Genomic DNA, 55,929 nt, shown 5'->3' on the forward strand with positions numbered 1-55,929 from the left:
CTCAACCTCGCCGTCGGCGGCTACTGGCCCGGCGACCCCGACACCTCCACCGCCTTCCCCCAGCAACTCGTCGTCGACTCCGTCTCCGTCACGACCGGCAGCAGCTCCGCCGGCGCACCGATCAGGGGCCTGGCCGGCAAGTGCGTGGACGTCGCCGGGGCGAACTCCGCCAACGGAACCCCCGTACAGCTCTACGACTGCAACGGCACCTCCGCCCAGCAGTGGACCGTGGGCTCCGACGGCACGATCCGCGCGCTCGGCAAGTGCCTGGACGTGACCGGCAACGGCACCGCCGACGGCTCCACCGTCCAGCTCTGGGACTGCACCGGTGGCCCCAACCAGAAGTGGGCCGTCAGCGGGGCGAACGACATCGTCAATCCGCAGGCCGACAAGTGCCTCGACGTGACGGGCAACAACTCGGCCAACGGCACCCGGCTGCAGATCTGGACCTGCTCGGGCGGCGCCAACCAGAAGTGGACGATCGGCTGAGTCTGCGATGCCGGCAAGAGGGCTGTCGCCTGGCCTGCCCCTGCGTACGACAGCGGGGCCGGCCGGTGACGGCCCGGCCCGTCAGGGCTGCACGTTCTCCAGATCGTCGAGCAGGCCGGTGTGCGTCGGCCGCCAGCCGAGGGCCTCGCGGGTGTGGGCGCTGGACGCCGGCTGGTCCATGGCGAAGATCGGGCCGAACGGGCCGAAGTTCTCCTGCGGAACCTCCTCGACCGGCAGGCCCAGTCGCCGTCCGATGACGGTGGCGATGTCCCGCACCGCGTCGCCCTCGTCGGCGACGGCGTGCCAGGACGTCCCGGCCGGTGCCGACTCCAGCACCAGACGGAACAGGACCGCCGCGTCCAGCGCGTGCACCGCCGGCCAGCGCTGGGTGCCGTCGCCGGGGTAGCCGGACACCCCGGTGCGGCGTGCCGCGTCGACGAGCAGGCCGGCGAATCCGCCACGGCCCTCGTTGTGCACCGTGCGCGGCATGCGGACGGCCATGCTGCGCAGGCCGCGTGAGGCGAGATCCAGCAGGGCCGTGATCGAGCGGCCCCGGCCACCCACCGGTCCGTCCGTCGGCAGCGGATCGGCCTCGGTGGAAGCGCGGCCCGGCACCCAGGGCGTACCCGAGACCGTGACGATCGGACGGTCGCTGCCGATGAGTTCCTGCCCCAGCGCGGCGAGCGCGGCGCTCTCCTCGTCGATCGCCCGCGCGAGCGCGTCCGGACTGCTGTAGTCGCGCCCGAAGGCCAGGCTGATCACGCCGTCGGCCTGCGCCGCGCCCGACCGCAGGACGTCGAGGTCCGCGAGATCTCCGCGCAGGACCTTGGCGCCGGCGTCCTCGAGGGCCTGCGCCGAGCGGTCCGAGCGGGCCAGCGCGAGGACGGTGTGGCCGTTGCCGAGCAGTTCGGCGACGACGGCGGAGCCGATGGTGCCCGTACCGCCGGTGATGAAGACGTGCATGAGCTCTCCCCTGAAGGTGATGGGACCTTTGTCCCATCACCGACCCTACACCGTGATGGGACAAAGGTCCCATCGCCTATCCTGGTCCCATGGCTAGATGGCAACCAGGGGCGTCCCAGCGACTCGTCGTCGCGGCCGTCGACCTGTTCACCGAGCAGGGGTACGACGCCACGACGGTGGCGCAGATCGCCGAGCGCGCCGGCGTCACCAAGAGCACGTTCTTCCGGCACTTCTCCGACAAGCGCGAGCTCCTGGTCGCGGGCCAGGAGACGCTCAGCAGGCTGCTCGCGGAGGGCATCGCCGAGGCGCCCGCGAGCGCCGGCCCCCTCCAGGCGGTGGCCGCCGGCCTCGAGCGCGCATCGGGCGCCATGGGCCCGACGAACCGCGAACTCGGCCCCCGCCTCAAGGCCGCCGTGGCGGCCAGCACCGAACTGCAGGAGCGCGACGCCCTCAAGAGCGTCGGTCTCGCCGCCGCCATGACGGACGCGCTGATCGCCCGCGGAGTCCCCGACGCGACCGCGCATCTCGCGGGCGAACTGGGAGTCCTCGCGTTCAAGCGGGGCTACGCCAAGTGGTCCGGGAGCGATCGTGTCGACGGGGAAGGGCTCGCGCCGTACGCACTCGCCGCCTTGGAGGACCTGCGGGCGGCGACCGCGTCGCTGGGCTGACCGGGAGTCCGCCGCGATGCTCGCCGTAGTGCTCGCCGTAATTGAGGTGCGCGAACGCCCAGTCGTTGGCACCCTGCCCCGGTGAATCGCGAACAGATCTCCCGCATCGCTCATACCGAGCACCCCATCAAGTCCCCGCTCGGCGACGACTCGGTCCGCCGCCTCCTGGAACGCGGTCTGCCGACCGGCGAGGAGCGGGTGCTCGACCTCGGCTGCGGCGGAGGCGAATGGCTCCTCCGCGCCCTGGCCGGACGGCCAGGTGTGCGGGCCGAGGGCGTCGACATCTCCGAGGACGCGCTGGCCCAGGCCGCCGCCGCGGCGGACGACCGCGGCGTGCGGGACCGGCTCGTCCTGCACTGCACGAAGGCCGAGGAGTTCGTGTCCGAGGAGCCGTTCGACGTGGTCCTCAGCTTCGGGGCCGCGCACGCCTTCGGCGGCCTGCTGCCCACCCTCGCGGCGGCCAGGGCCCATCTGGCCCCGGGCGGTCGTGTCCTCGTCGGCGACGGGTTCTGGGCGCGTACGCCGTCCCAGGAGGCCGTGGAGATGCTCGGGGACTTCGCCGACCTGGCGACCACCGTGGAACGTGTCGAGGCGGACGGCTGGACCCCCGTCGACGGGCACGTCAGCACGCGACAGGAACTCGACGACTACGAGTGGTCGTGCTGGGGTTCCTTGTCCGCATGGGCCCTGGACCACCCCGACCATCCGGACAGCGCGCAGGCACGCGAGACCGCCGCGCTCCGGCGCACCGAATGGCTGCGGGTGTACCGGGACACGTGGGGCTTCCTCTCGCTGGTCCTGCGCCGCACGCCCGACACGGCCTGACCCTCAGCCCGCGACGAGTCCCACGACCAGGTTGATGGCGGTCGCGAGAATGCCGGTGCCGAACACGTAGGACAGCAGGCAGTGGCGCAGCACGATCCCGCGGATCACCGAGCTGGAGACGTTGGTGTCGGACACCTGGTACGTCATGCCGAGGTTGTAGCTGAAGTAGAAGAAGTCCCGGTACGCGGGCGGCTCGTCGGAGTTGAAGTCGATGCCGCCCGAGGCCTCGTAGTACACGTAGGCGTAGCGGGCGGCGTACATCAGGTGCAGGGCCGCCCAGGCCAGCGCCACGCCGAAGACCGCGAGTGCGGCGCCGACATGCTCTGTGTCGGACGGTCCGACCAGGAGCAGCAGCACGATGGCCAGCAGACCGCACGACGCCACGGCCACGACGACCAGCTCCTCGACGAGGGGCCGGAAATCCTCACGCCGGGCGTTCCGCCTCGTGTCGGCGGCGTCCATCGGCCACAGCACGGTCCATCCCGCGGCGACGAAGGCGAGTTGGGTCACGGCGATCCCGGCCAGTGCTCCGCGCGCGGCGCCCGCCGCGAATCCCACGATCGCACCGGCCACCGCACCCAGCACTACGGCGCCGGACAGTCGGGGCATGGCATCCACGGGCAACCTGGTCTTCATGGAGCAGCACAGTAGTTGCGCGGGCGACGACCCATGCGGCGGCGCGTGGTGATGTGCCGAACCGGACCTGATCTTGTCACCACCGGGTCACAGCCGGACGACCTGGGAACCCTTGGGCCTGCGCCGTCCTCTCCCTCGACGAGTGCCGGCACGGAGCCGGCCCAGTGCAATCCGATATCGGGGGCGTCATGCAGTACGGAAAAGGCATTCGCAGAGCCGCGATGGCAGTGGCCGCAGTCTCGGCGGCGGTGGCGGTGAGCGCGTGCCAGCCTGGGGGCGACACGGCGGACGCGGGTTCCTCGCCGTCCGGGGCGTCTACGTCGGCCGGCGCGGGGCCGTCGTCCGCGGCGCCCTCTGCCACGGCCTCGAAGCCGTCCGGTGCGAAGACGTCGACGGCACCGTCCGCGAGCGCGTCCCCGGTCTCCCGTCCTTCCGGGGCATCGGTCACGACATGCGCACCGAAGGCCCTCAGCGTGACGGCGTACCAGGCCGCCGTGCGTCCTTCCGGCACCGGAACCGGCGCGGCGATCGTCGAGTTCACCAACACCTCGGCTCAGTCATGTGTCCTCAAGGGCTACCCGACCGTCGCTGGGGCGGCCAACGGCTCCCCGCAGCACAACTCTCCGCTGACGGTGACCCGCACGGGCTCGTCGTCGTCGGTACGCGTGGCGCCCGGCGGCAAGGCCTGGGTGAAGCTGACCTTCGTACAGGTCCAGGGTGAGGGCGACGGCTACTGCAAGTCCGGCGCTCAGCCCGTCGTGTACCCCACCATGGTGATCGGCCTGCCCGGCTCCGGCCAGCATCAAGTCGCCCTGAACGACGGCCAGTTCGCCGAGTGCGACAACACGGCGACCGTCACCGCGGTAACGGCGGTCAAGCCTTCGTAGGACGCACCACATCCACCGGCCCAGCGGAGTCAGGCGTCCGCTGGGCCGGTGCCGTCTGCAGGGTTTCGGCCAGGTACCTGAGAAGATTTCTCAGACATTCCGTACCATCGCTCAGACACGACTGTGCGAGAGTAACTGCCAAGGCCCATAGGGCACCTGGCAGAAGAGCACACACATTCGACTTCGCATACGCCACGGGCCCGCCGCCCAACGGCCGTAGCACCCAGGAAGGGTGTGAGCACCATGTCCGAAACCCCGACCACGACCACCGAGTTGACCTCGCAGTACAGCAACCAGGTGGCTGACGACCTTGAGCGCAATCTCAAGGAGCAGGACCGCCTCGCCGGTGAAATCGACGCGCTGCAGGCGCAGTTGGCCGCGCTGCGGCACGACAACACCGTGCTGGTGAGCATTCAGCAGGCGCTCGGAGTCTCCGCTCCCCCGGCGGCCGAACCCGTCGCGACCGTGCCCGCTCCTCGCAAGAGGCAGAAGCCCGCCGCCAAGCCTGCCGCCAAGGGCGCGGCGAAGCGGAAGCCGGCCGAGAAGGCCGCCGCGCCGGCCGGGAAGCGGACCGCGAAGAAGGCCGCGACCAAGACGCCCGCCGCCAAGAAGCCGGCCACCGCCGCGTCCACCCCGTCCACGTCCTCCACCGCGCCCACGCTCGTCGACCTCGTACGCGAGCACCTGGCGAACCAGAAGGAACCTCGCTCGGCAGCCGAGGTCGCCACCGAACTGGGCCGGCAGCACCCCGATCGCACCGTCAAGACCACCGTCGTGCGCACCACGCTCGAAGGGCTCGTGGCCAAGGCGCAGGCCCAGCGCTCCAAGCAGGGCACGTCGGTCTTCTACACCGCGCCGGAGTCCGCCGGATCCGCCCCCCAGGGTGAGTCGGCCGCCGAGCCCTCCGCCTGAACCCAGGGAGGATCGGTGCCCGCGCCCGTGGCGCCGGCATGAGTCAGCGTGCCGGGCGCCACATGGTGGTGACGACGTGGCCCGTGGCGATGGTGATCGTGTCGCGCGGGGCGAAGCCGACGCTCTGATAGCGATCGATGTTCGCCGGGTTGGACGATTCCAGGTAGGCGGGCGCACCGAGTGCGTCGACGCGGGCGAGGCACTCGGCCAGCAGGCCCATGCCCAGCCCCTTGCCGCGGTGGTCGTCGTGGACACCGAGCAGGGAGAGGTAGAAGCAGGGCTCGTCGGGGTGGGCGGCGTCCAACTGGTCGTAGATCTCCAGGATGGACTTGGCCACGTCGGGGCCCGCCGCCGTGGTCAGCAGGGCCCCGAGGCCGTCCTCCTCCTGCGGGGTCAGTTCGGTGCCGCCCGGCGGGATCCATACGGCTGCCGCTTCCACCCCTGGCGTCACGAGGGTCCAGGGGTAGCGCAGCGCGGAGGTGACGCACTGGCGCCACATGGCTGCCGCCTGCACGGCGCGCCGCTGTTCGTCGGGAAAGGCCGGACCCCACAGCGGGTCGCGGAAGAAGGCGGTCGTCAAGGTGTCGACGATGGCATCGACGTCCGCCGGGGTGGCGGACCGGGCGGGGAAGGCTCGCTGGGTACGCATCACCCTCCCACGATATCCGTCCCCACCCGGCTTTTACGCGACGGATTTCGTCGTCTTACCGCCTCGGCCTTCAGGCGACAGGCGGTGCCACCGTCGCCGTTCTCCCGCTCCTCCTTGAGAGCTTCGCCGACCGCGGCGTCAGCGTCGTCATGCGGTGAACACGAGGAAACAGGCCGAGCGGAGAACGGCATCCGCCCGCAGGCGTTCCCAGCTCCTCACTGAGCTCGCGAGCAGCCGCCCCCTCATAGGACTCGCCGACTCCTGCGGCGCCCCCGACCCCGAGTTCGTAGTGCCCTGGGAAACGGGACAGCTGCTCCGCGCGTCGATGGACCAGGAAGCGGTCCTGCCCATCACGGCACACCACTACGGCAACTCGGTGCAGCCGGCGCTCCCGAACGGCCTCCCACCGACTCACCACCCCCAGCACACGGTCCTGAGCGTCAACGCGTTCCACGAGTTCATCCACGACGCACACCATCGCAGAACCCACTGACACCCGCCCGCGGTCCAGGACCGTCACCCGTCGCCCGCCGCCCGCCGGGCCAGGAGGTTCGTGACCAGTGTGAGCGGCGACCAGGCCATGCGCCCGGGGCGTGCGACGGCGTAGGCCCGCAGTGTCACCTGTGGATCGGTGAGCGGAAGCAGGTGGACGCCGGGGATCGTCGGGATGCCGACAGGCAGCAGTCCCACGCCGAGCCCGGTGGTGATCATGCCTTGCACCAGGTCGAGACTGTCGACCTGGTGGGTGATGCGCGGGGTGAAGCCCGCCATGGAGGCCAGCGTGCGGATGACTGTTTCGTCGGCGGTGTTACGGGAGTTGACGATCCAGTCCTGTGCGCGGAAGCGGGCGAAGACGTCCACGGTGTCCCCCGCCTCGGACACCGCCGACCCGGCCTTGCCGCCGGCGTCGGCATCCGCAGGGACGCCCAGGCCCCACGCCGCGGTCCACAGAGCCGTGCTGTGCAGTGCGGGGTCGGGTTCGACCGGAGCCAAGTTGTAGTCGTAGGTCAGCGCGAGATCGGTCTCGTCCGCGGCCAGCAGTTCCAGGGCCTCGGCAGGCTCGTGTTCGCGCACGAGGACATGCAGCCGGGGGTGGCTGGCGGTCAGCTCGGTGATGAGGGGCAGCAGGTGGGCGCGGATCGCGGTGGAGTAACCGGCCACGCGCAACGTCCCGCTGGGCTCGGTGTCGGGGGCGAGGTCCAGGCGTGCTGTCTCTACGGCGGCGAGGATCACCGTGGCGTGTTCGGCCAGGCGGCGGCCGGCCGGGGTGAGCCTCACCCGCCGCCCGTCCGGTTCGATCAGTGCGGTCCCCATCTCCCGTGCCAGGACGGTGAGTTGCTGCGAGACCGTCGAGGTGGTGGTGTCCACCGCTTCGGCCACCGCGCGCATCGATCCGAGCCGGGACAGTTCCACCAGCAGCCGCAGACGCCGTGTCTCCATCGCCCCATTCTTCAGGTCACTCTCCAGGATCGGCGAACGGTGCGGATGCCACCGGCCCCGGCCGGGGCGAACGATGCACTCGGCCCTCGCCCGGCACCCTGCACACGCGGCAGCCTCACGCAGGCCCAGACCCAGGCCCCGTCCCCGCACCCCCCGCACTCGTCAGAATCGCGCCAGCCACCACGTCGAAGAGATGATCGGCGCGCGGTGCGAGCGAGGGCTGGTCGCCGAGCCACGCGAGCATCGCCACCAGCGCGAACAGTTCCGTGCCGTCAAGATCGCCCCGCGCTCCCCCGGTGGCCTGCGCGCGGGCGAGCAGACGCGCACCGGCCGTCCGCAAGGTGACGCACGAGGCATGGAGCGCGGACTCCGCATCCTCGATGGCGGCCGCCATCAGCACCGTCACGCCTCGGTACTCGGTGGTCCACGCGACGCATTCCCGCAGCCACGTGACGAGTGCGTCCTCGGGAGAGGCGGACTGCTCCAACTCCTCGGCCCGCGCCGTCAGTTCGTCGAAGCTCGTGCGGAGCAGGGCGTCGAGCAGCGCCTCGCGCGTCGGGAAGTGCCGTAGCAGCGTCGCGAGCCCGACATCGGCCCGGCGGGCGATGTCGCGCAGGGACACCTCCACGCCCTGCTCACCGATGGCGGCGCCCGCCACGTCGAGCAGGTGGTCGCGGTTCTTCCTGGCGTCGGCCCGCATCGGTCTCCCTTGACTATCCGGATCAGTGGTCCATATATTCGGATCAGTGGTTCACTTATGTGGAGCACTGATCCGAATAAGACTATCCCGCGGGCGCGGGCAGGAGAAAACGATGGCGACCCAGACGATGGGGGCGGTCCGCCTCCATGAGCACGGCGGCCCCGAAGTGCTGCAGTACGACGTGGTGCCGATCCCCGAGCCGGGGCCGGGCGAGGTGCTCGTGCGCGTGCGCGCGGTCGGCATCAATCCCCCGGACTGGTACCTGCGCGGCGGGATGACCACGATGCCCGGAGAGACGGAACCGACGGTCAGCCTGCCCGTGATCCCGGGGACGGACGTGTCGGGCGTCGTCGAGGCCGTCGCCGCGGACGTGGACAGCCTCTCCGTGGGTGACGAGGTATTCGGTCTTCTGCGGTTTCCCGGCTTCCGTGGCAGCGCCTACGCCGAGTACGTGGCCGCGCCCGCGGCGGACCTCGCGCGCAAGCCCGCCGGCATCGATCATGTCCATGCCGCCGGGGCGCCGATGGCCGGGCTGACGGCGTGGCAGTTCCTGATCGACGTAGGGCACGACCACCCCTCGCCCTTCCAGGAGAAGCCGCACCGCCCGGTGCCGCTCGGCACCGGCACGACGGTGCTCGTCAACGGCGCCGCGGGCGGCGTGGGGCACTTCGCGGTCCAGCTGGCGAAGTGGCAGGGCGCGCGCGTCGTCGCGGTGGCGTCCGGCGCGCACGCCTCCTTCCTGCGCGAGCTCGGCGCCGACCGGTTCATCGACTACACCGAGCACCGCGCCGAGGAACTCGTGCACGCCGCCGACCTCGTTGTCGACACCGTCGGTGGCGCCGAAAGCCGGCGCTTCCTGCGGACACTCAGGCGCGGTGGCGCCCAATTCCCCGTGATGCCGGGGGTGTTCGACGAGGACGAGATCGCGAAGCTGGGTGTCAGCGTCTCGAGCGCCCAGGTGCGCTCCAGCGGTGCGCAACTCGCCTCGCTGGGGCGTCTGCTCGATGCCGGCACCGTGCGCGTCCAGATCGACAGCACGTTCCCTCTCGCGGATGCCCGCGCGGCGCACGAACGCGCCGCGCGCGGACACGTCCAGGGCAAGATCGTGCTTACGGTCGGCTAGGGGGCGGACAGGTGCTCGACGACCTGGCCGTCGGCTGGGGCAGCCGCTCCGCGGCAGAACTTCTCCCGTGGGCCCGTCAGTCCTTGTGATCGGGGGCGATACGGTCGACGAGCCGGAGGAGTGCGGACCAGGCGAGGTCGTAGGCCCGGTCGTCCTGGAGGTCGGATTCGTGGTCCTCGCCTGCCAGTTGGCGGGCGGTGAGTTCGCGGACCTCGGGGGTGGGGAGGACGAGCCTTGCGCCTCCGGCCATGGCGGTGGTCTGGATCTCGCAGGCCTTGTCCAGGTAGTACATGCGCAGGAACGCCTGGGCCGGGCTCTCGCCGACGGTCAGCAGGCCGTGGTTGCGCAGGATCATCGCGGGGTGGCCGGCGAGGTCGGCGACCAGCCGCCGTTGCTCGGCGAGGTTGAGCGCGACGCCTTCGTAGGAGTGGTAGCCGAGCCTGCCGTAGAACTCCATGGAGATCTGGTTGAGCGGGAGCAGGCCCTCCTCCTGGGCGGCGACCGCGCACCCCGCCCTGGTGTGGGTGTGCAGGACGCATTGGGCGTCGGGTCGTGCGGCGTGGATCGCGCTGTGGATGACGAAGCCGGCCGGGTTGACGGGATATCGGGTCTCCTCGACGGGGTGGCCGGACAGGTCGATCTTCACCAGGTTCGAGGCGGTGATCTCGTCGAAGAGCAGACCGTAGGGGTTGATCAAGAAGTGGTGTTCCGGGCCGGGGAGCCGTACCGAGATGTGCGTGAAGATCAGGTCGGTCATCCGGAAGTGGGCCACCAGGCGGTAGACGGCGGCGAGTTCGCGGCGCAGACGGAGTTCTTCCGTCGGAGCGGTGGGCATCGAGGGCCTTTCCATGGCGTACGGCACGTGCGGGTGCGATGTGGTGGGTGTCAGGCCGGGCTGAGCTCCGGGCCCTTGGCGGCCGTCGCCGGGACCGGGGCCGGCTCGCCCGCCAGACGGCGGCGCCAGGTCTCCAGGACCCGCTCGTCGGTCGGACGGGTCACCAGGCTCACGGCGACGTAGGCGACCAGGCCGGCGAGGAGGCCGTAGTAGATCGGCTCGTTGGCGAGCAGGCCGTCGGTCACCATGAAGGTGATCACCGTCGTGCCGCCCGCGATCATCGCGGTGAGCGCGCCCGGCAGGTTGCCGCGCCGCCAGACCAGGCCGCCGAGGATCGGGACCAGCAGGCCGCCGACGAGCAGGTTGTAGGCGACGGTGAGCGCCTCGATGACGTCGCTGAGGACACAGGCGATCACCATGGCGGCACCGCCCAGGACGACGATGGCGAGCCGGTTGGAGCCGACCTCGTCGTGGTCCCCCGTCGGCGTACGTCGGCGCAGCCGGGCCCAGATGTCGTTGTTGGCCACGGTCGCCGAGGCGATCAGGGCGCCGCTGGCGGTGGACATCATCGCGGACAGGGCGGCGGCGAGGACCAGCCCGCGCACGCCGGTCGGCAGGACGTTCTTGACGATGGTGGCGAACGCCTGGTCGGCCTCGGCCAGGTTCGGGTAGAGGGTCTTGGTCGCCATACCGATGAACGCGCCGGCCAGGGCGTAGACCAGGCAGTAGGCGCCGGCGCCGGTCCCGCCCCAGGACGCGATCCGGTCGTTGCGGGCGGTGAAGACGCGCTGCCAGATGTCCTGCCCGATCAGCATGCCGAAGGTGTAGATCAGCACGAAGGTGACGATGGTCTGCCCGCCGATGGAGGTGAGGGAGAAGTAGCCGCCCGGCAGCCGGTCGGCCATGGCGCCGAAGCCGCCCGCCTTCACCACCGCGATCGGCAGCAGCAGCACGAGCACGCCCAGGCTCTTCACGACGAACTGCACCATGTCGGTGAGCGTGATGGACCACATGCCGCCGAGCGCCGAGTAGCCGACGACGATCGTGCCGCCGATGAGCACCGCGCCCCAGCGCGGTACGTCGAACAGGACGTCGAAGACGCTGGCGTACGCGATCGTCGAGGTCACGGCCAGCATGAGGGTGTAGATCCACATGACGACGCCTGAGATCACGCTCGCAGCGTCGCCGTAGCGCAGCGACAGCATCTCGGCGACCGTGTAGACGCGCAGCCGGGAGATGCGGGCCGAGAAGAAGACGCTCAGCGCCAGCAGCCCCAGGCCGATGGCGCCGACCATGGCGGCACCGGAGACGCCGTACGTGTAGCCGAGGCGCACGCCGCCGATGGTGGAGGCACCGCCGAGGACGACGGCGGCCATGGTGCCGGTGTACATGAGCGGACCGAGCCGGCGCCCGGCGACCAGGAAGTCGCTCTTGGAGGCGGCTCGGCGTCTGCCCCACCAACCGACACCGATGATGCCGAGCAGGTAGGCGGCCATGACGAGATGGTCGACGGTCACGGGGACCTCCGTGGGAGGGAGCGGGAGGGGGGTGACATGACCGTAGCCACGGGATGTAATCGGACTGAAGTGCTGCTTCTGCCCAATCTGGAGACCCGCGTTGGATGAATCCGCCAACGGCGACCTGCCGACCGTGCCCCTCGGCGTACTCCTCGCCGCCCCGGCCCTCGGTCTCACCCAGGTCGCCGGACCGCCGGCCGCGGACCGGATGGTCGGCACGGTGGGGACGACGGAGATCGAGGACCCGACGCCGTACCTCGTCGGCGGCGAACTCCTGCTCACGGCAGGTGTACGACTCCCCGGCACCGCGGACGGCATCGACACCTACGTACGACGGGTGGTCGCCGCCGGAGTGGCCGCGCTCGGCTTCGGCGTGGCCCCCGTGCACGCGGACGTACCGCCGGACCTCGCCCAAGCCTGCGACCGGCACGGCCTGCCGTTGCTGCGCCTCCCGCCCGCCACGCCCTTCGTCGCCGTCGGGCAGGCGGTCTACGCGGCGATCGCCGAGGCCCGCAACCGCGAGTTGCGGGAGATCTCCCGGGCCCAGTCGGCGCTGGCCTCGGCCGCTGCCCGCCCGGACGCCCTCCGGTCCGTCCTCGGCCAGCTCGCCGCCCACACCGGGGCATGGTCGGTCCTGTACGACGCCCAGGGCACCGAACTCCTCTCGGCGGGCCGGCGCCCGGCCTCCCCCCAGCTGCTGCGCGATCTCGCCGTACGCGCCCTGCGGCGGGACGGCGGTCCCACAGCGGCCGCGGCCCACGACCCCGACGAGGGCATCCACCTGACGGTCCACACCCTGCCCGCAGGCACCGGCCGCACGACCACCGCGACGCTGGCCCTCGGCCAGGCCGCCACCACACCCCCGACCGCCGTGCACCATCAGGTGACCGGCACCGCGACGGTTCTGCTGGCCCTGCTCACCGGTCCACGGCACGCCCTGAGCACCGACACCCACAGCGTCGGCGCGCTGGTCCAGCTCATGCTCGGAGCCACGCCCGCGGAGGTCGCACCCGCTCTGACATCCGACGAGGGGCCGGCGGACGGTCACTGGACGGTGATCCACGGGCACTACTCCGACGGAACGCCCCCGGCTGCCGAACCGGCTCAACTGGCCACCCTGGCCAGCCTGTTGGGCACCCCGTACGTGCACATCGACGGCTCTGCACTCAAGGCCCTGGTTCCCTGTGCCGCCGATGCCCGTCCCGCGGTGCCTGACCGGGCGGCTGCGCTCGGCTGGATCCTCGGCTACAGCGCACCCGTCCCGGCGGGCGATCTGCCGCTCGCGGACACGCAGGCGCAACGCGCCCTGCAACGCGCCCTCGCCGCCGGCGCACCCGCCGTCGTCCACACCACCGACCCGCTCACCCTCCACGCGCTCGTCGCCCCGACCGACGCCCGTGCACTCGCCCACACCCGCTTCGCCCCACTGGACCGGGCCGGTCCGCCGGGCGCTCAGGTACTCCTCGACACCCTGCGGACCTGGCTCACCCTCCACGGCAGCTGGGACCGCACCGCGGCGCTCCTGGGCATCCACCGCAACACCGTGCGTCACCGCCTGGCCCGGGTGGGCGAGTTGCTCAACGTCGACCTCCAGGACCCCGGAACCCGGATGGAACTGTGGTTCGCGCTGCAATGGCTGCCCGGGGAGGCGCCGAACGAGCGCTCCTGATGCGAGGGTTCTGTGCGGCAAGGCATTTCCCGGTCACGGGACCGCCGTGAAACCGGGAGGGTATCTCCCCTGCGCTCACCGCCCTGGAGATGATCCACTGACGGCATGACCCAAGAGCCACTGAGTGTCCCCGTGCCTTCCCCCTCGGCCGGCCCGCTCGTCGAGGACCTGTGCGCCGCGCTGCCGCAGGGCAGTGTCGTGCTGGACGCAGACGTCATCGCCGGTCTCAGTCACGACGAGGCCGAGTGGGCCCCGGTCGGCCGGGCGGCCGCCGTGGTCCGGGCGCAGAGCACCGAGGACGTCCGTCGCACTGTCGACATCTGCCTCCGCCACGGCACCCCGGTCGTCGCCCGAGGCGCCGGCACCGGGCTGTCGGGCGGCGCGAACGCGGTGGTCGGCTGCGTGGTGGTGACCCTCGACCGGATGGCGTCGATCCTGGAGATCAACCCGCTCGAAGGACTGGCCGTCGTACAGCCCGGCGTCGTCAACGACGACCTCCGCGCGGCGGTCGCCGAGCACGGCCTGTGGTACCCACCGGACCCGGCGAGCTCGCCCTGGTCGACCATCGGCGGCAACGTGGCCACCAACGCCGGCGGCCTGTGCTGCGTGAAGTACGGCGTCACACGCGACTACGTCCTCGCGCTAGAGGTGGTCACCGGTACCGCCGAGGTGGTCCGCCTCGGCCGCCGTACCGCCAAGGGCGTGGCGGGCTACGACCTGGCCGGACTCGTCGTCGGCTCGGAGGGAACGCTCGGCATCGTCACCGAGGTGACCGTCCGGCTCCGCCCGCTGCCCGCACCGGCGATCACCGTGGCCGGGTACTTCTCCGACGTGGTCACCGCGGGCGAGGCCGTCCGGGCCGTCGCGGCGGCGGGCATCACGCCGTCGGCGCTCGAACTGGTCGACCGGCACTGCCTGCGGGCGGTCGACGCCTGGAAGAACATGGGCCTCTCCGTCGAGGCCGACGTCGTACTGCTGGCCCGGGTCGACGAGCCGGGCGAGAGGGGCGAGGGTCTGGCCGACCAGATCGTGGGCTGCTTCCGCGGTGCCGGCGCGACCTGGGCCGAGCGGTCGACCGACCCCGAGGAGGCCGAAGCGCTGTTCGCCGCACGGCGGTTGGCCTATCCGGCGCTGGAGCGGCTCGGCCCGGTGCTCACGGAGGACGTGTGCGTCCCGCGCCGGCATGTCCCCGCGATGCTCGGCCGTATCGAGGAGATCGGCCGCCGCCATGACGTCACCATCGCCAACATCGCGCACGCCGGCGACGGCAATCTGCACCCGCTGCTCATCACCGACCACGGGGACGAGGCGGCCCGCGCCCGGGCGCAGCTCGCCTTCGAGGAGATCCTCGACGCCGCGCTCGCCTTCGGCGGGACGGTCACCGGCGAGCACGGCGTCGGCATCCTCAAGGCCGACGGCCTCCGGCGCGAGCTGTCGCCCGCGGTCCTCGCCATGCACCGCGCCGTGAAGAGCGCGCTCGACCCGCACGGCATCCTCAATCCCGGCAAGGCGTTCCCGGACGCAGAGTGACCGCGATGGTGTCCGTGACCGCGGACGACACCGCAGACGCGGTGAGCGAGCGCGGCTCGTCGGCTCGATCAGTGACCTGAGGCCGCAGGACTGGCGCTGGGGTCGGGTACGCGTTGCGGCGCGGGGGCGGCGTGCTCGGTGTCCGGGCGGCCGCCCGTGCGGGTCGCGCCGACGCCGGCCGCCACGACGAAGGCGATACCGAGGGCGGACAACAGGCCGGGCGTCTGGCCGAGCACGACCAGTCCGATCAGCAGGGCGATGGCCGGTTCGAGACTCATCAGTGTGCCGAAGGCGGAGCTCGTCAGGCGGCGCAGGGCGAGGAATTCGAGAGCGAAGGGCACCAGGGGGCTCAGCACGGCCAGCCCCAGCATGGTCGCGGCGGCCGGCCAGGTGAGGCGGGTCGCGAGGGTGGGTGTGGCCACGAGCATCGTCAGCAGGCCCGCGACCGGCATGGAGACGGCCAGCCCCTTCAGGCCGGTGACGCGGTCGCCGACGCGCTGGGTGAGCAGGATGTAGGCGGCCCAGCAGGTCGCGGCGGCCAGGGCGTAGCCGACGCCGATCAGATCGAGGCTGCCGCGCCAGGGCTCGGTCAGCAGGGTGACTCCTACGGCCGCCGCGGCAGCCCATGTCTTGCGGTCCGCGCCGGGCCCGTAGAGGGACACGGCCAGCGGGCCGAGGAACTCCAGGGCGCTCGCGGTGCCCATGGGCAGCCGGGCGATGGCGAGCATGAAGAAGAGCATCATCCCGGCGGTCGCGACGCCCAGGACGGCACAGGCCAGCAGGTCGGCGCGGGCGAAGTCGCGGCGGCGGGGCCGTACGAGAATCAGCAGAAGCAGCCCGGCCCAGCCGAGGCGCAGCCCCGCCGCGCCCGCCGCGGTGAGCTGGCCGAACAGCGGAACGGTCAGGGCGGAGCCGAGCTGGACGGCGGACATGCTGGCCAGCGCCATGAGGAACCCGGCCTCGGCGCCGCCCGGGCGCGGGGTGCGGAACGACTTCTGCGGACTCATGGCCCCCAGTAGAGGGGCACGGCATTGTTCGTGTCCACGTGCCGATCATGAACGTACCGTTCGGGAAAGCTGGACAATCGGTCCATGGGCCTGCCGTCCCTGACGCTGCAGAGACGGGCTGAGGCGTTCCGCCGCCGTGGCGGGGTACCGCATAGACTCGCGGTCCGGATCGACGTACGCGGGGGGGGTGTCGGCCGTGCCGACCGGAGACAGAGGGAGAACCGCCCTTTGGGCGAAGGTTCTGGCGGGCATCGTGCTGCTCGTTCTTCTCCCGCTGGTGGTCTGGTTCATGGTCTCCCTTCCCCGCGGGCACGGCATCCCTTGGTGACGGATGCCGCTGGGTGACCTCGCCCGTCCCCCTCCCTCCGTCCCTCCCCTTCCGGGCGGCGCCGCGTACCGCTACCGGCGCGGGTCCGCCGGTGGCGCCTGGGTGGTGCACGTCAGGGGGACGCCCGTGGGCACCAGGCGTTCGACCGAGCCCGGATTGCCGTGCACGGTGGCCAGTTGGGACTTGTTCAGGAAGCCGATGAACAGCTGCGTCCCGGACGGCATCGCCGACGGGGTGAAGACGAACGTGACCTTCCCGTTCTCGCCCCGCACGCCCTTCATGACCTTCCCGACGCCGGGCCCCACACCGCTGGGGTCGAGCGTTCCGGGGTCATGGGGCCCCTTGCAGAACTCGCCCTCCTTGATGAGCACGGGGAAGCCCGCCCTGCGCAGGGCGGCCTCCAGGCCCGCGTGGTCGGTGAAGTACCGCTGCTTGTCGAAGGTCGCGTGCACCGTGCCGTCCTTCTTGGTGTCCACGGTGTACGCGGCGGTGCGGATGTGCACGGCGCCCGCCCCCGTGCTGTCGGCCACCCCGGTGCCATCTCCCGCCGCGGGCGGGGCCGTTGACGGGTTGCCGTACGTGGGCACGCCGAGCGCGAGGCCCGCGGCCGCCGCGACTCCCGCCGTCATGCCCACGATGCGGCGGCGCCGCCGGCGCGCCCGGCCCGCGGCCTCGATCCGCTCGACCGGGGTGTCCATGGTGATGCCGTCCAGCGAGTCCCTCAGCGCATCCAGTACGTCCGTGTCGTGTTCCCTCATTGCCCAACCTCCGGCGTGTCCGCGGTGACGAGGTGGCCGCGCAGTGTCGCGACCGCCCGCGACAGATGGGCGGTGACGGTTCCGGGTGCGATCCCGAGCGCCTTCGCCGTGGCCAAGGTGTCGAGGTCGAGGAAGACCCGGTACGCGATCACTTCCCGCTGCCGCTGCGGCAGTTGACGCAGCACGGCGAGCAGCGCGGGGTCCAGGCCGGGGTCGCCGGGCCTGCCGGCCGGGACGTCGGGGACGCCGTCCAGCGTCACTTCCCGGCGCCGCCGACGCCACCACGAGACCCGGGTGTTGAGCGCCGTACGCACGATCCATGCGCGCGGCGCCGGATGGCGGCTGACCTTCGGCCACGCCGTCCAGGCCCGGGTGAACGCCTCGGCGACCAGGTCCTCGGCCAGCTGCCGGTCACCCACGCTCGCCAGGACAGCCCGCAGGCATGCGTCCCGGCTGGCTCGGTAGAAGTCCTTGAACTCCAGCTGCTTCACACCCCCTCTACGCCGCAGCTGTCCGATCCGCTTACCTGAGGGGCTCTCCGTGAGCGGTTCGCCGGGTTCCAGGGTGCGGTGCGCCCGGGCGCGGGTCGAGCACGCCGCGGCATCCGGCCCGCGGCGGCCCGCGGTTCAGTCGGCGGCCAGCAGGTGGGCCGGTGCGATCTGGGACAGCCTTCTGATGGGCACCGTCAGGGCGGCGCCGACGAGGACCGTGCCCGCCAGTGTGGCCAGCAGCGCGGCGCCGGTGACGGCGAGCAGGTGTCCGTGCAGGACGCCCTGTCCGAGCACGACCACCGCCGCCAGTCCGGCCGCGGCACCCGCCAGACCGCCGAGCAGCGCCAGTCCGATCCCCTCGTAGACGGTCAGCAGGGCGAGTTCGCGGTTGGTCCAGCCGGTGGCCCGCAGCACCGCGAGATCGGCCGCGCGTTCACGCTGCGAGAGCACCAGGACGTCGACGGCGCCCGCGGCGCCGAGTGCCAGGGACAGGGCGACGCTGAGGTAGTCGGCCGTGCGCGCCTGTGCCACGACGGCGTTGCCGAGCAGCGATCCCGCCACCTCGCCCTGGAAGGCCAGGGTCAGGGCGAGGAGCACCGTGAAGGCGGCCACGCCGAGCGCCAGACCGGCCGCGCCGAGCACCGTACGGCCGCGCACCCGAAGGAGGTTGAGCACGGCCAGCCCCGCCACCGAACGCACCGGGCGGGCCCGGCGGGCCGCCGTGACCGGGGGCCGGACGGCCTGCATGGGGCCCAGCCGCGTCGCGATCCAGGCCGGGACCAGGCCCGCGACCGTGGCCAGCAACAGCGCCACCGGCAGCACCAGGAGCGACCGGACACCTGCGTCCGGCTGGCCCAGCAGCCGACCGAGGCCGTACGCGAGCGTCGCCCCCACCGCTCCGGCCGCGAGACCGATCACGGCGAGCTCGCCCAGCACCAGCCGGAGCACCTCCGCACCGCTCCAGCCCACGCAGCGCAGCGTGCCGATCTCGGTGCGGCGGGAGCGCACCGAGGCCAGCGCCGCCTGGCCGAGGAACAGCGCGCACACCACCAGGACCAGCGTGAAGAGGATGGCGCTCTTGGTGTCGACCGCCTTGAGGATCCGCAGCGCCACGCCCTTGTCCACCCAGCGCTCCGTCACCCGCGCCGTCGCGCTGAGCGCGACGGTCCGAGGAGTGGGCGAACTCCCCACCGTCACATCGACCTGGAGCCTGGGATACGCCGAACGGATCGCGCCGGCCACGGCGTTGACCCGCGCGCGGGAGGCGGCGTCGACACCCGTCACTCCCGCCACCCGCAGCCTGATCGCACTGACCGGTGCCGCGTCCTGCAGGCCGGGGGTCCGGCGGCTCTTGATGAGCGCGGTGACGGAGTCCATCGTGGTGAGCATGGTGGGCGGTGGGGTGAGGTAGCCGCCCAGATTGCGGTCGGGCCGCAGCGCCTTCCCGTCGAGTGCCGCGCGGGTGGCCTTGTCCGCGCCCGTGACCTGCGGCGGCTGATAGGTCTCCAACGGCGCCTCGGACAGCGGCGAGAAGCCGGGCAGCTTGCCGGTGTCGTAGCGGCCGACGACGTGGATGAGCGGGTTCGGCAGGCGCCCGTAGTCCTCCTTCTCGCACACGCCCAACCCGTTGCAGAAGGTGGAGGGGTGGCTGATCACCTTGCGGTACTGCGGGCCCGTGTTCTCCTCGGGTACGTCCGCCACGGGCTGCCGGTTCAGGTTGGTCACCCACAGGCCGGGCTTCTGCGGCGCCTGCGGCTGTACGGCGAGGTCGCCGTCGGAGGTCCGGCGGTAGGAAACCGGGCCGACCGTCCAGTAGTTGGTGGCGTCGACGCCATAGGTGGGCACCGCCTTGCGGTAGCCCTGGGCGAGGTCGAGACCGACGTGGCCCACGGGTGTGCCGCGCAGGTGCTTCACGAACTCGGCGGCGGTCGGATTGCCCAGCCGGGAAGGCAGCGTGGCCGGATCCCCCGTGTCGAGTCGCTCGACGTTGGCGCTGATCTTCCCTGCGGTCAGCGGGCGGTTGCTGAGCACCACCGGGACGAACGTCTCCCGCTGCCCGTCGGGGTTCTTCTCGGGCGGCACCGTGTGCGGCCGGTCCTGTTCGGTGAGCATGCGGCCCGAGGTGACGGTGCGGTCCAGGCCCACCAGCCGGTCCTCGGCCTTCGGGTCGATCGCGGACAGCAGGACCGGGTACGCGACCGGGATGTCGATGGTGGCCTTGCCCTGTCCCGACTGGCAGTTCAGCCGCGAGTGCAGGTCGGGGTCGAACGCAGACCGGTCGCTGAGGTCCTCGGCGATGATGCTCTCCATCATCGGCAGTTCCAGGTTCCACTTGGTCTTCTGCGTCTTGTCGCCGTTGAAGTAGAAGCACACGTTGTACTTCCCGTTCATCAGGTACTGCCGCGTGCTCCGGTCGACGGCGCCCTTCTCCAGCGTGTCGGACTCGAACACGCCATGCTGCTTCCCCGAGGTGAGCCGGCTGCGGGTGAGGTAGACGTACTGGTCCGCGGCCCGATAAGTGCTCAAGCCCGCGCTGAGCTTCGGGACGATCCGCAGGATCTGCCGCGACGCCGTGCCGTCGAGGAACCGCGACACGTCGACGGAGACCGTGTTGTAGACCATCAGATAGCCGATGTTGGCGACCGGCGCCGCCACCCCGACGCCGCTCATCCGGCGGATGCGCCGGTACTGCTCCATGGTGATGCCGCCGAACGTGCCGGACAGGAAGTTCGGCGCGACCAGACCGCTCTGCCGCTCCACGTCCGTCTGCGCGTCGGGCGGCCGCACCAGGACATCATAGGCGGACCGGGCGTTCTTCCGTACGGTGCCCACGGTCGTCGCCTGGCTCGTCTGCACCGTCGAGGTCAGCAGGGTGAAGCTGGTCGCCGCCACCAGGATGCCGGCCGCCAGCGCCATGGCGCGCCCGCGTCGGCGCCGCAGCTGCCCGATGATCATCGCTATCACGGGCGCAGGCCCCCCAGCCGGTCCAGGACGTCACCGGACGCGGTGATCCGCCGGTCCGAGGTGATCCTGCCGTCCTGCAGGCGCACCACCCGGTCGCCGTTCGCGGCGACCTCCGGGTCGTGGGTGGCGACGAGCATCGTCATGCCGTAGCGCTCACGCAGTGACATCAGCAGATCCATGATCTCGCGGCCGATGACGCTGTCGAGATTGCCGGTCGGCTCGTCCGCCAGCAGCAGCCCCGGCCGGTTGATCAACGCGCGTGCCACGGCGACGCGTTGCTGCTGGCCGCCCGACAGCTCCGACGGCAGGGCGTCGGCCCGCCCGCCCAGGCCGACCGCCTCCAGCAGCTCCATGCCGCGCTCGCGCCGGTCGAAGTCGACCCTGCGGGGAAGGACGGGCGCCAGTACGTTGTCCAGCACGGTGAGCGCGGGCAGCAGATGGAAGCGCTGGAAGACGAACCCGATGCGCCGCCGGTGGGCGTCCAGGTCCCGGGGCAGCAGCTTCTTCCCGTCGATCTCGACGCCGCCTTCGTCGGGCCGGTCCATCCCGCCGGTCACGTGCAGCACGGTCGACTTCCCGGCCCCGGACGGCCCGGTCAGCATCACCGCCTCCCCCGCGGCGACCTCCAGGTCGACCTCGTCCAGGGCGATCAGCCCCGGGTAGCGCCGGCTCACCCCTCGCAACGCCACGCTCACAGCCATCGAAACAGCCCCCACTCCCCTACATTGCCGCAATGCAACGGTACATTGTCACAATGCAGGAGGGAGGTCCATGCCGCTTCAACATGCCGTGCTCGCGCTCCTCAAGCAGCGGCCGAGCCACGGTTACGAGCTCAAGGCCCAGTTCGAGGAGACCATCGGGCCACAGTGGGGAGGCCTCAACATCGGCCACCTCTACCAGATCCTGGAACGGCTCGTCCGGGACGGATACGTCACACGCTCACAAGTCACGCAGAGCGACCGCCCCGACAAGAACCTGTACACGCTGACCCCCGCCGGCGACGCCGAGATGCGCGCCTGGGCGACCACCGCGTGGGTCCGCACCGGTGGCTTCCGCGACGAGATCTTCCTGAAGCTCCTCGGCGCCGCCGCCCTGGGTACGGAAGCGCTGGCCGCGCTCATCGACACCCAGCGCCAGACGTACCTGTCGGAACTCGCGGGTCTCGCCCGGCAGCGCCGGGCGCATGCCGCCGAGCCACTGGTCGCCCTGCTGATCGACGCCGCCGTCGCGCACACCAAGGCCGACCTGGGGCTCCTCGACAGCGCCGAGCGGCACCTGAGCCCGCTTGCCGCGGCACAGGGCGTGCATGACGCACAGCAGCCGCAGCAGCCGTCGGCAACGGAGCACGGTCAGGACGACCACGGCGGAGCCGTCCGTCACGGCGACCGGGAGACGAGGCCCTGGTCGGACTCCGCCTAGGCAGCCGTCAGCACGACACCGGCTTCCCGCCTGCGCGGCCCCGCGCGCCGTCCGCGTTCCGGCCGTCCCGCGCTCCGCGCCGCGTGAACCGATGCGTGCCGGGTAGGAAAGGGTGGCTCGGGATGACAGGCCAGGTCGAGGCGCACGACGGGCCGGGTCGAGGTGACGAACTGTGAAGGGACGGCTGGGCCATGACCATGGAGCAGGCTTCCGAAGGTCCGGTGGACGCGGTCGTCGAGTACGCCGGCCGCGTACTGCTGGTGAAGGCCGGGGACGACTGGAAGCTGCCCTCGGGCGACCCGGAACTCGCCGAACCGGCGGCGGCCACCGCGGCCCGCGTGGTCTACGAGCTCACCGGTTACCTCGTCGACGGCACGACACTTCTGGCCCCCGACGGTACGGGCGCGGCGGACTCACGCCCGGCCGTGGTGTGCCAACTGCTGAGCGAGACCCCCTCGGACGACGCGCGGCTCGGCCGGGACGAGCTCCACTGGGTGCCGATCGCGGAAGCCGTCGCCGCCGGAGTCCCGCACGCCGTACGCGTGTACCTGGAGGGCCACACGCCCGCCTAGTCACCTGCACCCCCGGTCACCTGCGCCCCCGGGCCGGCCGCCCAAGTCGCCGATCAGCCGCGGATGTCGACGGCGACCTTCCCTCGGGCCGTCCCGCCCTCGACCGCCGCGTGCGCGTCCGCCACGGTGGAGAGGTCGTAGTGGTGCGGGTCCATCAGAGGCCGCAGCTTGCCCTCGTCGGCCAGGGCCGCCGCGTCGCGCAGAATCTCCCCGTGATGCTCGCGACCCTGCCCCGTGAGCAGCGGCAGGAGCGTGAACACACCTGAATACGTGGCTCCCTTGAACGACAGGGGCGCCAGGGCGTGAGTGCCCCAGCCGAGGGCGCTGACCACATGGCCGGTGTAGGTGCGGACCGCTTCGAAGGAGGCGTCGAGCACCTCGCCGCCGACGGTGTCGTAGACGACGTCGAATCCCGCGCCGCCGGTGTGTTCGGCCACGTAGTCGGCCACGGGCTGCCTGTAGTCGATGGGCACGGCCCCCAGCCGGCGGAGGACGTCCGCCTTGCCCGCCGACGCGGTCGCGAACACCTCGGCCCCACGGGCCAGCGCGATCTGCACCGCCACGCTGCCCACGCCGCCGGCACCGCCATGGATCAGCACCTTCTGCCCGCTGCGCACCTGGGCCCGGTCCACCAGCCCCTCCCAGGCCGTGATCACGGCCAGCGGGAGCACCGCGGCCTCTCGCATCGACAGCGCGGCGGGCTTGCGGGCCACCAGCCGGGCGTCGACCGCCGCGAACTCCGCCAGCGATCCCTGCAGGTCGCCCACGCCGCCCGTCAGGCCGTAGACCTCGTCGTCCACCGCGAGGCCGTCGACGCCGGGTCCCGTCTCCACCACGCGCCCCGCCAGGTCGAGGCCCAGCACCGCCGGCAGCTGCGAGCGGGCGTGTCCGGCCCGGCCCGCCCGGATCTTCGTGTCCAGCGGATTGACCCCGCTGGCGTGCACCTCCACCAGCACCTGCCCCGATCCGGGCACCGGCTGGGAGATGTCCCTCAGCTGAAGCGGCCCGCCGAACTCCTCCACCACCACCGCGCGCATCGCGCACCTCATCTCTCGATCACCAGCGTCAGTCCATCCTGCGCTGATAAAACAGACTAGTCTGTCCGATTAAGAAATGCCAACCGTGGTTTCCGGTCATCAGTCGAACGAACTAGTCTGTCCGGTATGGCGACGCGCGTACGCAAGACCAACACGGAGCAGAAGATCCTCGACACCGCAGCCGGCCTCTTCCACCGGCACGGGCTGCGCGGGGTCGGTGTCGACCAGATCATCGCGGAATCGGGAGTGGCCAAGTCGACCCTCTACGCCCACTTCCGGACCAAGGACGACCTCATCGCGGCCTACCTGCGCCGCACGGACGAATCCTGGATGCAACGCCTGCGAGCGGCCGCCGAGGCCGCGGGTCCCGAACCGGTGGAGCAGATGGCGGGCCTCTTCGACGCACTGCTGTCGTCCTTCGACCGGCACGGGTTCTTCGGCTGCCCCTTCGTCAGCGCCGCCGTCGAGGCGGAGCCGGATTCCAAGGCCCACGCCGCCGCCATCGCGCACACGCAGCGCCGGCAGGAGTGGCTGAGGGGGCTTGCCGCCGCGGCCGGTGCCGGCGAGCCCGCCGAACTGGCCGCGCACCTCGGGCTCTTGATCGACGGTGCCCTCGCCTCGGGACGCCTGCTCCAGGACCGTGCCGTCGTGGACGCCGCCAAGACGGCGGGCCGTGCGGCCGCCCTGTTCCACACGGGCGGCAAGGGCGCCTGAACCGTAGAGGAAGGACGGTCAGGGGGCGCTGACGGGAGCGGCGCCGCCTCCCGCGCCGACCCAGCGGTGATAGGCGTCCACGTCGACATTGCTGCCGCACACGATGGTCACGACATGGCGGCCGGCGAATCGTCCGGGGTCTTCGAGGAGCGCCGCGACGCCGAGCGCGGCCGACGGTTCGACCACGAGGCCGGCGCGGTCGAAGAACAACCGCATGCCCGCGACGACCGACGACTCCCGCACCAGTACGGCGTCGTCGGCGACCAGGAGAAGATCGCCCAGGACGGCCGGGATGGGCCGCCGTCCGACGACTCCGTCGGCGATGGACTGGGCGAACTCGGTCACCACGACGCGCCGTTGGTGGTACGACCGGGTCATCGCCGGTGCGCCCAGCGGCTGGACGCAGATCACCTCGACGCCGGGCGCCAAGGTCTTCAGGACGTGTCCGACACCGGTGGCCAGCGCGCCGCCGCCGAGGGCGACGAGGACGGCGTCGAACCCGGCCGACGGCAGGGCGTCCACCAGCTCGAGGCCGATGGTCGCCGCGCCCTCGCAGGTCTCGATGTCGAGGCTGTCCTCGACCAGCCGGATGCCGTCGTGCCGCGCGATGTCCGCCGCCCGCTCACGGGCCAACTCATGATCCCCATCGACCAGTTCCAGCCCGGCGCCCAGGGCGCGGATGCGATCGAGCTTGGCCGCGGTCGCATGGCGCGATGCCACGACGGTGACGTCGATCCCCCGCCCGCGCCCGGACCAGGCGAGGGCCTGGCCGAGATTTCCGGCGCTCGCGCACACGGCGGCCCGCGAGCCGTTGCCGGCGAGCAGGCTCGTGACCACCTCCGTGCCGCGGCCCTTGAAACTGCGGACCGGGTTCGCCGTCTCGAGCTTGATGCTCACCGTGCACCCGAGATCGGGCTCCAGCGCCTCACACCGGTAGAGCGGGGTGTCGCGGAACACCGGGTCGATCATCCGGCGTGCCGCCCGAATCCGAGCGGTGTCGAGACGCGTCTCCTGCATGACGGAGCAGCGTAACCTCACCCGCCCCGCCACCACGCCGGGCCGGCGGCCACGCTCCTGGGCGCGCCGCGGCGACCCCGCCACGGGCGGATGGCGGGGTCCGCCTGCCGCCTCAGATCCGGCCGCCGGTCATCCGCGTGATCGGACCGTGCGTACGACGTCCCGCCCGTCGGCCTGCCAGGTACGACGTGGCACCCAGCGCCGACACCCCCGCGCCCACGCCGGCGGCGATGAGCTTGCGCTGGGCGATCACCGTCCACGCCGTCTTGGCGAGGGCCGCGGCCTGGCCGGAGGCGGCGACGACGGCCTCACGACCGGCCTGCACACGCTCGGCAGCGCCGTGCACGACCGCCGAGGTCGCCTCGGCCGTACGTCCGGCCTTGTCAGCAGCCGCCGACGCCACGTCATCGGACTTCTCGGCGGCCTTGTTCGCCGCCTGTGACGCGGGGGCGGTCGCCTTCGACGTGGCCCGCCGAGCCTTGGAAGATGCACTCCGCTTCGCTGCGGAACCTTGGTTCGTGCCGCTGTTCGATTGACTCATGAACTTCGCGTTGCCGCTCGCGTCCAAGGCAAACACGATCCGCGCGGACGGTGTGCGCGGACCGGGATCGGCCCGACGCACGACCGCGGGCCGACCTCGCCCTGGGCTCGGCCATCCGCTTCGCGACCGCCGCCCCCGGGTGCGCGAGACGGCGATCCTGATCGTGGCACCCGTCCGGAACCTACGCCGCTTCGCCATCCCCGCGCGTGGACAGTCCGAACTAGGACGCCTGGCCGAGGTGTTCGGTGAAGAAGTCCGCGAGGAGGCCGACGGCGGGGTCCACGTACTGCTTCTTGTCGTAGAGGTCGACATGGCTCGCACCGTCGATCCAGTGGAGCTGCTTGGGCCCGGTGGCCCGCTGGAAGGCGTCGACGCTCATCCAGGCGGTGACGGCGCGGCTGCCCGCCAGCATGAGCAGGGGCCGGGGCCCGATCAGCGGGACGGCGGCGAAGGCGTCGAAGGTCGCCATCCTGTCGACGCTGTTCCAGGTGAAGTAGCTTGCCGCGCGCGGGTGTTGGGCGCGCGGCGTGCGGTAGTAGTCGAACCCCTCGACGGCGTGTTCCCCACCGAGCGCGCGGGCCTGCTCGGCGGTGTCGGGGAAGAGGGTGAGCACCGGCGGCTGCTCGCCCCGGGCCTCCGCGGTGCGTGCCTGGGCCGCGGCGTCCAGCATGGCCTGGAACGCGGCCGGGTCCTGGGTTCCGTCGGCGCCGAGCCGGAACTGGCGCGCGACGTCCACGGCGCTGACCGTGCCGACGGCCTTGATGCGGTGGTCGCTCGCGGTGGCCGGGAGGACGTAGCCGCCGGACGCGCAGATACCGAGTGCCCCGATGCGCTCGGCGTCGACCTCGCCGCGGGTGGTGAGGAAGGAGACCGCGGCCTTGAGGTCCTCGACGCGCTGGGCGGGGTCCTCAAGGCCGCGCGGCAGGCCACCGCTCTCCCCCTGGTAGGCCGCGTCGAAGGCCAGCGTGACGAGACCGCGCTCCGCCAGGCGCTGCGCGTACAGACCGGCGGTCTGCTCCTTCACGCTCGTACCGGGATGACCGACGACGACGGCCGGGCGGGGACCCTCGGCCGGTCCGTCGGGGAGGTAGAGGTGCCCGGCCAGGGTGATGCCGGCACTGTCGAAGGTGACGTCGGTCCTGTTCATGTGGTTCTCCGCAGATGGTGTTCCGGTCGGGCCGCACCGTCGAGGTGGGCCTCGGACCCGGCACTGCGCCGGGCTGATCTCCACGTTCGCCCAGGTCCCAGACGTGCAAAAGCAGCACGTTCTTGCCCGGGAAGGAATCTGCCCCCTCACGGCACCGGGTCCGAAGGGACAATGGGAGACATGACTCCCGCACCTGATCGCAACGAGCTGGCCGCGTTCCTCAAGGCCCGCCGGGCACAGCTGGACCCGGCCGAGGTCGGCCTTCCCGACCCGGGTACGCGCCGCAAGGTGGCGGGCCTGCGCCGCGAGGAGGTCGCGCAGCTCGCGGCGATCAGCGTCGACTACTACACCCGGCTGGAACAGGGCCGCGTACGGGCGTCCGCGTCGGTGCTCGCCACCCTGGCGCGCGCGCTGCGCCTCGACGACGACCAGCAGCGATACCTGTACGAGCTCGCCGGCAAGACCGACGCCCGGCCACGCCGGCGACGGCCCGCGCAGCGTGTGCGGCCCGCGATGAGGCGCCTGCTGGACCAGCTGACGCAGACACCGGCCATCGTGCTGGGCAAGCGCATGGACGTCCTCGAGTGGAACGCCGCGGCCGTGGCGCTCTACGTCGACTTCTCGCAGCTTCCGCCGGACCGGCGCAACTACGTGAGCCTCCTCTTCACGGACCCGGTCATGCGGGGCATGCACCAGCAGTGGGAACACGACGCCCGCGATGCCGTCGCCGCGCTGCGCATGGAGGCGGCCGCCGACCCGGACGACCCCGAACTCGTCCGCCTCGTCGGCGAACTGTCCGTCCAGGACGCCGACTTCCGCACCTGGTGGGCCGAACACCGCGTCAACACCGCGAGCTACGGCACCAAGCACTACGGGCATCGTCTGGTCGGCGACCTCACGCTCGACTGCGACACCTGGGCCAGCCCCGACGGCTCGGGCCAGCGCCTCATGGTCCTCACCGCCGAACCCGGCAGCCCGTCGCACGACGCCCTGCGCATCCTGACGTCCTGGACGGCGGACCAACCGGGCCGGGGCGGTGACCGGGGTGGCCTCGTGGAGGGCCCGAGCACGTGACGCCTGACCGCCCTCGGAGTGCCTCAGGCGCGGGGAGGCAGCACTTCGACGACCTTGGCCGTACCCGCGACCGGCGCGCCCTCGTGCATGGTGATCACGTCACCGACCCGCACATGCCGCCATTGCTCCGGGCTCAAGGGGGCCAGCCGAACGTCGGCGGTCTCTCCGGGACCGAGTTCATCGGCGTCTTCCACCCACAGCGTCGCGACGTTCAGAGATCGCCCGCCGTCCGGTGCGCGGTTTCCGATGTCCCACAGCGGCCTGAGCCGGCCGTCCCCGGAGAAGGCGGTGCGCCGCGGGCCTTCGTCCGCCTCCGGCAGGCTCAACGTCGCCCGGACCATACCGTGCCGGACCTCCCACGCCCGCCACTCGCACCAACGGCGGCCGCGGTCGAGCATCATCTGCCGGGCAGCCTCGGCCAGGAACTCCCAGTACTCCTCGGACATGGGACGGGCATCCGCGATCTCGACGAGAAGGTCGAGCACCAACTCCCACTCCTGGCACCGGATTTCCTCGCGCACGTCCGCGACCGTCAGGCCCCCGCGCACGGCGTCCTCGGGCAGCAACTCGACCGCCTGCCCGAGCAGGGTGAACGCGTCCTCCATGGTGGGGATTGTCACCCCGGGCTATTGCCTGCGCCCACCACCTGTGCGGATAGGGTTGATCCGTGCCTGAGTTGATGCGACTGGATGCAGGTCATGCGCCCTCGGTCCTCGCCTTCGAGTTGGCGAACCGCGACTACTTCGCCTCCTCGGTCACCGACCGCGGCGACGCGTACTTCGCCGAGTTCACCAAGGGGTTCAGTGCCTTGCTGGCCGAGCAGGAGGCCGGCATCTGCGCCTTCTACGTCCTCGTCGGCGAGGACGGCTCGGTGCTCGGGCGGTTCAACCTGTACGACCTCTCGGACGGCAGCGCCGAACTCGGCTACCGGGTCGCGCAGCACGCCTCCGGGCGCGGCGTCGCGACCGCGGCCGTACGCCAGTTGTGCCGGCTGGCGGTGGAGCGGCACGGGCTGCACACCCTCAGGGCGGCCACCTCGCATGAAAACGCCGCGTCCCAGAGGGTGTTGGCCAAGGCCGGGTTCGTCCCGGCCGGGCCGGCCGGGCCCTCGGACCTCGGCGGCAGGACGGGCACCTGGTATCGGCGCGACCTGACCCTCGAGAAGTGAGCCGCGCTCCGGGCGAACGACGCGGCGGGCCACGGCAGAGAGTTTTACGTGCCGACAGGTTGACACGCGCAGGGGATGGAGCGTTCGAACGTTCAGCGGACGGTAATGTGTTCGAGGCTTGAACGGCCCATCGTGGCGCTTGCATTGGCGACCGCGATGGGCATGTCGTCCGTCTGAGCCGCCTGCACGCGACCTCTGAAAGTGGAGTTGATGAACGTGTCGACCGGCGGCAGACCGCTGCGGAGTGGGGCCAACTTAGCGGCAATCGTCTGTGCGATCGCCCTGTTGCCCAGCCCGAGTTACGCGGCCCCGAGCACACCCGACCGACAGGACGACAAATCGATCGAGCAGATCCGCGCCGAACTCGACGGCCTCTACCGCGAGGCGGAGGTGGCCACCGAGGCGTACAACACGGCGAACGAGAAGGCGGCCGCGCAGGAGAAGCGGCTGACCTCGCTCCGCAAGGACCTGGCCCGTACCGAGGGCAGGGTGAACGATCTGCACGACCTGGCGGGTGCGGCCGCCCGTACGCAGTACCGCGGGGGCGACCTCGCCTCCACGGGCATCCAGTTGCTGCTCGGCGACCACCCCGACCAGGCCCTGGACGAGGCGTCGCAGGCCCGTCAGGCGCTGCGGAGCCTGGTCAACGTCTCCGAGACGCAGAAGTCCGCCCGCGCGGAGGTGAGCCGGCAGACCGACGCCGCCGCGAAGAAGCTGCGGGAGCTGAAGAGCACCCGCGCGGACAAGGCCGCGGCCAAGAAGAAGATCGAGACGAAGATCGCCGAGGCCGAGCAGATCGAGGCCGGTCTCCAGACCCGGCAGACGCGCAAGCTCGCCCAGTTGGAGAAGGAGGACACGGAGAAGGCCAAGTCCCGGTGGACGGGCTCCGACGGGGGCGGCGGCACGAAGGCGACGGGGGCGGCCGCGAACGCCGTCGACTTCGCCATGGCCCAGATCGGCAAGCCGTACGTCTGGGGCGCCGTGGGCCCGTCGTCGTACGACTGCTCCGGACTCACCTCCACGGCCTGGGCGGCGGCCGGCCACCCCATACCCCGCACCTCGCAGGCGCAGTGGCACGGGCTGACCCGGGTCAGCCTGTCGTCCGCGCGACCCGGGGACCTGATCATCTACTTCGGCGATGCCACGCACGTGGGCATGTACATAGGGGGCGGGCGGATCGTCCACGCGCCACGGCCCGGACGCACGGTCACGATCGCGCCGGCCGCCTCCATGCCCATCCTCGGCGTCGTACGGCCGGGAGCCTGAGCGCATGACCCACTCGCTGACACCCCGCAACGAGCAGAACCTGCCCGCGCTCGCCGCACCGCCGCTGATCCGTCTCGACGCCTACGTGGCCGAGGACGGTTCGACGGTGGTCAACGGCCATCTGCTGGACATGGGCGGCGTACGCCAGCCCAACGAGGCGATCCTCGACGCCATCGCCATGTTCGCCCGCACCCTGGGAGCGCCGGTGGCGGCCACCGTCATCGACCGCAGCGTCATGCAGGTGGCACGGCTGCGGGTGCACCCCGACGGCTCCAGCCGCACCATCGCCGACGAGGAGGACCTGCCGCCCGGGCGCGAGCGCACGGCCGCGGAGGAGGCGGCGTTCCCGCCGCTCGCCCGTGTGGAGCGCATCATCCAGCACGCGCAGCGTGACGAGCTGCATGCCGCGTTCGTCCTCGCCAGCGCGCTGCGCGAGCACCTCACGCTGCGCAGGGGCGCGGAGGACGAGCTGTCGATGGAGGCGCGGGCCATCGAGGCCTACCTGGCGTACCTGCGCGGCGACTACATGCTCTCCACGGTCCTCGCCCTGACCGTGGCGCGCATCCGCTGCCGCACCGACCTGAACCGGGCGGCGCCCGAGGTGGCCCGCGCCACCGCGGCGTGGCAGCGGCTGCTGGACGAGCGCCAGGTGGTCACCCGCGGGCAGGAGCTGCAGCACATGTGGGAGCGCCTCTCCGCGGAGGGCCTGCTCCTGGAGCCCGCCCACCAGGCCATGGCCCGGGCCGTCCGAAGTCGGCTGGAGCGGGGCGGCGAACCCGTGACGCCCCCGGCAGAGGCGCCGGCTCTGGCCGCGGGCGAGGGGCCGGTGGCCCCCGAGGACAGGCCCCTCAGGCCCACACGGCGCGGACTGCGGCGGTTCACGCGCCGGCCCGGCCGGTCCTCCGAGTCACCGCCCTAGGGGGTCCGGCGCCCCACCTTCCGGCTTTGCTCACCCTTTACCTCTACGGTGAAGGCGGCGTTTGTGTTATCCAAGAGGTGTGCGGTCAGGGATCTCGGGGCTCGATCGCACGGACTCGGGACTGTCACTCCGGCCTGCGCCGGAGTAAGCGAGCTGGGTGAGCTGCATGGATCCCACGCCCTCCTCATCGTCTTCGCCGTTCGACATGGTCAGCGGTGCCCTGTCGGACTACATCCCCGCGGGCGGAACCGCGCAGGCCACAGGTCCCGGCGCCGCGCGGAACCCGAGTCGTGCCCGTCGGCCCGCGGGGGGCGACCAGGAAGGCGGAGGCCGGGAGGGTGGAGGCCGCGGAGGCGGAGGGCAGGAACCCGGCGGGCAGGAGCAGATCCTCGGGGTCGTCACGCTCGACTGGGATCTGAGGATCACCAGCTGCAATCTGAACGCGGCCCCTTTCGCGGGGGTGCGTGCGGCGCGCGGGATCGCGTTCGCCGAGCTGCTGCCTCCCGGGGACGTGGCGACGGTCAGCCAGCGTCTGCGGAACGTCCTGGAGACGCGCGAGGCGCATGTCGCCCGGGTGCAGCGCCTGCGCCGGCAGGACGGGACCGAGATGGTGGTCTCGATGAGCATCCTGCCCGCCAGGGCGCCTTCGGGCGGTCTGACGGTCTCCCTGATCGCCATGGCCAAACGGCTCCACCTCTACGCCTCCGCCGCCGCGATCGGGACGTCACTGGACATCGGCGAGACCGCCCAGTCCCTGGCCCAGTCCCTGCTGGCCTGGGGAGACGTGGCCGCCGTGGACCTCGACTTCGCCGTGTGGACGGGGGAAGCGGTCACCGAGCAGACCCATGAGCGCATCCGGCTGCGACGGGCGGCCCTGGTGCCCGACCGCGCGTGGCCCGAGGGGTATCTGACCTGCGGGGACAACCTTCCCCGCGAGGCGAGCCGGCTGTTGGTGGGCGCGGTCACGCGTGACGACATGCCGCGTGCCACCGTCATCCCCGACCGCGAGGCGATCGAGCAGGTCCTGAGCGAGCCACGGCTGGTGCGCGCCCTGGTACCCGGCGACCGGCCGGCGACCGTGGCGTGCGTACCGCTCGTCGTGGAAGGCCCCGAAGGAGCGCCGGGCCCCATCGTGCTCGGCGTGACCGAGGTCTGGCGGCGGCCGGAGCGCCCCTTCCGCGACAGCGAGCTGCTCGACCTGCAGGAACTCGTGGCCAAGACCGCCCGTCACGTGGACCTGGCCCGCCAGCACCAGCGTGAGCACGCCCAGGTGCTGGCATTGCAGCGCCGGCTGCTGCCACGGGCCGGCAGCGACACCATCGAGGTCGCCAGCGTCTATCTGCCCACCACCCCGGACAGCGCGGGCGTCGGCGGCGACTGGGTGAACAGTTTTCCGCTGCCGGGCGACCGGACCGCGCTGGTGGTCGGCGACGTCGTAGGCCATGGTCTTGGAGCCGCTGCGGCCATGGGCCAGCTGAGCATGGAAGCCCGCGCGCTGCTGTCGGCGGGGCTCGGTCCCGGGGAGGTGCTGGAGCGCCTGGACGAGACGGTGACCCTGCTGGACGACACGGACGCGGGCCTGGCCGCCGGCTACAGCGCGCTCGGCTCGACGTGCTGCATCGCGGTCTACGATCCGGTCGACCACCGGGTCGTGATGTCGAACGCGGGCCATCTGCCCCCGATCCTGGTCCACCCCGACGGGTCCGCCACCACGGTCGCCGCGCAGCCGCACCCGGGCCTGGGGGCCGAGTTCGCCGTACGGGAGCCGTTCGACGTGCAGGAGTTCGCCGCACCGCCGGGCTCGATCCTCGGCCTCTACACCGACGGCCTGGTCGAGGATCCGGCGGCCTCCATCGACGACGGCATCGCCCGGCTCACCGACGCGGTACGCCGGATCCACCCCTGGGACGATCTGCAGAAGACCGCGCGTCGCGTGGTCTCCGATCTCGCCCCGCAGGGCCGCCTGCGCGACGACGTGACGCTGCTGCTCGCCCGCATGACCGGCCGCCGCAGCCGGGACACCGCGACCTGGCACCTCTCCGCCCGCCAGAACACCGCGGCCCGCGCCCGCACGCTGGCCCATTCCCTGCTACGGCAATGGGACATCAGCGCGCTGGCCCTGGACAATGCGCTCCTGGTGATCAGCGAACTGGTCACCAACGCCGTCCTGTTCGGCGCCGAGCCCGTGACCGTACGGCTGGTGAAGGCCGGGGGCCGCCTCACGTGCGAGGTCTGCGACACCGGCAACGGCCGCCCGCGCCTGCGCCACGCCGAGGCACTCGACGACAGCGGGCGCGGCCTGCACGTCATCCACAAGCTCACCACGCGCTGGGGCGTGCGGTGGACCAGCACCGGCAAGGCGGTGTGGGCGGAGCTGGACGTGTAGCCCCCACGGTGACTACAGGTGACGGCCGTCACCGCGGTGACCGTCCCTCAGGGTGAGGAAGCGGGCGTCAGAGCCACTCCCCCTCGATCGCCGTGGCCGTCAGCCCGGGCGCGGCCGCGTACAGCACGGTGCGGCTGCCCGTCTTCTGTCCGGCGTCGTGCGCCCGCCGAAGGATGTCGAGTACGGCCGCACCACCCCGGTTGCCGGTGGTGTAGCTGTCCCGGCTGTAGTCCAGCAGCCCCTTCGGCCACCCGTCGGGCATCGTCTGCTCCATGTACTCCATCACCCGGGTCCCGCCGGGATGGGCGAGCAGCAGGTCGGGGTTCCATGGGTGCGCGTCGTTCTCGTGGCGCCTGTGCAGCCAGGTCCACATCTCGGTGACGGTCTCCTGCACGGCGCGCGGTCCGCGGCGGTCCATCACGAAATGCGTGCCGTCGGCCCGGGTGTCCAGCCAGTGCAGGTCCGAGGTTCCGGGGAGCGTGTGGTGCCAGGCGGCATCCAGGCGCAGGATCGATTCTGCCCGGGGGCGGCCGGTGACCACCGCGGCGACGGCGGTGTCCGCGAACAGCAGGCGGACGATGAGGGATTCCAGCGTGTCGTCGGCGGGCTGGTAGGTGGTGCTCAGCGCCTCCGATATGACCACCAGCACGACGCGGTCGGGGTCCGCGGCGACGAGATCGGCCGCCAGCGCCAGCGATCGGGTCCCGGCGATGCAGGCCCACTGGCTGGCCGGCAGCAGCAGTACGTCGCTGCGCAGCGGGAGCCGGTTCAGCAGCGACAGGTCCAGTCCCGGCAGGGCCGGGGTGGTGGAGTGACTGGTGATCAGGCAGTCGACGTCCGAGGTCGCCAGCCCGGCGATCTCGAGGGCCTCGCGGGCCGCGTGCTCCGCGTACCTCTGGACGGCGGCCCAGGCGGGCGCGGTGCGTTCCTGGATGGTCTGCGGTGCCGGTATCGCCTCCAGTGCGGCGATCGCACGGTCCACCTCCGCGTCGCCGAACCCGCTGCGGGCCAGTGCTTCACGGGCCGGACCGGCGCTCGGAGTTCGCAGGCCGCTCCCGCTGCTGGGTGCGACGGCCGTCTCCAGCGGCAGCATCCACCCCCGTGAGGTGATCCCCGTGCTCGCGGCGATGCCGTCGATGCGCGGCAGCCACGACGCCTGCGGATGCCGGCTTCGCACCTCGTCCAGTATCTGGTTTGTCCTCACGGCGTGTTCGCCGTGCACTACAGCGGGAGGACACAGGTAGGCGTCCACATTCCGCCCCTTTCCCGGCAAACCTTGTCGGCCTGAAATGGCCGAAATCTGCCTGAATCGGCAGTGTGGGGTCAAGGTGCCGCAGGAGCACTGTACTTCGCATCGAACGTCCATTGGTTGAATTCACGATGAAGCCATGAGGTGCGCATACTGGGCCAATTGCCCATCCCGCGGAGATGCCGGCGGTGAGAAATCCGCACATTTCGCGTCCCGAAGATGCCGTACGACGACGGCGACCGGGCCCGGGCATTCAGCCCGGACCCGGTCGATCGGCAGACGGTACCGGCCAGTTGGGATTCCCGATCACTCGGCCGATCGAGCTTCGCCTCAGCGGCACGTCCCGTCGCAGTCCCAGATCCAGAACTCCCCGCAGCCGCCGTCGGAGATCGTGCATCCGCCGCCGATGCAGTCGCTGAAGAGGCACGCGTCCGAGAACGAACTGCAGGCACAGTCCTGCGCCAGGACCTCCGACGGTCCCAGCGTGGCCAGCAGTTGCACGGCCTGCTCCTTGCCGAACGCCGCGATGGCGGATTCGGTCAGGTCGCTGTGCAGGGGGCGTGCGAGCGGGCGCCGATGGAAGGTCGCCGGGTCGGCGGCGGTGGTGCGGGCCCGTGCGAGGACCGTGGCCTGCCTGGCCGTGGGCTGCGGATGGGCGGTGCGGAAGCGGTCGACGTGCTCCACCCACAGGCGGCTGCGGGCGGCCGGAGGAAGTGCCGCATGGACGGCGCGGCGGTGAGCCAGGGGCAGGGCGGTCACGTCGGCATAGGTGGTGGGCAGTCGCCCGGCGTGCGCTTCGACCCATTTGTCCGCGGCCGCGGCGTCCTGCCCTTCGGCGAACGCGGGTGTACCGCCCTTGAACAGGATGGTCGAGGCAACCGCGAGCCCTCCGGCGACGCGCAGGAACTGCGCACGGCTCGCGCCCGTGCCGGCCGGTGAGCCGGTGGTCCCCTCACGCGCCTCCCCCAGCGCCCGCAGGACGCGGACCGTGGCCCGTGGGCCGAGGCGTCGTAGCAGCTGGAACGTCATCGACGGGCCGGTCCAGGCACGGACGGACTCGCGACCTCCGGATGTGGATCGCTCCGGCGCCTCCGCGAGGTCGCCTGTCCTGGTGGTGACCTTCAGCAGAGTCGGCGCCCAGGGTGCGTCCGGCCCCAGGGCGCCCGCACGCCAGGCGCGGACGTCGGCCCGGCCGAGCGCGACCACCTCCAGCCGCGCCGCACAGGCGTTGAACACGATCGAGGACACGGCGCGGCACGTCGCGCACGACGCGTCGAAGGCCAGCATCCAGCGGACGTCGGACTCGTGAGAGACGTGTCCGTCGGTGGTGGGCATCTGTGGAGTCTCCATTCCCCCGCGGTCAGGTGCGGGCGCCCGGCCAGGGCCGTGTCTGGCCCGCGCCGGCGGCACCATCCTGCTGGCGCGCTCCACGGCGAAACAGCTCACGAACCGTTCACGTATGACCGGTACGGGAGGTCACTGCGCGCGGTCCGGTCCGTCCTGTTCGCCGCGGCCGTCGAGTCCGGCGAGGCCGTCGAGCTGTCGCTCCACCTGGTCGGCCTCCTCGTCACGCCCTTGCTGCCGGAACAGGTCCCGCGCCTCCTGCCACACCGTGCGGGCCCGGTCGTGGTGGCCGAGGGCGGCGTGGGTGTGGCCGAGTCGCTCCAGTGTGTCGGTGGTCTCGTAGGTGTTGTCGAGGTCGCGGTACAGGCTGATGGCCTCGCGGTAGTGCCGGACGGCGTCGTGGTGACGGCCGCTGTGGTGGTCGATGTAGCCGAGGCTGTCCTCGGTCTGCGCCTGGCCGTTCACGTCCTGGTGCTGCTGGTACAGGGCGAGCGCTGCCTGGCAGTGCTCGCGGGCGGTGTCGTACTCGCCCAGGCGCGCGGCGTACCAGCCGACGGCGTTGAGCGCGTTGCCTTCGCGGATCGGCTCGTCGAGCCCGCGGTAGAGGTCCAGCGCGAGTCTGGCGTGCTCCAGCGCCCGCCGGCCGTCGGGCCAGATCGACGCGAGCGTGTAGTGCGCGTGGGCCTGGAGGGCCCGGTCGTTCTGCTGCTCGCTCAGGGCGAGTGCCTGGTTCAGGGAGCTGATCGCTTCCTCGTGGTGCCCGAGGACGACATGGGCGCGGCCGAGCAGGCGATGGCTGAGGATCTGGGCGTCGGGGTCGGGCACCCGGCCCGCGGAGTCGACCGCGATCCGCCACACCGCGAGCTGATCATGGCGGTGGCCTCGCCGGTAGTGGAAGTCGTTCAGCGTCCACGCCAGTTGCCAGGCCGTGCGGTGCAGTCCGTGGGCGGCGGCGGTGCACTGCGCGGCGAGCAGATTCTGGTGCTCGGCGTCGAACCACTCCATCGCCGCCGGGATGTCGGACAGGGGCTGCGGATGGCAGGCGGCCGCCGGCGGGGCGAGGTCGATGACCTCGCGGTGGGAGTCAAGCAGGCGGGCGCCGGCGTGGGCCGTGTGCGTGTAGAAGTCGAGGACCCGCCGCAGCGCCGCCGCCCGCGTCTCGTCGCCGAGGTCGTGGGCGGTGCCGGCGTAGCGGCGGATCAGGTCGTGCATGCGGTAGCGGCCGGCGCCGTCCTGGTCGATGAGCGAGGCCTGTTCCAGTCTGCGCAGCAGGGCCCGGGTCCGGCTTCGGCCGCGGCCGGTGAGGCTGTCGGCGGCAGCAGGACCGATGTCGGGTCCGGGCGCGATCGCGAGCAGTCCGAACACCTCGGCCTCCTCGTCGGTCAGCGCGCGCTGGGACAGGGAGAGCACGGCGGGCAGGCTCGCGGCCGGGTCGGCGTCGTCGAGCACGTCGAGTGCGCCCTCGCGCAGTTCGTCGGCGAGCTCGGAAAGCGGCAGACGCGGGTGGGTGTGGGCGCGGCTGGCGATGATGCTCAGCGCCAGCGGGAACCCGCCGCACAGCCTGACGAGTTCGTCCGCCGCGGCCGGTTCGGCGTCGATACGTGGGCCGCCGAGCCGGGCGACGAGGAGTCCGCGGGCCTCGCTGTCGGTGAGCGTGTCGACGGACAGGTGATGGGCGCCGTGACCGGTGATCAGACCGGACAGCCGGTTGCGGCTGGTGACCGCGACGGTACAGGTGTCGCCGCCGGGCAGCAGGGAGGCGATCTGGGCGGTGTCCGCGGCGTTGTCCAGGACCAGCAGCATCCGCTTGTCCGCGACCAGGCTGCGGAACAGGGCCGCCTGGGCGTGTGGCGCCACAGGGATACGGCCGGGCTCGACGCCCAGCGCGTCGAGGAATCCGCGGACCGCCACGGCCGGATCCATCGGATCGCTGTCGGGGCTGAATCCCCGTAGGTCCACGAAGAGTTGACCGTCCGGGAAACGGTCGGCATTGCGGTGCGCCCAGTGCAACGCCAGCCACGACTTGCCGACCCCGCCGGCACCGGCGATCGCGGAGATGACCACGGTGCCCGCCGCACCCGACCCGGCCCCCAGCGCGGAGTCCAGCCGGTCGAGTTCGTCCTGCCGACCCACGAACGGCGCCGGTGGGGCGGGCAGTTGGCGAGGCACCGGGACAGCCGGGGACTCGGCCGCACCGGTCGCCGCCGCCAGCAGCCCGTCCCGTTCGGTCGGCCCCAGGTCCAGTGCTGCGGCGAGTTGGCGTACCGAAGCCAGCTGAGGGTTGCGGCGTTTGCCGGTCTCCATGCCGCGGATCGTGCTGACCGACACACCGGACCGCTCGGCCAGTGCTTCCTGGGTCAGCCCCGCGCGTAATCGGTACCGCCGGATGGCCACGGCGAAGAGATCGTCCACAGGAACCTTCCTACCAGGACGTTCGACCGGACGTGACCTGTTCGGAGTGAGCGGTGCACCATGTGCACGGCCCACCGACCCGCCGGCCCCCCCAACCCCGACCCCCGACGCCGGCTACTGGATGCTCCAGTCGTGCGGATGGCCGGGATCGTCGGGGCAGGCGAAGATGTTCAGCTCGCCCCACCGGCCCACCGTGACCTCGGTCGGCCTGGCGTGCAGGTGCGTGGCCAAGTCCCGTTCCTCCAGCGGCTTCCAGCTGCCGCTGCCGCCGTCCCATTCCGAGCTGTCGACCGTCAGCAGCAGATGCATCGGCGCCGCGCAGGCCCGGCAGGTCATGGGGGCCGGGTCGGTGGTGTGCCAGGACGCGAAACCGCCCGCGCGCCAGCCGGGCGGGATGGACAGGTCGTACTGGTACCCCACCGGATCCGGCTCGTCGTCGGCCTCCGATTCCTCGGCCTGCTTCTCCAGGCCCTCTTCCCAGGCGTCGATCCGTGTCCGCAGCTCGTCGGGAAGCAGACCGGCGAACGGGTAGGTGGTCACCCGCTCCGGATGCAGGACGCACGGTTCGGGTACGTAGCCGTCGAAGCCGACGACCCGCGGCCGCGGCGGCGCGGTCAGCAGGTCGATGACGTCCTCCGAACGGCGCCAGCGCAGGTCGATCAGCATGCCGTAGCCGGTCGGCCCGTGCGCGTCGAAGGGGCACCAGAACACCTGAAGCAGATCGCGGCCGTCCGGACCGGCGGGCAGGTCCGGGACGTCACGTCGGTACAGCTGCGCGACGCAGATCATCGGCAGCGGATCGTCCGCGGCGCTCCCAGCGACGACGTGCTCGTCGTCGAGCGCGTCCAGTTCTTGCCGTTCCGCTTCCGTGGGGCCGGAGTCGGGGTGACGGAGCCACGCATCGGCCAGGATCTGCCGCCGTCGGCGGATGTCGGCCGGGCGCTCACCACGCGCTCGCTCGTGCTGCTCGGTACACACCGGCCAGGGTTCGTCGGCCGGCCAGAGGACCGGGCCGCCCACGGAGCTGTCCGTCACGTCCGGTTGGCCCGGGCGCGGGTGCAGCCGGGTGGTGGTGCCCCGGTGGGCCGCGAGCTCCGGGAAGAGCGCTTCGACGTCGACGGGGCGCGGGGGCGTGGTCCTCGGCATACACGGAACCCTAGACAGCTGCCGGACCCGCGGTGTCGGCGCGGTAGCACTCAGGGCGCGGCACGAGGGATGATGCCCCCGAGCACAGGGGGAAGCTGATGAAAACGCGCCTGCGTCAGATCCACGGCGGCGGACCACGAGTCGCTGCCGACCACACCCGGACATCCGAGATCCTGCTGAAGTTCTTCGTCCTGGCCGGCCTGCTGTATCTCGTGGTCCGCGTCTTCCAGTGGGGCGCATGGATCGCGTTCGCAGGTGCGAGCGTGTACCTCCTCTGGGAGATCACCCGTATCAACGGCGCCCTGGGCGAACTCGCCCGCCTCCGCGACGAGCGGTCCCTGCCACGGCGGCAATCGGGGCAGCAGCCCCAGTAGGGCGCCGGCGTCACACTGCGGCTACCAGCCGACCGCCACCAGCAGCCACTGCGGACTGGCGTGCGAGATGAACGAGGACTGGCCCGCCACGTCGTCGTACGGGAACCCGTAGGCGAGTTGGTTGATCGCGTTGTCGTGCCAGAACTTGGCGTAGTAGTTCGCCGGTGCCGCCTTGTAGAACTGGGCCGGGTCGGACTGCTGGGAGGCCGGCAAAGCGGCGACGTGGCGGTTGAGTGCTGCGCACATGTTCGGGTTGCCCGCCAGCGAGGCGGCGCAGCCGAAGATGTCGGAGGTGGCCGCGTTCACGCCCACGGACTGGGCGTACGCGGTGAAGTAGTTCGCGTTGGCACCGCCCGCGCGGAAGCTCGGGTCACTGCCGGGCGCGATGATCCGGTACGGGGCCTGGGTCTGGGCCAGCACCTTGAACTGGTCCGGGACGGCCGCGATGAAGCGCTGGAAGGTGCTGGCGCGGTCTTCGGCGAAGGTCTGCCGGTTCTCGCCGACCTCGACGTCGTAACCGTCCTTGGAGTGCAGGCGCATGGCCAGCTTGAGCCCGAAGGCGTCGACCCGGGTGGTGTTGCCGTTGAAGACGTTGTTGCCGACGGTGAACTCGATGAAGTCGTAGTAGGGGCTGCTGGGCGAGCCCAGGTAGAAGTACATGCGGCCCGCGGAGTTGGCGGGCATGTCGAGGTAGGGCTGCTCGGCGATGGAGTGCGTCTGGCCGTTGAAGCTCCAGTACACCTGGCTGTCGGGGTACTTGCCGTTGGTGCGGTTGAGGATCTTCACCTCGACGGCGTTGCTCGCCGGGGGTATGTCGCTGGTACTGCCCCAGAAGTCGTCCGGCGGGGTTGTGGTGCCGCCGGGGCCGTAGATCTGGAACTCCCAGAGGGAGTAGCCGTACGGGGTGGCGCGCGCGGTGCCGTACAGGCGGACGTAGCGTCCGCTGCCGGAGACGGTCAGGTTCTGGGTGCCGCCGGTGGCGGTGGTCGTGGAGTGGACGGTGGTCCAGGTATTGGCGTCGTTGGAGGTCTGGATCTGGAAGGCGGTCGCGTAGGCGGCCTCCCAGTTGAGCGTGACGCGGCTGAGCTGCTGGACGGAACCGAGGTCGATCCTGATCCACTGCGGGTCCGCGAAGGCAGAGGACCAGCGGGTGCCGGTGTTGCCGTCAACTGCCGCGCTCGCCGGGAAGGTTGCGTTCTCGGTGGAGGAGGCCGTGGCGGGTCTGCCCTGGGAGAGCAGGGTGTCGGCCGCGTGCGCGGGCGACGGAGCCAGGGCCGCGAAGAAGGCGGCGATCAGGACGACGACGAGACCGAGGGCGGCGCGTGAGCGGGCGGCGCCTGCCGGTGGTCTGCGGGTGGGTGCGCCGACGTGACTCTGCATGCGGGGTCTCCTCAAGCCGGTACGGCGTGCGTGGGGGTGGAGCAACAGCAGACGTGAGAGCGCTCTCTGGGGTTGTAGTCCCGGCAATGCCCGCCGTCAACAACTGAAGCCGAAATCACATGGGTCGGGCCCGACCCTTACATCCCTTGACGCGTCCGGTACGGACCTTCGCGTGCCGTCACGCCGACTCGCGCACCACGAGTTCCGGCTCGAAGACGACCGATGTCGCGTCCGTGCGTACGCCGTGGATGTGCTCGTCGAGCAGGCGCGCCATCTCCGCCGCCATCTCCTCGACCGGCTGGCGGACGGTGGTGAGCCGGGGGTGGCAGGTGACGGCGATGCTGGAGTCGTCGAAGCCGACGACCGCGACGTCCTCGGGCACCCGCCGGCCCCGCTCGCGCAGCACCTGGCAGGCGCCCTGGGCCATGAGGTCGTTGGCCGCGAACACGCCGTCCGTGCCGGGGTGGCGCTCCAGCAGGTCCGCCATGGCCGCGATGCCGCTGTCGAGGGTGAAGCCGCCCTCGGCGACCGGGACGTGCGGACGGCCGTGGCGGGCGAGCGTGTCGCGGAAGCCGGCCAGCCGCTCCTGGCTCGCGGCCACGTCCAACGGACCGCTGACCGTGGCCAGTTGGCGGCATCCACGGGCGAGCAGGTGCTCGGCGGCGAGCCGTGCCCCGTCCCGGTGCGCCAGGTCGACGTAGCTGAGCGGAACCGGCCGCGAGGGACGCGCGAAGAGCACCGCGGGGAGCCGGGCGCCGGCGAGCAGGGCGGGCAGCGGGTCGTCGGCGTGGGTGGAGACGACAAGGGCGCCGTCGGCGCGGCCCTGACGCAGATAGGTCAGCACTTCTTCCCGCGCCTCGGCGGACTCGGCGAACATCAGCACCGGGTGCATGGAGCGGGGGCGCAGGAAGCCGACGATGCCGCCGACCACGCGGCCGAAGAAGGGGTCCGCGAACACCCGTGTGGCGAAGGCGTTCTGGCCGGCGTCCGTGGTGTCCCCGGCGCCGGACACCACCAGGGCGACGGTCTCGGCCCGCCGGGTCACCAGCGAACGGGCGGCCCGGTTGGGCGCGTAACCCGTCCGCTCGATGGCACCGCGGACCAGTTCCTGTATCTCCGGATCCACGTTGCGGATGCCGTTGACGACCCGGGACACGGTCGCCCGGGAGACACCGGCCTCCCGGGCGACGTCCTCCAGCGTCGGGGCCCGTCTGCGCATGCAGGCACCCTAACGGACCTGCGGATCACGCAATAGAGCGCTCTCCGGCGACGGACCCGTCACTGGGTGGGGTCAGGAGTAGACGCCGAACTCGTACAGCGAATAGCCCCAACCGGTCCCCCGCGCCGTGCCGTTGACCCGTACGTAGCGGCCTGTCCCGGTGACGTCGAAGTCGTCGATGCCGCCGTTGCCGTCGGACACCGTGTGCACGGTCTGCCAGTTCTGGCCGTCGTCGGAGGTCTGGACGGTGTACGCCTTCGCGTACGACGCCTCCCAGAACAGCTGGACGTGCCGGAAGGTGGTGCGGGTGCCGAGGTCGACCCGGAGCCACTGGGGGTCGCTCCAGTCACTGGCCCAGCGGGTGGCGGGGTTTCCGTCGACGGCGTTGGCGGCGGTGCACGGGCAGTCGCCGTAACTCGCCTGGTAGGACGAGGCGGTGGCCGGTCTGCCCTGGGCCAGGTTCGTACCGGACGGCACGGGTGGGACGACGCGGATCGAGCGGGTCTCGACCCCTACGTTGCCCCGGCCGTCGGTCGCCTTGACGTAGATCTTCCACACCCCAGGGCGGTCCGGAGCGGTGACCTTCAGTCGGCCGCCGCCGAGGTCGGTGACGGGCAGCGAGGCGAGGTTCTTGCTCTGGTCGACGTACATGCTGTTGTCGAGGACCTCGTAGGAGATCCGGTCGCCGTCGGGGTCGGTGGCCTTGACGTCCACGACGAGGTCCCGTCCCGCCTGCACCTTGCCCGCGTCGCCCTCCACGCTCAGGTCGGAGATGACGGGCGGGGTGTTGTCGTGCGTGGTGTCGCCGCCGTAGGCCTTCTTCACGGCGTAGTACGACAGGCGCTTCTGGCCCGCGGGCAGCAGGTTGAACCAGATGCCGCCGAAGTCGTACTCGGTGCCGTAGTGGAACATCGTGGCGCCGAGTGCGACGCCCTTGTGGCCGGTGACGCAGCCCCAGGCGCGCGTGTAGCCCTCGGCCTTGGCCCGGTCGGTGGGTTCGAGCGGTACGCCGTTGGCGTCGTCGGGGACCTCCCACTCGCCGGCCGGTCCGGTCTCGGTGACGATGTAGGGCTTGGTGTAACCGCCCTGCTCCCAGGCGGACTTGATGTCGCAGACGGCGTTGTAGGAGTTCACCGCGTACAGGTCGAGGTCGGGCGCGTTCTTCTTGTAGTACGGCCAGGCCCCGACCCAGGCGTCGGTGGAGGTGACCGGGTGGTTGGGGTCGACGGCGTGGATCTTCTTGGTGATGTCGTTGACGAGGGTGGTGTACGCGTCGCGCTGTCTCTCCAGCTCGTCGCCGCTGTAGCAGTTCTGCAGCCCGAGGACCGACTCGTTGCCGACGTCCCACATCAGCACGCCGGGGTTGTCCTTGTACGTCTGGACCCACTTGGGGAACTCGTCGAGCATTTGGTTCTTGTACGCGGTGTCGGTGACGTAGTTGACGCAGCCGCCGCTGCCGGGGCCGCCGCCGGGCTGGAGCCAGAAGCCGGCGACGACCTTGATGCCGTGCGCGGCCGCGGAGTCGAACAACGGCTTGCTGGTGGCGTCGGTGCCCCAGGTGCGGATCGTGTTGACGCCCATGGACTGCAGGTCCGGCATGTACTTCTCGGCGTCCGCGACGCTCGGGCCCCAGGTCAGGCCCTTGATCTGGTACGGCTGCCCGTCCACGGTCAGCTGCCAGGAGCCCTGGCCGCCGGTGACCTTGACGACGCTGCCGGCGGCGTGCGCCTGGGCCGCGGGCAGGGCGATGAGGGCGCCGGCCGCGAGCACGCCGGCGGTGAGGGGTGCCGCGACGCGGCGGGTGCGGGTGGGGGGTCGTGGGGTCATCTCTGCCGCTCCTCAGGGGAGTTCATAGTGCTCGTCCAGTGCCGCGCCCGCCTCCGGGTGGGTCTCGTCGTAGCCGCGCGCGTCGCACTGCAGCCCGCCGACGACGCAGTGGTCGACCAGCGCCTTGAGCGTGCGGTCGTCCCAGGCGTTGAAGAAGTCGTAGTGGAAGCTGTGGCCCGTGCCGCTGGCGAGCCGCACCTTCGACATGTCGCCGTTGACGGGGAACGCCATCTTGAACTCGATCATCGGAACGGCGACCGGATGGTCCGCCGGGCAGATGTTGTCGTTCGTGCCGGGCTTGACCACGGGGTAGGCCATGTGGCTCTTGTGGTCGGGGGTGTCGAGGTACTTCCCGTCCCAGCAACTCGGCGCCTGGAAGCGGATGTTGAGCTGGACGTCGGCGCGGTTCGGGCAGGTCGCGGGGAACTCGGTGTTGAAGTAGCTGTCACCGCACTCCCAGCCCTCGACGAAGCCGGGGTGGTGGCGGAACTCGTCGGCGCTCTGCATGGGGCTGCCGACGACGAACCGCAGGCCCTTGGGGAAGGGCCGGACGCTGGTGTAGTCGGTGACGCCCGCCTTGTAGTAGATGACCTGCGGACCCACGGGCAGGATCGGCTGGTCGCCGTTGTAGAGGGTGGGCATCCAGTAGCCGGACAGGTCGCCGGGGGCCTTGCAGGTGGTGCCGCCGGCCGCCAGTGAGGCGGTCGTGCTGTAGGCGTCGGTCGTCGTGTTGCCCATGAACGTGTGGTCGTGGGACTTGCCGGGCTGCTGCGGATAGACGATGGGGTCGTCCGGCCTGGTGTGGGTGACCGCGCAGTTGGCCTGGAACTCGTGGAAGTAGCGGTGGGGCGGATCCTGCGTGGACGGTGTCACGCCGGTGACCGGCGGGTTGGCGGGGATGTAGCCGTCGCCGTCCGGGTCCTCCGGGGAGTCGGCGGTGGACGCCGCCATCGTGTGACCGGAGTGGGTGGCCGCGAACGCCTGCGCCGCGGAGCTGTGCGGTGCGGGCGGCCCGGCGCTGAGGGCGACGCCGCCCAGCCCGATCGAGGTCAGCAGGAGCGCGCCGGTGATCAGCGTCGCTGACAGGCCTTTCGATCTCCGTGACATGGAGACCTCCTCCTGAACGGTGGGGGTGTGAGAGACCGCGCCCGGCCGCGGCATGACAGTGCGTCAGGTGAGCCTGCGTCATGGGGTGCCGGGCGGAGCGTGGGAGAGCGCTCTCCCGCCGAGGAGTGTTGAGGGCATGTCATCAAGATGTCAAGGGATCCCGCAGAAGTGGACCAGGAAAGATTTCAACTTCCGAAGGCTTGCCGGGACTTGGAACTCATCAGTTAAATCAAGACGTGAACTAAGCGCCGGGGCGGTCGCCTTGGCGCCTGTCCCGTCTGCGCACGGGGCCCTCTCCTGCTCTTTTCCCATCGCACCCGCAGGGACCTCCATGAGACTCAGATCCGTGGGCGTCGCGCTCGCCGCCATGGCGGCGCTGCTCGTCCTACCCGTTCCCCGACCGGCCGCCGCGGCCGAACTCCCGCTGTCCCAGGGCAGAACGGCGACGTCCTCCTCCGACGAGAACGCCGGCACTCCGGCGGCCGCCGCCGTCGACGGCGACACCGGCACCCGCTGGTCGTCGGCCGCGAGCGACGCGCAGTGGCTCCAGGTCGACCTCGGCGCCACGGCCTCGATCTCGAAGGTCGTCCTCAACTGGGAGGCCGCGTACGGCAAGGACTACAAGATCCAGTCCTCCGCCGACGGCAGCACCTGGACCGACCTCACCTCCGTCACCGGTGGCGACGGCGGCACCGACACCCTCGACGTCTCGGGGCAGGGCCGCTACGTCAGGATGTACGGCGTCCATCGCGCCACCCAATGGGGCTACTCCCTCTGGGAGTTCCAGGTCTTCGGCACGGCCGGCACCGGCACGTCCTCCTGCGACACGTCGAACGCCGCGAAGGGCCGGCCCGCCTCGGCCTCCTCCACGGAGAACGCCGGCACCCCCGCCTCCGCGGCCTTCGACGGCGACGGCGGCACCCGCTGGTCCAGCCAGGCCGCCGACCCGCAGTGGGTGCAGGTGGACCTCGGCTCGGTCAAGGACCTGTGCAAGGTCGACCTGACGTGGGAGGCGGCGTACGCCAAGGAGTTCCAGATCCAGGCGTCCTCCGACGGCCAGAGCTGGACCACCCTCAAGAGCGTCACGGGCGCGAGCGGAGGCACGGCCTCCTACGACGTCAGCGGCTCAGGACGGTACGTCCGCATCAACGGCACGGTCCGCTCGACGGGTTACGGCTACTCCCTGTGGGAGGTGGCCGTGCACACCGGCTCCGGGGACAGCACTCCCCCGGTCCAGGGCGGCGGCGACCTCGGGCCGAACGTCATCGTCGTCGACCCCAGCACCGCCGACCTGCAGCAGAAGTTCGACGACGTCTTCGCCAAGCAGGAGTCGGCCCAGTTCGGCACCGGCCGCTACCAGTTCCTGCTCAAGCCCGGCACCTACAACGGCATCAACGCCCAGATCGGCTTCTACACCTCGATCTCCGGGCTCGGCCTCAACCCCGACGACACCCAGATCAACGGTGACGTCACCGTCGACGCGGGCTGGTTCAACGGCAACGCGACGCAGAACTTCTGGCGTTCGGCGGAGAACCTCGCCCTCACGCCCTCGAACGGCACCGACCGCTGGGCCGTGGCGCAGGCGGCACCGTTCCGGCGTGTCCACGTCAAGGGCGGCCTCAACCTGGCCCCGAACGGCTACGGCTGGGCCTCCGGCGGCTACATCGCGGACTCGAAGATCGACGGCACCGTCGGCCCGTACTCCCAGCAGCAGTGGTACACCCGCGACAGCTCGGTCGGCGGCTGGACCAACGGCGTGTGGAACATGACGTTCACCGGTGTCCAGGGCGCGCCGGCGACCAACTTCGACTCGGGCCCGTACACCACGCTCGACACGACGCCCGTATCCCGCGAGAAGCCGTTCCTCTACCTCGACGGCAGCACCTACAAGGTGTTCGTCCCCGCGAAGCGCACCAACGCGCGCGGCGTGTCCTGGCCGGCGAACGCGGGCGCCTCGCTCCCCCTGGACCAGTTCTACGTCGTGAAGCCGGGCGCCACCGCCGCCACCATCAACCAGGCGCTCGCCCAGGGACTCAACCTGCTGTTCACACCCGGGGTCTACCACCTCGACCAGACCATCGACGTGACGCGCCCCGACACCGTGGTGCTCGGACTGGGCCTGGCCACGATCGTGCCGGACAACGGCATCGACGCCATGCACGTGGCCGACGTCGACGGCGTGCGGCTCGCCGGCTTCCTCATCGACGCGGGCGCCACCAACTCCGACACCCTGCTGCGGATCGGGCAGCCCGGAGCGAGCGCCGACCACTCGGCCGACCCGACCACCATGCAGGACGTGTTCGTCCGGATCGGCGGTGCCGGTCCCGGTCTCGCCACCAACTCCGTCGTCGTCAACAGCGACGACGTCGTCATCGACCACACCTGGCTGTGGCGCGCCGACCACGGCAGCGGTGTCGGCTGGGACACCAACCGGGCCGACTACGGCCTGCGCGTCAACGGCGACGACGTCCTGGCCACCGGGCTGTTCGTCGAGCACTTCAACAAGTACGACGTCCTGTGGAGCGGCGAACGCGGCCGCACGATCTTCTTCCAGAACGAGAAGGCCTACGACGCCCCGAACGCGGCCGCCATCACCCATGACGGCATCGTCGGCTACGCGGCCTACAAGGTCGCCGACACCGTGACCCAGCACGAGGCGTGGGGGCTGGGCAGCTACTGCAACTACACCTCCGATCCGTCGATCGTCCAGGCACACGGCTTCCAGGTCCCGGTCACCGCCGGGGTGAAGCTGCACGACGTCCTGGTGATCTCCCTCGGCGGCAAGGGCCAGTACGCCCACGTCGTCAACAACACCGGTGCGCCGACGTCGGGGACGGACACCGTGCCGTCGAAGCTGACGTCGTTCCCGTGAGCGACAGGACGGATGCGACGTAGGACGAACTAATCGGTTGCCTGTCGGCGACGGTCATGGATGCAATGTCCGCCATGGTCGACACGCCGGCAGCGCAACCTCTTCCCCGGCGGACCGAGGGCTCGTCCGCCCGGATCGGCGCTCTCGCTCCGCTGAGCAGTCCCGGCTGGGTCGAGGCGGGCCGGCATCTGCTCGCCGGGCTCGAGTCGGGGGTGCTTGACGTCAACGACGCCGGTGGCGTCCTCGGGCGGCCGCTCGAACTGGTGGTCAGGGACACCGCGGCGGATCCGCAGCGGGCCGCCGCGGCCGTGGAGGAGCTGGCCGGTCTGGGCGTGGCCGCCGTGGCCGGCGAGTACCACAGCGTCGTCGCGCGTGCCGCGGCCGCCAAGGCCGATGCGCTCGGGCTGCCGTTCCTGTGCTCGTCGGCGGTGCTCGACGCGCTGACCGACCGGCCGACGGACTGGGTCGCACGGCTGGCCCCCGCGCAGTCCCACGGATGGCGGATCTACGCGGAGTTCCTGCTGGGCGCCGGTCACCGCCGGATCGCCGTGGCGGCTCAGCCGAGCGTCTACTGGGAGTCCGGGACCCGCATCCTGCGGGAGCACCTCGCTCCGCGCTGCGGCACCGTCATCGAGCTCGACATGGGCGCGCTCACCCCCGAGGACGTGTGCGACGCACTCGCCGACCACGGTGCGACGGCCCTCCTCCTGCTGACCGGCATCCCGGAGCCGGCCGTGTCGCTCGTCCGGTCCGTCCGCGCCGACCGGCGTCTGGCCGGCGTCCTGGTGGGTGCACCGGCCGGGCAGCCGGAGTTCGGCCCATGGGCGGCGCTGCTGGGCGAGGACGGCGCCGGGATCCCCTTCCTGCGCTACCTGCCCGAACGGCTCGGCCCCCTGGGGGCACGCGTCGGCTCCGCACTGCGCGAACGTCTGGGCCGGGCTCCCTCGTTCGTCGCCTTCGAGGGCTACGACACCATCACCGTCCTCGCCGACGTGCTGAGCGCCGGCGAACTGTCCCGGGAGCGAATTCCCGCTTCCTGGGCGGGAGTTGCGGTCGAAGGCACGCGCGGGCCGATCCGGTTCTCCCGCGTGCCCGGTGTCGGCGTGCGGCAGTGGGCGTGGGCTCCGGTCCAGGTCGTCGACCGGGATCCGGCGGCACTCGATCGTTTTCGCGTCCTTCGCACCGGCTGAGGCGGCCGATGCCGGGTATGCGGTGCGGCAGACCGTACGACACTTCGCTGAGGGACCACGACGATGACCGATGATGCCTACCTCGTCCTGCTGGACGGCACGGCCGCGACGCTGGGCGTGCCTCCCGTGGCCGTCGGAGAACTGGCCTGCATGGAGACCCCCGCCGTCAGGGCGTGGCTGAGCGCGCAGGGAATCACCGCGACCTCTCCCGAGCTGCGGCTGCTGCCGCCGGAGGAGACGGCGGCCATCCCCGAGGACGCCGAGCGGCTGCCCGTGCCCCTCGGGGAGGAGGAACTCAGCCGTCTGCGCCACGAGATGACGCCGCCGAGCCTCGCGCAGCTGGAGCGGGAGCTGCTGGCCTACCGTTCCTGCGCCGACGGCCGGAGCGCTCTCCTCACCCGGGCCCTGGCGGCCGGAGTCCCGGCGCACCGCATCGCGGAGCTCACCGGTGAGGACCTCGCCGTCATCAAGGCGGAGGCCGGCTAACGCACCACCGTGGCAAGGACCTCGTTGAAAGCCTCCGTGGAGCTCGGGTGGGTCCAGATGGCATCGCGCAGCCCGCTCGCGGTCACCCCGGAACGCATCGCCAGCGCCACGGTGTTGATCAGTTCCTGAGCGTCCACGCTGAGCAGCGCCGCGCCGAGGATCTCGTCCGTCTCGGCGTCCACGACGAACTTCATCATGCCGCGGACCTCGTCCACGATGCTGGCCCGGGGCATGGCCATCAGCGCGGCGATGTCCTTGGCGGCGACGCGCACGGACCGCCCGAGGTGGTGCGCCTCCTTCTCCGTGATGCCCACACGGGCGAGGGGCGGGGTCATGAAGAGGGTGTAGGGGACGGCGACCCGGTCTGCCGTCGACCGCTTGCCGTCGCCGGTGCCCATGATCTGGCCGGCGACGATGCGGTAGTCGTCGAGGGAGATGTAGGTGAACTGCGGTCCGCCGTTCACGTCGCCCACCGCGAAGATGTGCGGGCGGCTGGTGCGCAGGTACTCGTCCACCTCGATCGCGCCGCGCTCGTTCGTGCGCACGCCGGCCGCCTCCAGCCGTAGCCCGGCGGTCCGCGGCGCACGGCCGGTGCCGACGACGACCGCTTCCGCCTCGACGGTGCCCTGTCCGCCGTCGCGCGTCGAGTAGTGGACGGTGGCGGCGCCGTCGCCGTCGGCGACCTCGGTGACGCGGGCTCCCGTGACGAAGGTGATGCCGTCCTCCCGCAGGATCTTCTCCGCGGCACGAGCGATGTCGTCGTCCTCGCGCCGCAGGATGCGGTCGCCGCTCTCCAGGACGGTGACGGGAATCCCGTAGCGGCTCAGCATCGCCGCGAACTCGATGCCCTGATAGCCGCCGCCGATGACGGCCGCACGGCGCGGCATGTCGGCCGAGCGGACCAGGTCCGCGTTGGTCACGAGATGCGCGCTGTCCCGCAGGCCGGAGACGTCCGGGATCACGGGCTCGGCGCCGGTGTTGATCACGATGGTGTCCGCGCTGATCTCCAGCCGGTCGCCGCCCGCCACGACCTCGACCCGCTTCTCGTCCAGGAAGGACGCCGTCCCCGTCACCACGGTGACCGTGTCGAGGGTGTCGAGCATCCGGAAGTTCTTGTCGCGCATGGTCGCCGTCATCGAGGCGGTCGAGGCGATGGAGGCCGCGTACCACTTGCCCGGGTCGACGTCGTCGGGCCGCTGGGAGGCGCGGTGGATGAGCGCCTTGGTCGGCACGCAGGCGATGTTGATGCACGTGCCGCCGTACATCAGGGCGTCCTGCTCCACCATCACCACGCGCTTGCCCGCGCGTCCCATGGCGGCCGCGAGCGTCTTGCCGCCTTTCCCGAAGCCGATCACCAGCAGGTCTGCGTGCAGTGCGTCCATGGATCTAGACTCTGCCGAAGCTAGCGATCCCACAAGTCAGCATTGGATCAATTTCCGTCGAGATAGGCTCATGGACGCGATCAGCACGCTCATCCGCATGGCCCGGCTGGAGGCCTCCATCGACGTGCGCTGCCTTCTGACCGGCAGCCACATCCTGGACAATCCGCCCCGCCCGCCCGGAGAGGTGCCCTTCCACGTGCTGCTCGAAGGCCGCTGCGTGGCCGAGTCGGACGGGCGCACCCTCGACCTGTCCGCTGGGGACGTCCTCGTCCTCCCACGCGCCGGGCGGCACCGCCTGCGCGTGGTCACCGAGGTGCCTCCCGTGCCCGCCGACCTGAGGGAGGGCGCCTCGGTCACCACCCTGCGCAGCGACGGCGTGCCCTCCGTGGACCTCTTCTGCGGCCACTACACCTATCGGCCGGGTGCCGGGGCGCTCCTGTTCGACGGGCTCCCCGACGTGCTCCACGCGTCGTTCGGCATGGGGGCCGGCTCTCCGCTGCGCCCGCTGGGCGAACTCATGCGCACCGAGGCCTCCTCGGACGGTCCCGGCGCCGGCGCACTGCTCGCCTCCCTCTGCGAGGCCCTTCTCGCCCTGACCCTGCGCGACGGCGGCAGCAACGAGGGGCGGTCCACGGCCTTTTCGGGGCCGTGGACCGCGGTGGTGGATCCCGGACTGCAGGCGGTGGTGAACGCCGTGGTCCACGACCCGGACCACCCGTGGACCCTGGCCGCTCTCGCCACGGTCGCCGGCGTCTCCCGGGCCACCTTGGTGCGCCGTTTCTCGGCGGCCACGGGCGTCGGCGTCGCGGAGTTCCTGACGCGCACCCGGATGACGGTGGCCGCGGACCTGCTCACGACCACCGAGCGCGGGCTGGACGACATCGCCGCGAGCGTCGGCTATCGCTCGGCGTCCGCCTTCGGCCGCGCCTTCCGCACCGTCACGGGCACCACCCCCGCCCGGCTGCGGCGGGCCACGGCACTGCGCGGCGCGTGACGGCCGCGAGATGTCGGCGCCCGGCTCCCGGGCACCGACTCCCTCTCGTACGGGCTTGGTTGGAGGCGAATGCGTACGGCCTCAGTTGAGGGCGAACTTCTGGGCCGCGGCGCCGTTGCAGTCCCAGATCTGCAGCCGCGTGCCGTTGGCGGTGGCACCGCTCGGCGAGTCCAGGCACCGCCCCGACTGCGGATTCAGCAGCGAACCGTCGGCCTGCTGCACCCACTTCTGGCCACCCACGCCGTTGCAGTCCCACAACTCCACCTTGGCCCCGTTCGCCGTCCCGTTGCCAACGATGTCAAGGCACCGTCCGAGCGTCGTCAGTGAGCCGTCGGAGCGGTGGTACCAGTGCTGGTCGACCGCCCAGGACTGGCAGTCCCAGAGCTGTACGGCCGCGCCGTTGCCGCCGGTGTCGTCGGCGTCGACGTCCACGCACGTGCCGCCGGGGCCGATCGCCGGGGCGCCGCCGTTCACGGCGAACTTCTGGGCGGTGGCGCCGTTGCAGTCCCAGATCTGCAGCCGCGTGCCGTTGGCGGTGGCACCGCTCGGCGAGTCCAGGCACCGGCCCGACCGCGGATTCAGCAGCGAACCGTCGCTCTGCTGCACCCACTTCTGGCCACCCACGCCGTTGCAGTCCCACAACTCCACCTTGGCCCCGTTCGCCGTCCCGTTGCCAACGATGTCAAGGCACTTGCCGATGGTGCTGAGGGAGCCGTCGGCGTTGTGCTGCCAGTGCTGGTCCTCGGCATAGGTCTGGCAGTCCCAGAGCTGTACGGCGGTGCCGTTGCCGCCGGTGTCGTCCGCGGCGGCGTCGACGCACTTGCCGCCGGGGCCGGTGATCGTCCCCTGTGGCCCGTTGGGTACGTCCGTCTCGCCGGAGTAGCCGACGGAGACGATGTCGGCCTGCACCGCGTTCTCGGCGGCGTCCGTGGGATAGCCCGCGACCATGACCCCCTCGAAGAAGGTGCCGCGGTTGCGGTTGCTGTTGTCGCCGCCGGTGCCCAGGATGATGCCGCCCTCCTGCTGCATGGGCTGGTAGCCGCCGCGGGTGGGCAGGGCCCCGTCCCACCAGGTCGACAGCGCGCCGGACTGCGAGTTGCCGCCCTTGAGGGCGTATCTGGTCTGGCCGTTGTTCTTCAGCACGGCCGTCACATAGGCGCTGTTGTTGCCCAGGTTGGCGGTGTTGGAGCCGTTGTTCCCCTGGAACATGCCGTTCTCCAGGTCGGCCTCGACCCAGGGACCCGAGCCGGTGCACGGCGCGAAGTAGCACGTCGTCGCGATGCTCACGGCGTCCATGTGTCCGTTGCCGGTGTCGGCCGGTGTGCTCTCCGCGTTGCCGTAGTCGAAGCAGCAGTCGGATCCCACGTGCGTGCCGCTGGCCACCATGTAGGCGCCCTCGGGCTGGCCGTTGACGGCGACGCCGGAGGCCGCGCCGGTGTAGCGGTAGCCCACGCCCGGAGAGATCCAGATGCCGTAGACCTTGTGGCCGCCGGCCGTCACCGCGATCTCACTCGCGTCCGCCCCGCGGTCGGCGCCGCCCGCGGTGCCCGCCGGGCCGGGGGTGAGGTCGTTGTGCCGTGACGTCTGGTCGTAGACCTTCGAGATCCGGCAGGTCGTGTTCTGGCAGAAGGTGTCCTGCCGGCCGGCGTTGGCGTAGCCGCCCTGCGACAGCAGGCCGATGTCCGTCCTGGCGCCGTCGGAGGCACGGGTGACCTGGTAGAGCGGTCCGTTGTAGGACGACAGCAGGGCGCGCGTGGTGCTGTGCGCGGCCACGCACGGGGTGCCCGCGGATCCGTAGATGTCGCAGGGCAGGGAGCCGGCCGCCTGCGACGTCGCGGGAAGGCCGACGAGGAATGCGAGGACGAGTCCGAGAGTGGTGGCCGCGGCGGCCAGGCATCTCGCCGCCCTCCGCGTGATCCGCGGGCCACGTCTTGATGTATACATGACAACCCTTTCCCGAGTTTCATAATCGTGCGCGAATGCCTCACAGCGCATGGGCGGGACCTGTATTCGGCTCGGAAGTTACGCAAGCTGTTGATACACGTCAATATTTGTTTCATTACTTTGAGTGGGCTTTTGCTCGGTGGTTCGAATGTGTTTGTTTCCGTTGTCAATAAGGCCATGATCGTGGCAGGCAATTCGACGTCACGGACGCCTGGGAAGGGATGAGCATGCGCATCGACCTGGAGGGACGGACGGCTCTGGTCACGGGTTCGACCCAGGGCATCGGAGCCTCGATCGCGACGGGGCTCGCCCGGGCCGGCGCACGCGTCGGGATCAACGGCCGTGAGCAGGCCCGGGTCCAGGAAGCCGTTGATCGCTTCCAGGTCGACGTCCCTGACGGCCAGTTCGTGCCCGTGGCCGCGGATGTGGCCGGAGAGGACGGCGCCGAGGCGGTCGGGGACGTACTGCCGGATGTGGACATCCTCGTGAACAACCTCGGGATCTTCGGCGCCAAGGACCCGATGGAGATCACGGACGACGAGTGGCGCCGCTACTTCGAGGTGAACGTCCTCGCGGCGGTCCGCCTCACCCGCAGGTACCTGCCGGGCATGTGCGAGCGCGGCTGGGGGCGTGTCCAGTACCTGGCCAGCGACTCGGCCGTCGTGACCCCGGCCGAGATGATCCACTACGGCATGTCCAAGACCGCGCTGCTCGCCGTGGGCCGCGGCTTCGCCAAGCAGGCCGCGGGGACCGGAGTGACCGTCAACAGTGTGATCGCCGGCCCCACGCACACGGAGGGCGTGGAGAAGTTCGTGTACGAGCTGGTGGACCCCGACCTCCCGTGGGACCAGGCGCAGCGCGCGTTCATGAAGCAGCACCGCCCGCAGTCCCTGCTGCAGCGCCTCATCGAGCCGGAGGAGATCGCCAACATGGTGGTGTACCTCAGTTCCGATCTGGCGTCGGCGACCACGGGCGGCGCGCTGCGCGTCGACGGCGGATACATCGACGCGATCCTGCCGTGACCGTCAACTCGCCCTGAGGGAGACCGCCGTGGCGTCGTGCGTGCGCTCGTGTTCCGCGCGTGCCGATGCCAGGAGACGCTGCCAGGAGGTGACGGTCGGGCGCCGGCGTAACAGGGCACGGCGTTCGCGTTCCGTCATGCCTCCCCAGATGCCGTGCTCGATGCGATGGTCGAGTGCGTAGGCGAGGCACTCGGTCCGCACTCCGCAGCCGCCGCACAGCGCCTTGGCGCGGTTCTGTGCACTGCCCTCCACGAAGAGGTCGTCGGGGTCGGCCGTCCTACACAGCCCCCGCTCGCCCCAGTTGGTGTCCACCATCCGGTGATGCCGTCC

The 55,929-nt window shown here is 71.3% G+C and carries 50 protein-coding genes and 1 pseudogene; 22 read left to right on the forward strand and 29 right to left on the reverse strand.

Annotation, left to right across the window (positions count from 1 at the left end; all coding sequences use genetic code 11):
* Positions 1-489 (forward strand): lectin (locus ACFU97_RS20920; protein ID WP_384258525.1); only part of this gene is annotated, 489 nt, incomplete at its 5' end.
* An 81-nt stretch (positions 490-570) separates the two neighbouring features.
* On the opposite strand, the gene ACFU97_RS20925 is transcribed toward ACFU97_RS20920, so the two are convergent.
* Positions 571-1,452 (reverse strand): SDR family oxidoreductase, encoded by an 882-nt coding sequence (locus ACFU97_RS20925; protein WP_384258527.1) that lies wholly within the window; start codon positions 1,450-1,452, stop codon positions 571-573.
* Between the two features lie 89 nt (positions 1,453-1,541).
* On the opposite strand from ACFU97_RS20925, the gene ACFU97_RS20930 reads away from it, so the two are divergent.
* Together ACFU97_RS20930 and ACFU97_RS20935 are read left to right on the forward strand one after the other, a co-directional pair.
* Complete coding sequence (locus ACFU97_RS20930) at positions 1,542-2,120, forward strand: TetR/AcrR family transcriptional regulator (RefSeq protein ID WP_384258529.1); 579 nt, start codon at positions 1,542-1,544, stop codon at positions 2,118-2,120.
* An 81-nt stretch (positions 2,121-2,201) separates the two neighbouring features.
* Entirely contained in the window at positions 2,202-2,945 is a 744-nt protein-coding gene (locus tag ACFU97_RS20935; protein WP_384258532.1) for an SAM-dependent methyltransferase, read from the forward strand.
* Between the two features lie 3 nt (positions 2,946-2,948).
* Here the strand turns inward: ACFU97_RS20935 and ACFU97_RS20940 are convergent, their stop codons facing one another.
* On the reverse strand, positions 2,949-3,581 hold the full coding sequence (locus tag ACFU97_RS20940; RefSeq protein ID WP_384258534.1) for a DUF1345 domain-containing protein: 633 nt from the start codon (positions 3,579-3,581) through the stop codon (positions 2,949-2,951).
* A 221-nt stretch (positions 3,582-3,802) separates the two neighbouring features.
* On the opposite strand from ACFU97_RS20940, the gene ACFU97_RS20945 reads away from it, so the two are divergent.
* Both ACFU97_RS20945 and ACFU97_RS20950 read left to right on the forward strand, forming a co-directional pair.
* Complete coding sequence (locus tag ACFU97_RS20945) at positions 3,803-4,468, forward strand: DUF4232 domain-containing protein (protein ID WP_384258536.1); 666 nt, start codon at positions 3,803-3,805, stop codon at positions 4,466-4,468.
* Positions 4,469-4,711: 243 nt separating this feature from the next.
* Positions 4,712-5,380 (forward strand): hypothetical protein, encoded by a 669-nt coding sequence (locus ACFU97_RS20950; protein ID WP_384258539.1) that lies wholly within the window; start codon positions 4,712-4,714, stop codon positions 5,378-5,380.
* Positions 5,381-5,423: 43 nt separating this feature from the next.
* Here ACFU97_RS20950 and ACFU97_RS20955 read toward each other — a convergent pair whose 3' ends face one another.
* The 4 genes and pseudogenes from ACFU97_RS20955 to ACFU97_RS20970 form a co-directional block, all read right to left on the reverse strand.
* On the reverse strand, positions 5,424-6,029 hold the full coding sequence (locus ACFU97_RS20955) for a GNAT family N-acetyltransferase (protein ID WP_384258541.1): 606 nt from the start codon (positions 6,027-6,029) through the stop codon (positions 5,424-5,426).
* Between the two features lie 196 nt (positions 6,030-6,225).
* Positions 6,226-6,507 (reverse strand): annotated as a pseudogene (locus tag ACFU97_RS20960) (NUDIX domain-containing protein); the annotation flags it as partial.
* 38 nt (positions 6,508-6,545) lie between these two features.
* Positions 6,546-7,469: a LysR family transcriptional regulator gene (locus tag ACFU97_RS20965; protein ID WP_384258543.1), complete on the reverse strand. Its 924-nt coding sequence runs from the start codon at positions 7,467-7,469 to the stop codon at positions 6,546-6,548.
* 115 nt (positions 7,470-7,584) lie between these two features.
* Positions 7,585-8,169, reverse strand: coding sequence for a TetR/AcrR family transcriptional regulator (locus tag ACFU97_RS20970; RefSeq protein WP_384258545.1), 585 nt, complete (start codon positions 8,167-8,169; stop codon positions 7,585-7,587).
* A 112-nt stretch (positions 8,170-8,281) separates the two neighbouring features.
* Between ACFU97_RS20970 and ACFU97_RS20975 the strand changes: the two genes are divergently transcribed.
* Positions 8,282-9,292: an NADP-dependent oxidoreductase gene (locus ACFU97_RS20975; protein WP_384258548.1), complete on the forward strand. Its 1,011-nt coding sequence runs from the start codon at positions 8,282-8,284 to the stop codon at positions 9,290-9,292.
* A gap of 76 nt (positions 9,293-9,368) precedes the next feature.
* On the opposite strand, the gene ACFU97_RS20980 is transcribed toward ACFU97_RS20975, so the two are convergent.
* Positions 9,369-10,127, reverse strand: a complete 759-nt coding sequence (locus ACFU97_RS20980; protein WP_384258550.1) for a class II aldolase/adducin family protein — start codon at positions 10,125-10,127, stop codon at positions 9,369-9,371.
* A 50-nt stretch (positions 10,128-10,177) separates the two neighbouring features.
* Positions 10,178-11,644 carry a sodium:solute symporter gene (locus ACFU97_RS20985; RefSeq protein WP_384258552.1) on the reverse strand — a complete coding sequence of 489 codons (1,467 nt, stop codon included), beginning with the start codon at positions 11,642-11,644 and terminating at the stop codon, positions 10,178-10,180.
* Positions 11,645-11,744: 100 nt separating this feature from the next.
* On the opposite strand from ACFU97_RS20985, the gene ACFU97_RS20990 reads away from it, so the two are divergent.
* Both ACFU97_RS20990 and ACFU97_RS20995 read left to right on the forward strand, forming a co-directional pair.
* Positions 11,745-13,313 (forward strand): PucR family transcriptional regulator, encoded by a 1,569-nt coding sequence (locus tag ACFU97_RS20990; RefSeq protein WP_384258554.1) that lies wholly within the window; start codon positions 11,745-11,747, stop codon positions 13,311-13,313.
* A 105-nt stretch (positions 13,314-13,418) separates the two neighbouring features.
* On the forward strand, positions 13,419-14,843 hold the full coding sequence (locus ACFU97_RS20995) for an FAD-binding oxidoreductase (RefSeq protein ID WP_384258556.1): 1,425 nt from the start codon (positions 13,419-13,421) through the stop codon (positions 14,841-14,843).
* A gap of 68 nt (positions 14,844-14,911) precedes the next feature.
* Here ACFU97_RS20995 and ACFU97_RS21000 read toward each other — a convergent pair whose 3' ends face one another.
* The 5 genes from ACFU97_RS21000 to ACFU97_RS21020 all read right to left on the reverse strand — a co-directional run bounded on the left by ACFU97_RS21000 (position 14,912) and on the right by ACFU97_RS21020 (position 21,092).
* On the reverse strand, positions 14,912-15,850 hold the full coding sequence (locus ACFU97_RS21000) for a DMT family transporter (protein ID WP_384258558.1): 939 nt from the start codon (positions 15,848-15,850) through the stop codon (positions 14,912-14,914).
* 399 nt (positions 15,851-16,249) lie between these two features.
* Entirely contained in the window at positions 16,250-16,936 is a 687-nt protein-coding gene (locus tag ACFU97_RS21005) for a hypothetical protein (protein ID WP_384258560.1), read from the reverse strand.
* Positions 16,933-17,427 (reverse strand): RNA polymerase sigma factor, encoded by a 495-nt coding sequence (locus ACFU97_RS21010; protein ID WP_384258562.1) that lies wholly within the window; start codon positions 17,425-17,427, stop codon positions 16,933-16,935. Before ACFU97_RS21010 ends, ACFU97_RS21005 begins: the two co-directional genes overlap by 4 nt.
* Positions 17,428-17,562: 135 nt before the next feature.
* Positions 17,563-20,382 carry an FtsX-like permease family protein gene (locus ACFU97_RS21015; RefSeq protein ID WP_384258928.1) on the reverse strand — a complete coding sequence of 940 codons (2,820 nt, stop codon included), beginning with the start codon at positions 20,380-20,382 and terminating at the stop codon, positions 17,563-17,565.
* 5 nt (positions 20,383-20,387) lie between these two features.
* The gene (locus ACFU97_RS21020; protein WP_384258564.1) at positions 20,388-21,092 is read right to left on the reverse strand and encodes an ABC transporter ATP-binding protein; all 705 of its coding nucleotides are present in this window, start codon (positions 21,090-21,092) and stop codon (positions 20,388-20,390) included.
* Positions 21,093-21,162: 70 nt separating this feature from the next.
* On the opposite strand from ACFU97_RS21020, the gene ACFU97_RS21025 reads away from it, so the two are divergent.
* Complete coding sequence (locus ACFU97_RS21025) at positions 21,163-21,810, forward strand: PadR family transcriptional regulator (RefSeq protein ID WP_384258567.1); 648 nt, start codon at positions 21,163-21,165, stop codon at positions 21,808-21,810.
* 191 nt (positions 21,811-22,001) lie between these two features.
* A complete protein-coding gene (locus ACFU97_RS21030; RefSeq protein WP_384258569.1) occupies positions 22,002-22,382 on the forward strand; it encodes an NUDIX domain-containing protein in 381 nt (126 codons plus the stop codon).
* A gap of 53 nt (positions 22,383-22,435) precedes the next feature.
* Here the strand turns inward: ACFU97_RS21030 and ACFU97_RS21035 are convergent, their stop codons facing one another.
* Entirely contained in the window at positions 22,436-23,431 is a 996-nt protein-coding gene (locus ACFU97_RS21035) for a zinc-dependent alcohol dehydrogenase family protein (protein WP_384258572.1), read from the reverse strand.
* Positions 23,432-23,545: 114 nt separating this feature from the next.
* Here ACFU97_RS21035 and ACFU97_RS21040 point away from each other — a divergent pair, with 114 nt between their 5' ends.
* On the forward strand, positions 23,546-24,133 hold the full coding sequence (locus ACFU97_RS21040; protein ID WP_384258575.1) for a TetR/AcrR family transcriptional regulator: 588 nt from the start codon (positions 23,546-23,548) through the stop codon (positions 24,131-24,133).
* A gap of 18 nt (positions 24,134-24,151) precedes the next feature.
* Here the strand turns inward: ACFU97_RS21040 and ACFU97_RS21045 are convergent, their stop codons facing one another.
* The 3 genes from ACFU97_RS21045 to ACFU97_RS21055 form a co-directional block, all read right to left on the reverse strand.
* Positions 24,152-25,150, reverse strand: coding sequence for a threonine/serine dehydratase (locus ACFU97_RS21045; RefSeq protein ID WP_384258578.1), 999 nt, complete (start codon positions 25,148-25,150; stop codon positions 24,152-24,154).
* Positions 25,151-25,262: 112 nt separating this feature from the next.
* Positions 25,263-25,691, reverse strand: coding sequence for a hypothetical protein (locus tag ACFU97_RS21050; protein WP_384258931.1), 429 nt, complete (start codon positions 25,689-25,691; stop codon positions 25,263-25,265).
* 220 nt (positions 25,692-25,911) lie between these two features.
* Positions 25,912-26,838: an alpha/beta hydrolase gene (locus tag ACFU97_RS21055; RefSeq protein ID WP_384258580.1), complete on the reverse strand. Its 927-nt coding sequence runs from the start codon at positions 26,836-26,838 to the stop codon at positions 25,912-25,914.
* 180 nt (positions 26,839-27,018) lie between these two features.
* Between ACFU97_RS21055 and ACFU97_RS21060 the strand changes: the two genes are divergently transcribed.
* On the forward strand, positions 27,019-27,912 hold the full coding sequence (locus ACFU97_RS21060) for a helix-turn-helix domain-containing protein (RefSeq protein ID WP_384258583.1): 894 nt from the start codon (positions 27,019-27,021) through the stop codon (positions 27,910-27,912).
* Positions 27,913-27,935: 23 nt separating this feature from the next.
* Here ACFU97_RS21060 and ACFU97_RS21065 read toward each other — a convergent pair whose 3' ends face one another.
* Positions 27,936-28,517, reverse strand: a complete 582-nt coding sequence (locus ACFU97_RS21065; protein WP_384258585.1) for a hypothetical protein — start codon at positions 28,515-28,517, stop codon at positions 27,936-27,938.
* 62 nt (positions 28,518-28,579) lie between these two features.
* Here ACFU97_RS21065 and ACFU97_RS21070 point away from each other — a divergent pair, with 62 nt between their 5' ends.
* From ACFU97_RS21070 to ACFU97_RS21085, 4 genes are all read left to right on the forward strand, one after another.
* Positions 28,580-29,080 carry a GNAT family N-acetyltransferase gene (locus tag ACFU97_RS21070; protein WP_384258588.1) on the forward strand — a complete coding sequence of 167 codons (501 nt, stop codon included), beginning with the start codon at positions 28,580-28,582 and terminating at the stop codon, positions 29,078-29,080.
* Positions 29,081-29,290: 210 nt separating this feature from the next.
* Positions 29,291-30,346: an NlpC/P60 family protein gene (locus tag ACFU97_RS21075; protein ID WP_384258591.1), complete on the forward strand. Its 1,056-nt coding sequence runs from the start codon at positions 29,291-29,293 to the stop codon at positions 30,344-30,346.
* Between the two features lie 4 nt (positions 30,347-30,350).
* Positions 30,351-31,265 carry a hypothetical protein gene (locus tag ACFU97_RS21080; RefSeq protein ID WP_384258593.1) on the forward strand — a complete coding sequence of 305 codons (915 nt, stop codon included), beginning with the start codon at positions 30,351-30,353 and terminating at the stop codon, positions 31,263-31,265.
* Positions 31,266-31,431: 166 nt separating this feature from the next.
* Positions 31,432-33,651 carry a SpoIIE family protein phosphatase gene (locus ACFU97_RS21085; protein ID WP_384258595.1) on the forward strand — a complete coding sequence of 740 codons (2,220 nt, stop codon included), beginning with the start codon at positions 31,432-31,434 and terminating at the stop codon, positions 33,649-33,651.
* Between the two features lie 67 nt (positions 33,652-33,718).
* On the opposite strand, the gene ACFU97_RS21090 is transcribed toward ACFU97_RS21085, so the two are convergent.
* From ACFU97_RS21090 to ACFU97_RS21105, 4 genes are all read right to left on the reverse strand, one after another.
* Complete coding sequence (locus ACFU97_RS21090) at positions 33,719-34,903, reverse strand: type III polyketide synthase (RefSeq protein WP_384258597.1); 1,185 nt, start codon at positions 34,901-34,903, stop codon at positions 33,719-33,721.
* A 327-nt stretch (positions 34,904-35,230) separates the two neighbouring features.
* Positions 35,231-36,235, reverse strand: a complete 1,005-nt coding sequence (locus ACFU97_RS21095) for a bacteriocin fulvocin C-related protein (protein WP_384258599.1) — start codon at positions 36,233-36,235, stop codon at positions 35,231-35,233.
* Positions 36,236-36,376: 141 nt separating this feature from the next.
* Complete coding sequence (locus ACFU97_RS21100) at positions 36,377-38,656, reverse strand: ATP-binding protein (RefSeq protein WP_384258601.1); 2,280 nt, start codon at positions 38,654-38,656, stop codon at positions 36,377-36,379.
* A gap of 114 nt (positions 38,657-38,770) precedes the next feature.
* The gene (locus tag ACFU97_RS21105) at positions 38,771-39,802 is read right to left on the reverse strand and encodes a hypothetical protein (protein WP_384258603.1); all 1,032 of its coding nucleotides are present in this window, start codon (positions 39,800-39,802) and stop codon (positions 38,771-38,773) included.
* Between the two features lie 98 nt (positions 39,803-39,900).
* Here ACFU97_RS21105 and ACFU97_RS21110 point away from each other — a divergent pair, with 98 nt between their 5' ends.
* Positions 39,901-40,176, forward strand: coding sequence for a hypothetical protein (locus ACFU97_RS21110; protein ID WP_384258606.1), 276 nt, complete (start codon positions 39,901-39,903; stop codon positions 40,174-40,176).
* Positions 40,177-40,197: 21 nt separating this feature from the next.
* Here the strand turns inward: ACFU97_RS21110 and ACFU97_RS21115 are convergent, their stop codons facing one another.
* From ACFU97_RS21115 to ACFU97_RS21130, 4 genes are all read right to left on the reverse strand, one after another.
* Positions 40,198-41,556 (reverse strand): beta-1,3-glucanase family protein, encoded by a 1,359-nt coding sequence (locus tag ACFU97_RS21115; protein ID WP_384258608.1) that lies wholly within the window; start codon positions 41,554-41,556, stop codon positions 40,198-40,200.
* Between the two features lie 178 nt (positions 41,557-41,734).
* The gene (locus tag ACFU97_RS21120) at positions 41,735-42,775 is read right to left on the reverse strand and encodes a LacI family DNA-binding transcriptional regulator (RefSeq protein ID WP_384258611.1); all 1,041 of its coding nucleotides are present in this window, start codon (positions 42,773-42,775) and stop codon (positions 41,735-41,737) included.
* Positions 42,776-42,847: 72 nt separating this feature from the next.
* Positions 42,848-44,602, reverse strand: a complete 1,755-nt coding sequence (locus tag ACFU97_RS21125; protein ID WP_384258613.1) for a discoidin domain-containing protein — start codon at positions 44,600-44,602, stop codon at positions 42,848-42,850.
* 12 nt (positions 44,603-44,614) lie between these two features.
* Positions 44,615-45,709, reverse strand: coding sequence for a DUF1996 domain-containing protein (locus ACFU97_RS21130; protein ID WP_384258615.1), 1,095 nt, complete (start codon positions 45,707-45,709; stop codon positions 44,615-44,617).
* Between the two features lie 331 nt (positions 45,710-46,040).
* Here ACFU97_RS21130 and ACFU97_RS21135 point away from each other — a divergent pair, with 331 nt between their 5' ends.
* The 3 genes from ACFU97_RS21135 to ACFU97_RS21145 all read left to right on the forward strand — a co-directional run bounded on the left by ACFU97_RS21135 (position 46,041) and on the right by ACFU97_RS21145 (position 50,257).
* Positions 46,041-48,581 carry a discoidin domain-containing protein gene (locus ACFU97_RS21135; protein ID WP_384258618.1) on the forward strand — a complete coding sequence of 847 codons (2,541 nt, stop codon included), beginning with the start codon at positions 46,041-46,043 and terminating at the stop codon, positions 48,579-48,581.
* A gap of 65 nt (positions 48,582-48,646) precedes the next feature.
* Positions 48,647-49,771, forward strand: a complete 1,125-nt coding sequence (locus tag ACFU97_RS21140) for an ABC transporter substrate-binding protein (RefSeq protein ID WP_384258620.1) — start codon at positions 48,647-48,649, stop codon at positions 49,769-49,771.
* A gap of 63 nt (positions 49,772-49,834) precedes the next feature.
* A complete protein-coding gene (locus ACFU97_RS21145; RefSeq protein ID WP_384258623.1) occupies positions 49,835-50,257 on the forward strand; it encodes a DUF6003 family protein in 423 nt (140 codons plus the stop codon).
* On the opposite strand, the gene ACFU97_RS21150 is transcribed toward ACFU97_RS21145, so the two are convergent.
* The gene (locus ACFU97_RS21150) at positions 50,254-51,639 is read right to left on the reverse strand and encodes an FAD-dependent oxidoreductase (protein ID WP_384258625.1); all 1,386 of its coding nucleotides are present in this window, start codon (positions 51,637-51,639) and stop codon (positions 50,254-50,256) included. The genes ACFU97_RS21145 and ACFU97_RS21150 overlap by 4 nt on opposite strands.
* Positions 51,640-51,709: 70 nt before the next feature.
* On the opposite strand from ACFU97_RS21150, the gene ACFU97_RS21155 reads away from it, so the two are divergent.
* Positions 51,710-52,633, forward strand: a complete 924-nt coding sequence (locus ACFU97_RS21155; protein ID WP_384258627.1) for a cupin domain-containing protein — start codon at positions 51,710-51,712, stop codon at positions 52,631-52,633.
* Between the two features lie 81 nt (positions 52,634-52,714).
* Here the strand turns inward: ACFU97_RS21155 and ACFU97_RS21160 are convergent, their stop codons facing one another.
* The gene (locus ACFU97_RS21160) at positions 52,715-54,577 is read right to left on the reverse strand and encodes an arabinofuranosidase catalytic domain-containing protein (protein WP_384258629.1); all 1,863 of its coding nucleotides are present in this window, start codon (positions 54,575-54,577) and stop codon (positions 52,715-52,717) included.
* A 227-nt stretch (positions 54,578-54,804) separates the two neighbouring features.
* Here ACFU97_RS21160 and ACFU97_RS21165 point away from each other — a divergent pair, with 227 nt between their 5' ends.
* Positions 54,805-55,599 carry an SDR family NAD(P)-dependent oxidoreductase gene (locus ACFU97_RS21165; protein ID WP_384258631.1) on the forward strand — a complete coding sequence of 265 codons (795 nt, stop codon included), beginning with the start codon at positions 54,805-54,807 and terminating at the stop codon, positions 55,597-55,599.
* A 3-nt stretch (positions 55,600-55,602) separates the two neighbouring features.
* On the opposite strand, the gene ACFU97_RS21170 is transcribed toward ACFU97_RS21165, so the two are convergent.
* Positions 55,603-55,914 carry a WhiB family transcriptional regulator gene (locus ACFU97_RS21170; RefSeq protein WP_384258633.1) on the reverse strand — a complete coding sequence of 104 codons (312 nt, stop codon included), beginning with the start codon at positions 55,912-55,914 and terminating at the stop codon, positions 55,603-55,605.
* Positions 55,915-55,929 lie beyond the last annotated feature (15 nt).

The sequence above is a fragment of the Streptomyces sp. NPDC057616 genome, assembly GCF_042800575.1.
Taxonomy (GTDB): Bacteria; Actinomycetota; Actinomycetes; order Streptomycetales; family Streptomycetaceae; genus Streptomyces.

Bases quoted from the DNA above. Each gene is read 5' to 3' on its own strand.
- ACFU97_RS20925 (WP_384258527.1), bottom strand. From the start codon at position 1,452: ATGCACGTCTTCATCACCGGCGGTACGGGCACCATCGGCTCCGCCGTC.
- ACFU97_RS20930 (WP_384258529.1), top strand. From the start codon at position 1,542: ATGGCTAGATGGCAACCAGGGGCGTCCCAGCGACTCGTCGTCGCGGCC.
- ACFU97_RS20940 (WP_384258534.1), bottom strand. From the start codon at position 3,581: ATGAAGACCAGGTTGCCCGTGGATGCCATGCCCCGACTGTCCGGCGCC.
- ACFU97_RS20945 (WP_384258536.1), top strand. From the start codon at position 3,803: ATGGCAGTGGCCGCAGTCTCGGCGGCGGTGGCGGTGAGCGCGTGCCAG.
- ACFU97_RS20950 (WP_384258539.1), top strand. From the start codon at position 4,712: ATGTCCGAAACCCCGACCACGACCACCGAGTTGACCTCGCAGTACAGC.
- ACFU97_RS20955 (WP_384258541.1), bottom strand. From the start codon at position 6,029: ATGCGTACCCAGCGAGCCTTCCCCGCCCGGTCCGCCACCCCGGCGGAC.
- ACFU97_RS20965 (WP_384258543.1), bottom strand. From the start codon at position 7,469: ATGGAGACACGGCGTCTGCGGCTGCTGGTGGAACTGTCCCGGCTCGGA.
- ACFU97_RS20970 (WP_384258545.1), bottom strand. From the start codon at position 8,169: ATGCGGGCCGACGCCAGGAAGAACCGCGACCACCTGCTCGACGTGGCG.
- ACFU97_RS20975 (WP_384258548.1), top strand. From the start codon at position 8,282: ATGGCGACCCAGACGATGGGGGCGGTCCGCCTCCATGAGCACGGCGGC.
- ACFU97_RS20980 (WP_384258550.1), bottom strand. From the start codon at position 10,127: ATGCCCACCGCTCCGACGGAAGAACTCCGTCTGCGCCGCGAACTCGCC.
- ACFU97_RS20995 (WP_384258556.1), top strand. From the start codon at position 13,419: ATGACCCAAGAGCCACTGAGTGTCCCCGTGCCTTCCCCCTCGGCCGGC.
- ACFU97_RS21000 (WP_384258558.1), bottom strand. From the start codon at position 15,850: ATGAGTCCGCAGAAGTCGTTCCGCACCCCGCGCCCGGGCGGCGCCGAG.
- ACFU97_RS21005 (WP_384258560.1), bottom strand. From the start codon at position 16,936: ATGAGGGAACACGACACGGACGTACTGGATGCGCTGAGGGACTCGCTG.
- ACFU97_RS21015 (WP_384258928.1), bottom strand. From the start codon at position 20,382: ATGATCATCGGGCAGCTGCGGCGCCGACGCGGGCGCGCCATGGCGCTG.
- ACFU97_RS21020 (WP_384258564.1), bottom strand. From the start codon at position 21,092: ATGGCTGTGAGCGTGGCGTTGCGAGGGGTGAGCCGGCGCTACCCGGGG.
- ACFU97_RS21025 (WP_384258567.1), top strand. From the start codon at position 21,163: ATGCCGCTTCAACATGCCGTGCTCGCGCTCCTCAAGCAGCGGCCGAGC.
- ACFU97_RS21030 (WP_384258569.1), top strand. From the start codon at position 22,002: ATGACCATGGAGCAGGCTTCCGAAGGTCCGGTGGACGCGGTCGTCGAG.
- ACFU97_RS21035 (WP_384258572.1), bottom strand. From the start codon at position 23,431: ATGAGGTGCGCGATGCGCGCGGTGGTGGTGGAGGAGTTCGGCGGGCCG.
- ACFU97_RS21040 (WP_384258575.1), top strand. From the start codon at position 23,546: ATGGCGACGCGCGTACGCAAGACCAACACGGAGCAGAAGATCCTCGAC.
- ACFU97_RS21045 (WP_384258578.1), bottom strand. From the start codon at position 25,150: ATGCAGGAGACGCGTCTCGACACCGCTCGGATTCGGGCGGCACGCCGG.
- ACFU97_RS21050 (WP_384258931.1), bottom strand. From the start codon at position 25,691: ATGAGTCAATCGAACAGCGGCACGAACCAAGGTTCCGCAGCGAAGCGG.
- ACFU97_RS21055 (WP_384258580.1), bottom strand. From the start codon at position 26,838: ATGAACAGGACCGACGTCACCTTCGACAGTGCCGGCATCACCCTGGCC.
- ACFU97_RS21060 (WP_384258583.1), top strand. From the start codon at position 27,019: ATGACTCCCGCACCTGATCGCAACGAGCTGGCCGCGTTCCTCAAGGCC.
- ACFU97_RS21065 (WP_384258585.1), bottom strand. From the start codon at position 28,517: ATGGAGGACGCGTTCACCCTGCTCGGGCAGGCGGTCGAGTTGCTGCCC.
- ACFU97_RS21075 (WP_384258591.1), top strand. From the start codon at position 29,291: ATGAACGTGTCGACCGGCGGCAGACCGCTGCGGAGTGGGGCCAACTTA.
- ACFU97_RS21080 (WP_384258593.1), top strand. From the start codon at position 30,351: ATGACCCACTCGCTGACACCCCGCAACGAGCAGAACCTGCCCGCGCTC.
- ACFU97_RS21085 (WP_384258595.1), top strand. From the start codon at position 31,432: ATGGATCCCACGCCCTCCTCATCGTCTTCGCCGTTCGACATGGTCAGC.
- ACFU97_RS21095 (WP_384258599.1), bottom strand. From the start codon at position 36,235: ATGCCCACCACCGACGGACACGTCTCTCACGAGTCCGACGTCCGCTGG.
- ACFU97_RS21105 (WP_384258603.1), bottom strand. From the start codon at position 39,802: ATGCCGAGGACCACGCCCCCGCGCCCCGTCGACGTCGAAGCGCTCTTC.
- ACFU97_RS21110 (WP_384258606.1), top strand. From the start codon at position 39,901: ATGAAAACGCGCCTGCGTCAGATCCACGGCGGCGGACCACGAGTCGCT.
- ACFU97_RS21115 (WP_384258608.1), bottom strand. From the start codon at position 41,556: ATGCAGAGTCACGTCGGCGCACCCACCCGCAGACCACCGGCAGGCGCC.
- ACFU97_RS21120 (WP_384258611.1), bottom strand. From the start codon at position 42,775: ATGCGCAGACGGGCCCCGACGCTGGAGGACGTCGCCCGGGAGGCCGGT.
- ACFU97_RS21125 (WP_384258613.1), bottom strand. From the start codon at position 44,602: ATGACCCCACGACCCCCCACCCGCACCCGCCGCGTCGCGGCACCCCTC.
- ACFU97_RS21130 (WP_384258615.1), bottom strand. From the start codon at position 45,709: ATGTCACGGAGATCGAAAGGCCTGTCAGCGACGCTGATCACCGGCGCG.
- ACFU97_RS21135 (WP_384258618.1), top strand. From the start codon at position 46,041: ATGAGACTCAGATCCGTGGGCGTCGCGCTCGCCGCCATGGCGGCGCTG.
- ACFU97_RS21140 (WP_384258620.1), top strand. From the start codon at position 48,647: ATGTCCGCCATGGTCGACACGCCGGCAGCGCAACCTCTTCCCCGGCGG.
- ACFU97_RS21145 (WP_384258623.1), top strand. From the start codon at position 49,835: ATGACCGATGATGCCTACCTCGTCCTGCTGGACGGCACGGCCGCGACG.
- ACFU97_RS21150 (WP_384258625.1), bottom strand. From the start codon at position 51,639: ATGGACGCACTGCACGCAGACCTGCTGGTGATCGGCTTCGGGAAAGGC.
- ACFU97_RS21155 (WP_384258627.1), top strand. From the start codon at position 51,710: ATGGACGCGATCAGCACGCTCATCCGCATGGCCCGGCTGGAGGCCTCC.
- ACFU97_RS21160 (WP_384258629.1), bottom strand. From the start codon at position 54,577: ATGTATACATCAAGACGTGGCCCGCGGATCACGCGGAGGGCGGCGAGA.
- ACFU97_RS21165 (WP_384258631.1), top strand. From the start codon at position 54,805: ATGCGCATCGACCTGGAGGGACGGACGGCTCTGGTCACGGGTTCGACC.
- ACFU97_RS21170 (WP_384258633.1), bottom strand. From the start codon at position 55,914: ATGGTGGACACCAACTGGGGCGAGCGGGGGCTGTGTAGGACGGCCGAC.